Consider the following 57,671-nt stretch of genomic DNA (forward strand, 5'->3'; position numbering starts at 1 on the left):
ATCTACTTGCGCCCCCAATTCCCCAGGACAAATATCCCCAGCCACCGCAGGCGTTTGAGCTACTACCTGCGGAGTGTATCCGATAATTAGCACTAACAAACTAACTGCAATTCGTTTAATTTTCAAAGCGTAATTTCCATAATAGATAAGATTTTATGAATTTTTGATTAATACAAAAACCGCAGATTTCAGGCAGATTAACACAGATTAACGCAGATAAGTTCCTGATTGGAAAGCGAATGAAGGCAAGAGGTCTATTAGATGCGCTAGAGCTTGGAAGTCTCACCGAATAAAGTCAAGACTAATAATAATAACGCGCATGAATTCTCGGATTGAACAGCGCCTCTACAGGTTTTCCGCCTTTGAGGTGCTCTTCCACAATTAACGGTACATCACTCGGTTTAACTCGACAATACCAAATTTCGTCCGGGGTAACTCGTACAGTCGGGCCAGTGGTGCACTGTCCCTGACAACTACAGGCCTCCACTTTCACCCCTGTAACTTGTTGAGCTTCAAAAGCAGCTAGCACTGCTGCTGAACCATTTTTCAGGCAAGATTGATACTGGCAAACCAATACACAGCGCGCTTCTGGTTGGGAGTCTGGTTCTCTGGCTGGAGATTCTGGCATTGGTAAGGATTTATCCGCTCTTTAAGATATCTTAACAATCTTGTCAGGTCGATCGCTCGCCGGAGTCCGGCAAACGGCAGAATTTTATAGTGCGATCGAAAAAAACAGCAAAATTCTGGCATTCAAACTTTTTCCTTCCTTCTACCTTCTAACGAATCCCTTCAGCAGAGCTGCCTTTGTTCAGTCTGTGTCACGCTTTCCCTATATGATCGATTTAGAGCAACAACTCAATCAACCGCTAATCATGCCAAAAACAGTAGCCGATGTAATGAGCCGCGAGCCGATTTTGGCGCGACCCGAAATGCCCTTGAACGAAGCGATTAAAATTTTAGCCGATAGACGCATTAGCGGTCTTCCCGTCGTAGATGAGAATGACTTGTTGGTAGGAGTCATCTCCGAAACCGACTTGATGTGGCGGGAAACCGGCGTCACTCCGCCCGCTTACATCATGGTGCTCGACAGCGTGATTTACCTCGAAAATCCCGGTCGTTACGAGCGAGAACTCCATAAGGCTTTAGGGCAAACAGTAGGAGAAGCGATGAGTAAAGAGCCAGTTACCATCGAACCAGACAAATCTCTCTCAGAAGCGGCAAAATTGATGCACGATCGCAGCATCCACCGATTGCCGGTGCTTGATACTGCCGGCAAAGTAATTGGCATCCTCACTAGGGGAGATATTATTCGCTCGATGGCTGCCGAATCTTAAATTAACTGTTGCAGTTCCAGGACTGTATCAGAAAATGAGTCGATCGCTCTTTCAATCTCGCTGACTTTTTGCAATTACCAATTATCTAGATTCACGACACGGAAGTCAGGAATAGACGCAGAGCAATTTTTGCTTTCTTGCTTCTTCTTCCTTCTTCCCTCTTTCTTCTTCCTTCTTTCCAATTACCAATTATCAAATTTAAAATCGAATGAGCATTACCCCTGAGTCTGTCGAACAATTGCTGAATTCCGAGGATTTTGGCGAAAGACTGCGAGCAGTCAACCAACTGCGGCAACTAGAACCCGCGATCGCCTATAAACTGATTCAAATTGCGATCGGCGACAAAAACGTCCGGGTTCGGTACGCAGCAGTCAGCCAAATGTCAACCCTCGGCACGCAGAATCTGCCGAACGCTTTAGAGGTACTGCGAAACAGCTTGAACAACGACCCCGAACCCGACGTGCAAGCAGCAGCGGCCGATGCTTTGGGCGCATTGAAATTAACCGAGGCTTTAGAAGATTTGCAGCAAGTTTATAGCAGTACCTCTGAATGGCTGGTGCAACTGAGCATCGTTGCGGCTTTGGGAGAAATGGGAGATCCGAAAGCCTTTCCGATGTTAGAAAATGCCCTGACTTCTGAAAACGAATTGATCCAAACCATTGCCATCAGCGCATTAGGTGAATTGGGAGATAAACGGGCGCTGCCGCTGCTGCTTCCCTACGCTTCCAATGCAGATTGGCAGATCCGTTACAGAGTAGCTCAAGCTCTCGGGCGGTTGGGCGGTAAAGAAGCAGAGGCGGCTTTGGAAATTCTCGCCAAAGATGAGGTTGAGCAAGTTGCTCAGGAGGCTAGAGCCGGACAAGAAAATATTTTAAAGTTGTGAGTTTTGAGGTGTGAATTTTGAATTAATTTAGAATTTTTTTTGAGGATTCTACTAAAAACTACGTTCGCGATTGCTAATATCAGAAACCCGGTTTCTTCCGAGATTTCTCGTTACCAAACGTAAAAATCGTAGAAACCGGGTTTCTCGCCCCCGCGAGTTGGCGCGCGATCGCACACATAATTCAGAAACCCGGTTTCTTCCTATATTTCTGGTTCCTCTCTGCAAAAGTTGTAGAAACCGGGTTTCTAGCCAGCCAGCCAGCGGGCTGGTTGCGTAGCGCAAACCTTACTGATCAGGAAAAATCTAAAATCTAAAATCTAAAATCTAAAATTGTATTGATGCCACGGGCGATCGCAAATTCCATTGAAACTCTTCTAAAATTCGATCGCACTCTTCCCTTACCCAATCAGAGCCGATCCCTTGACATCCGCACTTTGACAAAAGCTATAATCAAAATAGATACAGCAGTAGCAGGGATTCACACAATTATTGAATTGTCCCCAACTAGCTAGCGATCGGGGAAACTATCGTTAAGACGGTAAGCCATCTACCAGCAAAACCAAGTCTTAAAACTATCTATCATCCCCATGTTTGAACAACTACAAAATTCAGGTTCTCAGTCCTTGGACATTTTAATAGGAGAGCGCTCGGCATTTCAAGTGGCACCAACTTCAACCAATCAAAACTTTATTTATAAAGTTTTAGAACTCACCAACATAGAACGCAACAAATTAGGTTTGTCCCCCCTAACCTTAAATACTCAGTTACTAAATGCGGCGGAAACTCACAGCCAAAACATGGCACTGCAAGACTTCTTCGATCATACCGGCAAAGATGGTTCGTCATTCACCAGTCGCATTACTACAACGGGCTATAAATTTGCGGATGGAGCTGCAGCGGAAAATATTGGTGTAGGATATTCTACACCTGAACAAGTCATAGAAGGGTGGATGAACAGTCCCGGCCACCGCACTAATATTCTTAACCCCAATCTCAAAGAAATTGGGATCGGTTACTATTTCTTAGCCAACGATACTGGCACTGAAAATTGGAATCACTATTGGACGCAGGTTTTTGCGACTTCTCTTGACGGTACTACCAATCCCGCACCCACACCAACTCCCACACCAACTCCCACACCAACTCCCAACACATTGGTAGCAATTACTTCCCCAATACCCAATGCTACAGGGGACGGCAGCCCGACGCCAGCACCCAAGAATACAGCCAGCGGCGGCAATTATTTCCTATCAGATAGTGGGGATTCTCAAATACCTGCAACTGCTGCGGGATTGCCAATTTTTGCTCTTTCTGGTAAAGATAATCTCACCGGTGGAGATGGTGTTGACATTATTAATGGGATGCAAGGTGCTGATACAATTAATGGCGCAGGTGGGAATGACAGCTTATTGGGTGGCAAAGAATCGGATTCAATTGATGGCGGTGTTGGCAATGATTTTATCAGCGGCAATAACGATAACGATCGACTAATCGGATCTGACGGTAACGATACTCTCCGCGGCGGCAAAGAAAACGATATCTTGATTGGCGGTAACGGCGATGATTTGTTGGGGGGCGATCGCGGGCAAGACATTCTGACCGGCGGTGCTGGCAATGATACGTTTATCCTAGCAGGAGGTGTGTCTGCTTCGGCTACTTTAATTGGTGCGGATGCGATCGCCGATTTTGCGATCGGAGATAAGATTGGTTTGACTGACGGTATCGGATTTGCAAACTTGACTTTTGAAGATGTGAGTTTGCAGTTGGATGGAGGCGCAAGCATCGCTTCTACGGCGATTAAGTCTGGTAGTAATTATTTAGGAATCGTGCAGGGTGTCAGTCAAAGTCAGCTTACATCTTCTGTTTTTGTTAACGCCTAAAAAACAGCATATCGAGATTCCCGACTTTTTGGAGAAGTCGGGAATCTAAAAACAAGAGCGCTTTAGTGGTTCAGCGTGAAATACCATCTTTTTGTGAGAAATTCACAGACTTTGTTTGGCTTATATCGCAGCGCTGAATTGAGTACAATTACAGCGTGGGACTTACGCCAATTAAGTTAAAAGTGTGTGGCAATAGCGATAGATTCTGCATCAGACTCAAGCGAGTCCTTTAGCAGTTTGGTGATTGTATCAGCGTTAGCAGGGCGACTGAAGTAAAACCCTTGACCTTCATCGCAGCCTCGCGCTTGCAGGTAGTCACGTTGCTCCTTGGTTTCAATGCCTTCTGCGGTGATCGTTAACCGCAGACTTTTTGCCAGAGCAATGATCGCATCAGTAATGGTGGCGCTGTCCGGGTTAGACAGTACATCTTTGACAAAGGATCGATCTATCTTGAGCATATTAACCGGAAACCGTTGCAGGTAGTTGAGGGAACAATAACCTGTGCCAAAGTCGTCTAGGGCGAGGGACACGCCAAGTTCTCGCAGTTGCGTTAAGGTTGTGACCGATCGCTCAATGTCAGTCATCAAGGCACTTTCAGTCACTTCCAGTTCTAAATAGGCAGCTTCGAGTTCGGTCTCTGCCAAAATTTGGCGAACCATCTCAACCAGATTCGTTTGCTCAAATTGTCGAGCCGACAGATTCACCGAAATCCGCAGGGCTGGCAGCCCAGCCAGTTGCCAGCGACGGTTTTGAGCGCAAGCCGTTCGCAAGATCCATTCACCAATGGGCACGATCTCGCCATTGGCTTCGGCGATCGGAATAAATTTTACCGGAGAGACCAAACCCTCTGTAGAATGCTGCCAGCGAACCAGCGCCTCCGTTGCTGTCACCCGTCCGCCCTGCAGGTCGATCAGCGGTTGATAGTAAACCAGTAGTTCGTTGCGCTCCAGGGCTCCGCGCAGGCTATTTTCTAGGGCCAGTCGCTCCTGTAAATTAACGTTCATTTCGGGTGAATAAAACTGATAGTGACTCCGCCCTTGCTGCTTTGCCTGATGAAGTGCGAAGTCGGCTTGCTGAAGAAGTTTCCCTACAGAATTCGTATTTTCTAGATGGTTCAATGTAATGCCAAGACTGGCGGTGATGTGGATCGGGTTGCCCTTGATAGAGAAAGGTTTGATCAGCGTACTCAGCAGCAGTTGGGATAGCTTGACCACACTCTCCAGCGAGGGGAGTTCGCTGCGAGCGATCGCAAACTCACCGTCGCCCAAACGCGCCAACACATCTGACGGATCCATGCACTGTACCACCCGTTGGGAAACGGCTCTAATTAGTAAGTCGCATATCCGAGGCTCCAACGCATGGCGCATCCCTGTGAAATCATCGATACCCAATACCAGCACTGCCACCAAGGGTGAGTGATTTTGAGATCGGGTTTCATTCAGGCGATCGCAGAATAAGTCACGATTTGGCAATCCAGTCAGTTCATCGTAGTGGGTAATGTAATGAATCAATTCATCTAGTTTGTAAAGCGTTTGTGAGGAATTTGCCATCAGCGTACCGACTTCATCAGTAAACTCTGTGGGTAAGTTCGGCAATGTTCTGGTATCGAGGTAGTTTTGTAGAGCCTCCGAGGTTAAGATTACCGGAACCAGGAGGTGGCGTAGCGTATAAAGCGTTGCTGCCGTACCCGCTAATGTCGCCAGCAGAGCAATCACCAGAACCCGGACTGATGTCTCTATAGAGTAAGCGTTGGAGGTGAGAAACCAGACCATTAAGGTGAGCAAAGGAACGTGCGTGCCTAAAAATGCAACCACCATAATTTTGGCAGTGTAGCTTTTTTTCAGCCAGGGGATATGCCCCAAGAATGAGTATAGGTTAACGTTAGGTTTTGGTTGCATAGGACTCGGTTTTAATTTTCAAGGTGGGTAGAGTATCCAGCAGTCTCGTACTAGGTGCGTTGGCTTCAGAAACTGCTTTTTTAACTAAGGAGCGATCGCCTTAGATTTGACAGATATTTTACAAAGCGATCGATAGACAATACCGGGCCGCGCTCGCTGGTCTGATAAAATATCCAAGCGATCGCCAAACAATAAATATATATACTGACGCTAATCGCATTTCTCAAAAACGTCAATGATCCACGTCAAAAATCACCGAAATTGACTTTTTTAAAGCTACAAATTCGATCAACCTTCAGCTTTTAGTCCGCTACTGATAACTAATGACTAATGACTAATAACTAATAACTAAATTACCAAACGGATGATTGCAGGTAGCTTTAAACCGCCAGAAGGCTGGCAGGAAAAGAGCGCAATTTTGAAGAGTTCCATTAATAGTTACCGTGTTCTTTGGTTGTGTCACAAGTATTAGACTCCCAAATATCGCGAGTATGTCGATCGCGCTCAAAATACCAAAAGTGTTTATCACATCAGATCCACTGAAGAGATTTCACAATTTTTTGAATCGATGTTGACAGTGGACAGTTGACAGTGGACAGTGGACAGTTGACAGTGGACAGTTGACAGTGGACAGTTGACAGTTGACAGTTGACAGTGGACAGTTGACAGTGGACAGTTGACAGTGGACAGTTGACAGTGGACAGTTGACTACTGACTACTGACTAATTGATGCCACAGCCGATCGCAAATTCCCTTGAAACTCGCCCAAAATTCGATCGCACTCTTCCCTCTCCAAATTAGTCCAGTGCATCATCAAAGCCAGCTTGACAGACTTGCCGCTTTTTTCCAGCAAAAAACCCGCTTCATCCCGACTCAAATCAGTTAAGTCTTGTAACATCCGTATAGCCCGATCGCGCAATTTCTGATTAGTCACCGCCACATCAACCATCCGATTGCCGTAAACCTTCCCCAGCTTCACCATTACGCCAGTCGAAAGAATATTCAAAGCCATTTTAGTCACCGTGCCCGCTTTCAAGCGCGTCGAACCTGCGACTATTTCCGGGCCAACCAACAACCGAATATCCACATCAGCCTCAAAACTCACCTGTTCGACTGGTACGCAGGCGATAAACACTGTTTTCGCCCCCCGCTGGCGCGCTGCGTGCAAAGCGCCCGCGACAAACGGCGTTGTGCCCCCAGCCGTAATCCCGACAACCACATCTAAGTTGGTAATGTGACGGTGGGCGATCGACTCCGCCCCATCCTGGGCCCGATCCTCCAAATCCTCCGAACTCCGCACCAAAGCCCCCGCACCCCCGGCAATTATGCCCTGTACGAGTTCTGGCGGCGTGCAGAAGGTGGGGGGACACTCGGCGGCATCCAGCACCCCCAAACGCCCGGAAGTACCCGCACCGACGTAAAACAGACGACCGCCTTGACGTAGAGATTCGGCGCCGATGTCGATCGCCTGGGCTAACTGTTCGCGGGCCAGGGCGATCGCGCTTAAGGTTTGGGCGTCTTCCCGGTTGAACAAGTCCACTAATTCGATCGAGCTAAGTTGGTCTAAATTCTCGCTGTTGGGATTCACCTGTTCCGTCAGCAGATGCCCCCGTTCTTCCAAATTCTTCATATTTTGCAATTCAAGTCTATCTACTAATGAGTACCGATTACTGACTACTGACTGCTGACTGCTGACTACTGACTACTGCCAACTGCCAACTGCCAACTGTCAACTGTCAACTGCCAACTGCCAACTGCCAACTGCCAACTGTCAACTGTCAACTGTCAACTGACTACTGCCAACTGCCAACTGTCAACTGTCAACTGTCAACTGTCAACTGACTCTCACAAAAGTCCTTCGAGTCGGCGGCGCATAGAATCCAGTTCGTCTTGGGAAACATCAGAATCCGACTCCGGCTGTGACTCCGGTTGCGACTGCCCCTCTGCTTGCCACTCAGTCTGTGTTACATTGTCTTCTGGCGGGATCGCCAGCGCGCCCGCCGGTACCAGTTCCCAATCATAATCAACACTGTCGCAGAACTCCTTAATTTCCTCATCGTCGATCGCCTCGACAGCGGGTTCGGGGAAATCCTGGGCTTCCAACATCACGCCAAAGCGTGTCGCGTCGTCTTCTGACTCAAACATCAGAACTTTGTTGCGATCGCCGAGTTGAATGGTATGAATTCCCTCATTCTCGGTGCGGGCATTGAAGAGTAAGACGAACACTCGCATAAGTTTTAAAGACCTTCTTAACCACCGTTTTTTTATCTTAGGAGCGATCGGGCAACCGATTTTAAATTTTATATTTTAGATTTTAGATTGACCACCGATCCTGCACTGGCGCGATCGAAAGGAGTTGGGGTATTTGGACGACTTGGTTTGATATTTTAGATTTTAGATTGACCACCGATCCTGCACAGCGGGGGAAACCCAGAGGATTTGGGGGAGTTGGAGGACTTGGTTTTAGGTGATGTTGCGTGTTTTGATTAAGTTCGGTAAAGGTTTCTGGAGTCTACCCTGGAGTGGGGCGTGCCTTCGGCCTTCGTTGGGCGCGATCGGCACTTCCGACCTCACTTCTGAGTCTACCAAAGGCAGAAGGCACACTGGCGAATCACAGAAATTATACCTGTCTAAAATTGGCTGATTCCCTTAATTCCTGAATTCTCTGATTTCTGAGAAACACCCATGACTAACTCCGACGATAACAAAAATCAACTCGCACCCCGTCCCCACCGCCGCTGGTGGCGTCTGCTGCTGCTTAGCGGTACGGGATTGGGTATTCTCGCTTTGGTGGGGGCGGCGGTAGGATACAAGTGGGTGAGGGAAAAGTTAGCTCCTTTGGTGGAAACTGAAGTCAGTCAGTTGCTGAAGCGGCCTGTGCAAATCGGACGTTTGGAGAGATTTTCTCCGACAAGTTTGCGGTTTGGCCGATCGACTTTACCTGCAACTCCTACAGATCCAGATTACGCATCTACAGAAGCAGTAGAAGTAAAATTTTCAATTTTGCCACTGCTGTTCAACCGCACTCTAAAATTAGATCTTACCTTAATTAAACCCAGCGTTTATATCGAACAGGACAAGCAGGGTAGCTGGATTAATATTCCCACCTCAGAACCCAAAAAACCAGGTTTATTTAAAACAGAAATTGATGCCCTGCGCGTTGAAAATGTCAGCGCAGTTTTGGTGCCAAATCCCCCCATCGGACAGCCAAGATCGGTTCCAATTTCTGTAAGTCTGAACAACGGCAGTGCTTTATTTCGCGAGCAAAATCAGCGCATCCTCTACGAAGTAAACGGTCAGTTTACTAATAATGATAATTTTGCAGTAAAGGCAGATTCTCTGTTGCCTGCGGCTCAAACTAACCTGCAGTTGCAAGGTCAAAACTTACCTTTGTCCGACCTCGCCCGCTTGCTGAAACTGCCGGGAATTTCTTTACAAAAAGGTCTAGCAAATGGCAATTTAACCGTGCAATTGCGAGATAATAAATTATCAGCACTTACTGGAACTGCTAGTTTTGCCGGATTGCAGGCAAATATCAAGCCGCTGAAACAAACAATCCAAAATAGCAGCGGTCAATTGCGGTTTCAGGGAACTAATTTGATTGTGGATAGTTTGACTGCTAATTACGGTATAATTCCAGTTAAAATAGCTGGAACAGTGGCAACAGGAGAAAATTTTAATCTAGAGCGAGCTAGCTTCAATCTAATAACTAACGTGCAGCCGGTAGCCGTGGCAAATGTTGTCAGTGCGGTGGAAACAGAGTTAGGGAAGAAAGTTGTATTGCCGATCGCAGTTGCGGGGGAAGTTAAGGCCGATGTTAAACTGACTGGAACCGTTGCAAATCCACTGCTGATAGGTACGATCGCCTCCACGAAACCCGCTGTGGTCGATCGCCTGCAATTAAACAATATTAGCACTAATTTTAAGCTGGAACCGAGGAGAATGGCTCAAACCACAACTCCCAAAACTCAATCTTCTATTCCCCCATTTTCCTCTCTAGGTTTGGCTTTGAGCGATATGTTGATAGTGCCGGCTGCCGGTGGTAAAATTAGCGGTAAAGGTGAAGTCGATATAGCTTTATCGAGCGGGAATTCGCGATCGGGTTTGGTGTTTGATTTGCAAGCTGAAAATGTACCGGGAGATGCGATCGCCCAAATTTACGCTGTCCAGATTCCTGCTACTGTTAAAATTGGCAATATCTCCGCCAAAGCTCAACTTTTCGGCCCTTTTGACAACATCCAAGCTAGAGTTAAATGGCAAGCACAGCAAGGAACTTTTCCCGCAAGCGGTGAAATTATCGCCGCAGGCAATGCGGTGGATTTACAAAATACAGTTGTCAAAATTGGCGACACTAATGTAAATGTGGATGCAGCGGTAAAAGATCGTCAGTGGGAAGCGTTGATCGGGGGCGATCGCATAGCTATTAATAGTTTGCAGCAAGTCTTGCCAGAACTTAATTTACCTCCGCAATTAACAGGTTTCTTCAGTGGAACCGCCGAGGCTGCGGGAACTCTGGACGATTTGAGTTTAAATGCGATCGCTGCTAACGCCAAAGGAACACTAGATATTGCTGACAGTATTGTTAATGTTCGTGGCACACTGGAATCCGGCCGCTGGCAAGCTTATGGCAATACAGAACGAGTTGCTGTCAATCAATTAATTGATATTGGTTTACCGTTTTTCAAGCTGCAATCCTCAGCAAATCTCGACAATCTAAAATCCAAAATCCAAAATCTAAAATCCCTTGGCGGACAGCTAGCAGGTGAAGTTGTAGCTGCGGGAAATGTTGACAATTTGACCGCTAGCGCTATCAATGTCAAGGCCAACGGCAAACTCAATTTTGCTGATAGCAATGTGAATTTGCAAGGAGAATTGGCAGAAGGAAATTGGCAAGCAACCGCAGAAACCGATCGCACTTCCATCACCCGCCTGGTAGATTTAGGATTGCCGCTGTTAGATGTCGCTTCCGCCTTCAATCCCGAAAATCAACAATCTGCCAATCTCAACAATCTAAAATCCAAAATCCAAAATCTAAAATCGATTGACGGACTGCTATCGAGTCAATTTACAGCATCGGGAAGTCTTGACAATTTGACCGCTAGCAGCATCAAGGCCAGCGGCAGAGGGCAACTCAATCTTGCCGGCAGTAATGTCAATTTTAAAGGAGAATTGACAGAGGGAAATTGGCAAGGAATCGCAGAAACCGATCGCACTTCCATCACCCGCCTGGTAGATTTAGGATTGCCGCTGTTAGATGTCGCTTCCGCCTTCGTTGCTGAAAACCCCCAAACAGTCGCCAATCTCAACAATATAAAATCTAAAATCCAAAATCTAAAATCGCTAGACGGACAAATATCCAATCAAATTCAAGCGTCGGGAAATCTGAATAATTCAACCGCCGCCGATATTTCAGCCAACAGCAGCGGCCAACTCAATATTGCCGACGGTACGGTTGATTTTAAAGGTAAATTAGATGGTGGACGGTTGCAAGTTTTCGCTGATGCCGATCGAGTTATTCTCAGCCGCTTAGAACAAACAATCCGCGATACCCAACTGTTTACCCTGACGGCAACTTTGCCCAAAGGATTTGACGGCAGAGTTAACGGCCAACTGGAAGCAGCGGGCAGTTTGGATAACTTGACAGCCAAGGGAATTAGTGCTAAGGCAGAAGGAGTGATTTTGGTCGATCGACTAGGGGCGATCGATACTGCAGCCACATTGGAAAACGGCAACTTAGAAGCATTGCTAGAAACCAACGGAGTTACAGTCAGCAACTTAGAACAAACCCTCAAACAAACAGGTTTGCTGACAGCCAATTTACCGCCAGAAATAGCCGGCACCCTCGACGGTAAAGTCCGAATTTTGGGCAGTGTAGATAATTTTTTAACTGCCAACGGCATCACCGCCAAGGGCGACGGACAAATTCGACTCGCCAACGGTGGCGGAGTTGTCAACGCCACAGGTAGCGCCGCCTCCGGGAATTGGCGCGCCTCAATCGAAGGCGACCAAATTGCCTTAAGTCGCTTCCAGAAAGCCTTTGAAGCCCAGCGCCAAAGCTTGCAAGCCAGCGGTTTAGTCTCCCAAGCCCAAAATCTCCCGCTATTGCGAGGCATATTTAACGGCAATGTCAATTTATCCGGCCCGATAGCCGCTGCTTCGGGGGCACCGCCCCTACAAAATGTTCGCGCCGGCGGCATTTTCCGCATCTCCGAATTGCCGTTTTTGAAACAACCTTTTGACGCAGTATTTAACTGGGACGGAAAGCGGGTAGAAATAGAAAAAGCTGCAACTCCGGGTTTGACAGCCAGCGGTTTTGTGAATGTCGAACTCGAAGGTAAAGGATTGCCATCAATTGAAAATTTGGATTTGGATATAAAACTCTCCAATTTTAACCTCGCAGCCTTACCAACTGAACAGTTGGCATTTTTGAAAGCAGGGAATGTCAACAACGCTTCAGAAACAAATCAGCCTGTTCGCGGCAATGTCGATTTCACGGGCCGCCTCACCGGAAATCTCTCCGCCCTCAGTTTAGTTGGCGATGTGGAAGTGCGGAATTTGGCAGTAAATCAAGTTGAATTCGATCCTGTACTGGCGGGGATTGTGAGTGCGAATTCCGATAAAAGTGTAAACTTGCGTTTGGCCGGCGCAAGCGACAAAATTGAATTAGCTTTAAATTCATCTTTTCTGCCGACTTCTTTCTTAGTTAAACGCGGGGAATCTGTAGCCCGTGGCGAAACTGAGGGAGAAACTTTGCGAGTGAATTTAAGCGATTTTCCCCTCGCTGCTTTGAATCTGTCGCCGGGTAAAGATGCCGGTTTGGGGCCGATAACTGGTACGGTTTCGGGACAGGTGAATGTACCGGGCTGGAAGATGCCGTTAAATCCGCAGACTTTGCAAGCAAACGGACAAATTGCGATCGCGCAACCGGCGATCGGCTACATTAAAGGTGACAGTTTTCAAGCCGAATTTAGCTATGCTAACGGCAGCGCCACTCTGACAAACGGCATCTTCCGCCAAGGTACGGGTGAATACTTAATTTCCGGCAATGTGAAAACAGGCGCAAACCCTGAATTTGCCGGGAAAGTTAACATCAAGCAGGGCAACTTGCAGCAAATTTTAACGGCTTTACAATATTTCAATTTAGGCGATTTAGCCAGAGGCTTAAAACCTCCCGTTTACGCTAACGCCGCCGACGTGCAAACTGTCGCAGTCGGAGAACCAGAAGCCCCGTTAATCATACAGTTGCGCCGTTTAGAAGAAATTGAAGTGCTTTTGCAGCAGCGGCAGGAGGTGATGGCCCAATCGCAAAAATTGCCGCCGCTATCTCAATTGCAGGGGACTTTTGGCGGGGAAATTGCTGTCGCGGGTTCTTTGCGAACCGGTGTGCAAGCTAAATTTAATGTTGAGGGCGATAATTGGCAGTGGGGCCAATATGTTGCTGAAAAGTTCAGCATTGAGGGCGGTTTTCAGGACGGGGTTTTAACTATTTTACCTCTGGAAATTCGATCGGGCAAAAGTGCGATCGGCTTTTCGGGACAACTAAGTCAAAAAGCTCAATCCGGGCAGTTGCGAATCGAAAATGTGCCGGTGCAAAAGTTAGCCGAACTGGTAGAATTGCCCTTTGTAGATGTCACCGGAAATTTGAATTTGCGGGCGAACTTGGCCGGCAGTTTGGAAAATCCGCAGGCCACCGGAGAATTGAGTTTGGTTGACGGTACGCTAAACGGAGAACCGATTAAACAAGCTGACGGCAGTTTTAGTTACAGCAACGCCCGCCTCAATTTTGGCGGCAGCGCTTTGGTGACTCAAGTCGAACCGATTGAAGTTCAGGGAAGTTTGCCTTTTGAGTTGCCGTTTGCTGCTGTGAAACCTGACAGCAATCAAATTGATTTGAGGGCGAATTTGGAAAATGAAGGATTAGGAATTATTAATGTCTTGACTCCGCAAGTTGCTTGGGTCAGCGGCAAGGGACAGGTGCAAATTCGTGTCGGAGGGACGCTGCAAGAGCCTGTAGCGGAAGGAATTGCAAATTTTGAAAATGCTACCGTCCGGGCGAGGGCTTTCCCAGAACCGCTAACAGGGCTGACTGGGACGGTGCGCTTTGAGGGCGATCGAATTCGGGTAGAAGGAATTCGCGGACAGTTGAGTCAGGGAGAAGTTGTGGCGCAGGGCGTGATTCCCCTGTCAGTGCCCTTTGCAGCAGGCGATGTCGATGCAGCAAATCCTTTGGCTGTCAATCTCGACAAGCTGGCCTTGAATCTCAGAGGATTGTATCGCGGTGGCGCAGTCGGTCAAGTCCAAGCCAGGGGCACGGCTTTTCGGCCGCGCTTGAGCGGTAACATTGAACTCTACGACGGCGAAGTATTTCTGCCAAGTGCGGGTGGCGGTGCAACTCAGTTAGTTTCTTCGCCTTCCGATTCCCCATCTTCTCCTGCGACAGAAGCTTCCCCTTCCGATTCCCCGTCTTCTCCTGCGGCCCCTCCTTCCCCTTCCGATTCTCCTTCCACGGCTTCGGCTTCTCCTTCCCCTTCCTTTGATGTGGTGTTCAGGGATTTGCAACTGAAGTTGGGCCGGGGAGTGCGGGTAACGAGTCCGCCGATATTGAGTTTCCAGGCGACTGGGGGTTTGACGGTGAATGGAACTTTAGACGATATTCGCCCGGAAGGTACGATTCGGTTGACTTCGGGGGCGGTGAATTTGTTTACAACGCAGTTTAAGCTTGATAAGGGGTACCCGCAAACTGCTACCTTTATAGCGGGACAAGGACTCGATCCGACGCTGGATGTGAGGTTAGCAACTTCGGTACAGGAAGTAACGCGCTTCCGCACTCCGGGAACATCTGTCGCCTCTGAAATAGCCGATGAACCGACAAGTTTCGGCAGCGTGCGGAGTGTCAGAATTCAAGCGTTAGTGCAGGGAAGGGCTTCTCAGTTGGCGGAAAGTCTGGAGTTGAGGAGCTCTCCAAGCCGATCGGAAACAGAGATTGTAGCGCTGTTAGGTGGCAGTTTCGTGCAGACTTTGGGACAGGGAGACAGTACACTGGCGATCGCAAATTTAGCCGGTGCGGGTTTATTGAACAACCTTCAATCTGCGATTACTAACGCCACAGGATTGAGCGAATTCCGCTTATTTCCCACTCGGATTAGAGGCAACGAAGCACAAACTGCTAGTTCCAGTTCTGGTGCGGGTTCTCTCGGTTTAGGTTTAGAAGTTGGGTTTGATATCACGCGCAATATTTCCGCCTCAATCATTCGAGTTTTGTCAGCAAATCAACCGACAGAATTTACTGTGCGCTATCGATTGAGCGATAAAATTTTACTCAGGAGTTCCAGTAATTTTCAAGGAGACAATCGCGTCACTGCTGAATATGAATTGAGGTTTTAGTCAGTTGGCAGTTGACAGTTGGCAGTTGTCTGTTGTTTTTCTAATTCCCAATTCCCAATTCCCAATTCCCAAAAATTTGCTATAATAGTAACAGCAGCAAATTAGTCCTGCAAACCCCGCGCACCAGATTATAGGAGTTAAGTCAAATGGCAAACAAACTCCAAGTTAAAACACAGTCGATCGGCTACAGCGACTTTTACTGGAACCGCTTTAGTCCGAGAGTTGCGACTATCAGCAGCGTCCGCAACGCCAATCACTGGGACGGCGGATTTATCACTTATATTGCATTTCCCACAAAAGTAGAAGCTACAGCAGCAATGAAATATTTGCTCTTGCATCAAAAAGCTGCTGATGTCGATATGCGGAAAGCCAAGCGAATGAAAGCAAAAGGCATTCGGTGGGAACTCAAAATTCGGGGTTTAGCTTTTAATGAAGTGCTGAAGCTAGCAACAATGGATATAACTGGAAAGCTAGTTATGTCGCCTGCCACTACTCAAGCCACAGGCTGATAAAAGCATTGAGATAATAGGTTGGGTTGAGACAACAAAACCCAACCCTTCCCATATTTGTCAATATCCATCTTCCTCTCTTTTCTCCTCCTCTGTGTCCTCAGCGCCCTCTGCGGTTCATAAAAAAACTCCTATAAAATATATGCGCTTCATTAGCCCCAAAACAGATTTTGCATTCAAAAAAATATTCGCTTCTTCCGAACATCCAGAAATTTTAATCAGCTTCCTAAATGCAATGGTGTATAACGGAGAACCCACAATCCAAGAAATAGAAATCATTGACCCTTATTCAGCCGGAAGCGTCACAGGATTGAAAGACACCTACCTGGATGTCAAAGCCAAGATTACCGGAAACAAAACCGTGATTGTGGAAATGCAGGTACTCAATGTAGCCGCTTTTGAAAAACGAGTAGTTTACAATGCAGCTAAAACCTATTCAACTCAACTCAAAGCTGGAGACGGTTACTTAAGATTAAATCCAGTCATTGCTTTAACCATCACCGATTTTATCTTATTTGAAAACACCGAAAAACTAATTTCAAAGTTTGAATTCACAGAAACTGAAGAGAAATTCGTCTATCCCAACTGCGAGTTAAAGTTAGTGTTTGTCGAGTTACCAAAATTCAAAAAAGAATTGAATGAACTCGAAACTTTGCCGGAAAAATGGATTTACTTTATGAAAAACGCGCCCTCTTTGGAAGCAGTACCAGAGACATTGGAGTCTGTTGAAGAGATTAATACCGCGCTGGAAATTGCCAACCGAGCAAATTTGACCCTAGACGAATTGAATGATGTAGACAAGCGAGAAATGTTTATCCAAGACCAAATCGGGTCTGTGATGAAAGGGATAGAAATTGGTATACAACAGGGGATTGAACAAGGAATCGAACAAGGAATCGAACAAGGAATCGAACAAGGAATCGAAAAGGGGAAAATAGAGGGGGAAATAGGATTAATTATGCGTCTACTCGTGCGGCGGGTGGGTGAGGTTACACCGGAAGTTCAAACTCGCATCCAGGGATTATCTGCCGAACAGTTAGATGATTTGGGAGAGGCTTTGTTGGATTTTAGGAGTCAAGAGGATTTGATTGCGTGGTTGGAGTCGGCGGGATGAACTGATGAGTTAAAAAGAGACTCAACGGTTGAAACGGTCGAGTCTCATCGGGGATTTTTAACCCGGATTTGGTATAATTCTCAATCTCTGCATTCATTTAAACTTTAGTATCTGCGGGAACTTCCCTCTGTACCAGTATCCAACCTAACAGCGCTAAAATAAGGCCAAGAGCGAGAAACCCTAAATCCCAAGCTAACTCGTTGATACCAGGTTTGACGTGGTGGATTCCCAAAATTTGATGGTCAACGATGCCTTCAACAAAGTCAAACAATCCAGCACCAATTAATATTGAACCGAAAAAAGTTTGAGTTGACAAAGGAACATCTTTGCGCTTCACAGCACTCCACAAACAGAAGATTCCCGCCACTGTTACCAACCAATCCGCAGCGTGAAACAATCCATCTCCGAGGGTATTTAATTCTAAACCGGCAACAGTAGCATCGGTTTTAATGCTGCTAAACATATGGTGCCACTGGAGGAGTTGGTGCAGCACAATGCCGTCAAAAAATCCGGATTGACCGATACCGAGGAGAATTCCTGCGATAATTAGAGGTCGGCGGTTGTTTACAGCGGTGGCGGGTGAGTTTGTGCGATCGTCCAATGGAAAACCTCAGATTATTTAACTGCTGAGCCTGGGTCTGTGAAGGGATTTGCCAGTACATTTTTTAGTTTTGCTGGGGAGGAGGGGCGATCGCATCATCCGCGAGAGAGATTTCTGGATACTCTTGATGCTTAATGCCAACTACAAATCTAGTTTATAATTTGATTAACTATTCATCAACCCTCATATTCTCAAACAAAATAGGTTGAATTCGCCTCAAAACTTCCTCAATTATATCTGATCGACATTCACTAAGAAAACTTGCTTACCTTGCGCGATAATCTTGCATAACGGAGTTGATCCGTCATAATTACACCTGTTATCGCTTCACCTTCTGGAATGGGAACATAAAACGGATTTTTGCGTTGTGTGTTGCTGATGGGACAAACAAACACAAACCCCATTTTTCGGTTAAATTTAGTTTGACTCACAACCAGTGCAGGTCTAGTCCCCATTTGTTCGTGTCCTGATTGAGGGTCAAAATTGAGGCGAATAAAATGACCTCGTTCGGGGATATAGTTTACCAAACTTCCTCTCCTTCTGGTTTTCCCCAAGAGACTTCTTCGCTAGATTCTATTTCGCCTGCCAATAATTCATCTAGGGTATACTTTGATATTTTATTATTTACAGGCTCTATGACCAGTTTCCCATTTTCTATGCTGCAAATTACTGAATCTTCGGCTTTAAGGTTGAGAAACTTTACTATGTAGTCTGGTATTGGCAAAGCCAAGGAATTACCTAATTTGCTGATGTGTATTTTGGCTGTCATACATTTGCGATGTTAACACTCAGGTTTATTTATTGTAACACAATATTGGGCGGGGCGGGTTTATTGAGATTGCTGTTTATAAACATAGAGGTTGGTGAACCCGCCCTTACATAACCTTTGTCTATGCAAATACTGCTTCTACGGCTTTCGGCAATTCTATGGGCACGAAATATGCGACTGGATACAAATAATCTTTGCCGGATTCATCAATAACTCGGATAAATTGATGTTCCGCAGCGCGATTATTCGGTATTATTTGGTAGATTTTTCGCACTTCCAATGATGCTTGATAGTCTTGATTATTAATGCAAACTACAAATCTGGTTTCTAAGTTAAACTTCATATTCGGATAAAGTAGTGAGTTCATAAACGGTTGCGTCTGTCATCAAAATCGACCCTTCTGCCGTCAACTCCCATCTGTCGCGCCACGAATCTGTTTCGGTATATCGTTTAGCCAAGCCATCAGCAGCCAGTTTTTTTAAGACAACCATCATGCCAGGTTCTCGTGGTACATCTAGACAGGAAAGTTGCTTTTCCAGTTGATACCAATTGCACTTTCCTCGACCTCTAGCTACTAATGCAAGAAGCACTAATTCAAGCTGAGTTAATTGAGTTAAATTTTGCATTATCAAGTCCTCCACGCTGGATGAAATAAAACGCCAAATCCTTGTCCCTAGCTGACGCACCCTACTTCACGAGAATTTATTGATACTTCTGGTGTTTTGCTTTGACTTGCTGCAATCTCTGTTTTTAATCCTAAAGCCTTCAGCAAACCCATAAATCGGTAAATCTCTTCTCCGCCTGATGCTTTCAGCAATTCCTGAAGTTGATCCCAATTTTGTAAATCGTCTTCAGCTATAATAGAGACTTGACTTTGAGCTTTAACTACATCTCTGAGTACCGTCAGTAACAGTTCGGATTCCGGTGCTGTTTCTTCTAGAATTGCTTGAATATAAGCAGCAGTTTCTTCAATATCTTGAAGCGAGTTAATCAGATAATCATGGTAACTGTGCGTTTTAGGCATCGTCTCTACTCCTGAATTCTATCCAGTATTCTTTGGCTTTGCGAATATCTCGATCTTGGGTACTTTTATCTCCACCACAAAGGAGGAGTATAATAGTTGAGTCTCTTTCTGCGAAATAAACCCGGTAGCCGGGGCCCCAGTCAATTTTCAATTCGGAAACACCCTCTCCTACTGATTTACAGTCTCCTAAATTACCAAGAGCAACCCGCTGAAGTCTACCTTTTATTTTAGCTTTCCCTTCGCGATCGCGCAAAGCATCAAGCCAGTCTTTAAAAGGGATTTTTCCTTCTAAGGTTTCATAGGTTTGAATTTCACGCTTGTGGACTTCCATGACTCTATGTAGTAAAAGCCTAAGTGTCAAATGATATCATTTCTGGTAGCTGCGATTTTGTATGTCATGGCGTGCGATCGAAGCGGTAGGGTGCGTCAGTGTGGTAATTCTCAATTATCACTGAAACTCACAACTGACGCAGCATTTATTCCGTGGTGCGTCAGTTGTGAGACTGTCAGGAAAGTAGCGACAATCCGAGAGTGACAAAGGAGGGATAAGCATTTCGGGCGGGTTGTCATCCCCCCCAGGTTTTTGCCGATTTTTTATCAAAATTAAATAAAATTTAAGATTTTCTTAAAATAAATAAATCTTAATTGCACTATAATTAGCGCATCTAGGAAGATTCAGTAGGTCAGGGGTGCGATCGGGCGATAAAAGCTGGAAAAATTAATTTGACCGCATCTTAGGCAAAAACTATTTCTAACTCAAATTAACTCAATACTTCTTAACTTAATACTTCGGACAGTTTGTGAATGAGAGCCTGAAAGTGTCATTGTACCGTTTGTATCGGAGCTTGACGAAAGCCTGAAACCCTCATTATACCCTTAGCGGTTGAAAACTGTCCGAAGTGTTGGTTTAACAGACTTCATAAAAAAGTAAATCACCTTAAAGGATGAAGTATGAACAGGATATACAAACTTCCAACCGCATTAGATCGCAAAACCATATTGCAAATAGTTCTACTTGCTATTATTTACTTCGGTGTCTCTAAGATATCACTCTCACTGGCTTACCTGCCTGGAGCTGCAACACCAATTTGGATAGGTTCTGGTCTTGGTTTTGCCGCTATCTGGTCATTAGGATATCCGCTCTTGCCCGGTATCTTTTTAGGTCAGTTCATCAGTAATATTTCTACTCAAGAGTTAACACCTACGAGTATCCTGCTCAGTTTTATCTTTGGAATTGCCGACGCATTAAGCCAACTCTTAGCAGTATATCTAATAAACCGATCTATCAGAGACCGTCATTTGCTCGATCGCGCTCAAGATGTTTTCTCCTTTGTACTATTCGCGGCTTTGCTGGCTCCTGCTTTGCACGCTACGATTTGTGTAACAACTATGTGTCTGCTTGGCAAAGCACCTTGGACAATCTATGGAGTAATTTGGTGGACATGGTGGACAGGGGAGGCGATCGGAACACTTGTTTTTGGACCAGTCTTATTAGCATGGAGTCGGGAACTTCAGCCAATTAAATTACTATTTAAACAAAGATTTGTAGAAGCAGCACTGTTACTATTCCTAGTAATTATCATCAGTCAGATTAGTTTTGGCGGTGGATATCCTGTCGTGTATATGTTGATTCCCCTCTTAGTTTGGTCAGCCTTTCGATTCGGACAACAGGGTTCAACATTACTAATCGTCATCGTGTCAGTCATTTCTATGGTGGGAACTGCTAAGGGTTTAGGGCCATTTGTTCGTCCGTCACTCAATGAGTCATTGTTACTATTGCAATCCTTTATGAGTGTTGTTGCTATTACAACTTTGATTTTATCGGCGGTAATTACAGAAAACACAGAAGCAGAAGCCCGACTAAAAAGAGCAAATGAAGAGTTAGAAAGTAGAGTCGAGGAACGCACAGCAGAACTCGCCCATGCTAAAGAAAAAGCCGAAGTTGCCAACAGTGCCAAAAGCGAATTTTTAGCCAACATGAGCCACGAATTACGCTCTCCTCTCAACGCAATTATGGGATTTTCTCAAATTATGACTCGCTCTCAAACCCTCCCTCGCGAACATCAAGAAAGCGTCGGCATTATCTCTCGCAGCGGCGAACACCTACTAACCCTCATTAACAACGTTCTCGACCTCTCTAAAATCGAAGCAGGTAAAACCAGCCTTAATCCTAAAAACTTCGATCTCCATCGCTTACTTGACGACATACACGATATGTTTCAAATGAAAGCTGAAGAGAAAGGTTTACAGTTACTCTTGGAATACGATCGCAATCTGCCTCATTACGTCCGTACCGATGATGTTAAATTGCGTCAAGTTCTCATTAACTTGATTAATAATGCTCTTAAATTTACTCAAGAGGGAGGAGTTTCAGTAAGAGTTAGCGTTTTAGAAACTCCTGTCCATTCCCAACAAACAGCGGCAGCGGCTGATACCAATTCATACACCATACATTTTGAAATTGAAGATTCAGGATCTGGAATTGCCCCTGAAGAAATTGGGAATTTGTTTGAAGCCTTCACCCAAACAGAAACCGGAAAACAAGCTCAGGAAGGTACGGGTTTAGGCTTGCCAATTAGCCGCCAACTTGTGCATCTTATGGGAGGCGATATTACAGTCAAAAGCCAAGTGGGACAATGCACAATCTTCTTATTTAATATTCAAGTTAATGAAGTAGAAGCTAGCGACATTGCTACACACCAACCCTCTCGCAGAGTCATCGCTCTAGAACCCAATCAACCCAAATATCGCATTTTAATAGTTGACGATAAACCTCTCAATCGCCAATTGTTAATTAAACTGCTATCTCCCTTGGGATTTGAGCTTCAGGAAGCCAGTAACGGTCAAGAAGCAGTTGACATTTGGGAGAGGTGGGAGCCAAACTTAATTTGGATGGATATGAGGATGCCGGTGATGGATGGTTACACTGCTACTCAAACTATTAAATCTCAGACAAAAGGTCAAGCAACGGCGATTATTGCTTTGACAGCTAGCGTACTAGAAGAAGAAAAAGCGGTGGTTCTGTCGGCGGGATGTGATGATTTCTTGAGGAAACCTTTCCGAGAGGAAGAAATATTTAATGGGATGAATAAGCATATTGGAGTGAAATATGTTTATGAAGAATTAACACCCAAAAATACGGATAAAATACAAACAAGAGAGGTTCTAACCACAGAAGCACTGGCAGAAATTCCGAGGAATCTATTAGCTCAACTCCAAGAGGCCGTAATGTATTCCGATTCTGAATTAATTGCTGCGGTGGTGAAAAAAATAGCTACTTACAATGAGCCTTTAGCTGAGGCGATCGCAACTTCTCTACACAAGTTTGAATATGAAAAGGTTTTGAACTTAATTGCGGCTACTATAGCATAAAAGGAGTAAAACATGAACGACAGTCAAGGTCAAATTTTTATTATTGATGATACGCCCGCAAACTTACATCTGCTTGTCAGTCTTCTTAAGGAAAATGGCTACCTGCCGCGAGCATTTCCGAGCGGCAAGTTAGCTCTAGGAGTTATTGAACAATCATCTCCTAGTTTGATTTTGTTAGATATTCAAATGCCACAGATGGATGGCTACGAAGTTTGTAAACATCTCAAAGCTAACGAATTGACTTGGGATATTCCAGTAATTTTTATCAGTGCTTTGGATGAAATGATGGATAAGCTAAAAGCTTTTACTGTAGGTGGCGTAGACTACATTACAAAACCATTTCAAGCAGAGGAAGTTTTAGCTCGGATTTCTACTCATTTAGAACTCAGTCGCTTACAAAAACTCCTGAAACAGGAAAATTCTCTTCAGGCTCAAAAATTAGCGGAACAAAATTGCCAACTCCAGCAGATGAATGAAGCATTAGAGAAAGCTAATCAAGAGTTGAAAGAACAATACAGTCAACTCCAGCAAGCGCAATTGCAAGTAATTCAAAGTGAAAAGATGTCGGCATTAGGTAATTTAGTTGCTGGAGTTGCCCATGAAATTAATAATCCTGTGGGGTTTATTTATGGCAACCTCGACCAAGCTGGGCAAGCATTACAAGATTTGATCGAACATCTGAAATTATATGGCGATCGCGCGACTGAAACAGATATTAACAATCATGCCGCAGAAATCGAGCTAGACTATCTCCTAGAAGATGTGCCGAAGATGATAGACTCAATGAAAGTGGGGTGCGATCGCATCAAAAGTATCAGCACGAGTTTACGAACATTTTCCAGAGCCGATCGCGATTTTCCAGTGAAGGCGAATCTGAATGAAGGTATTGATAGCACAATTTTAATTCTCAAACATCGCCTCAAAGCTTCGGAATTTAGACCGGAAATTGAAGTTATTACTAATTATGAGGAGATCCCAGAAATAAAATGCTTCTTGGGCCAATTAAATCAAGTATTTATGAATATTTTGGCTAATGGGATCGAGGCAATAGAAGAATCAAATCACGGACGTACTTTTGCCGATATTAAAGCCAACCCAAACCGGATTACGATCGAAACTGAACTATCGAGCGATCGCGAGTCAGTTTTAATTCGTTTTAGCGATAATGGCATCGGCATGACAGAAGAGGTAAAACAAAAAATTTTTGATTATTTATTTACTACAAAATCCGTAGGGAAAGGCACGGGTTTAGGAATGGCGATCGCGCGTCAAATCATAGTAGAAAAACATCAAGGGACAATTACAGTTAACTCTACTCCAGGAGAAGGAACGGAGTTTATACTGGAATTGCCGATTCTCAAAAATTAACCAAAATTATAGCAACCGCCAGGGCGGTTTAGGGGCGCTTAGGCTAGGGGAAGAAGGGAATAGAATCAGCGAATTTCAAAAACTCAGAACGTCTTAATTTTGTAAGTTCGGTTTAGTTCCACGGGCCCAACTTCAGTTCGCCTTCCCGGTGATGGCTAGCTTTTAGTTCGATCGCCCTTTTCCGACATAATTCGATCGACAAATTCGCAGCAATTTCATTAAGAATCATAAATCCCAAAACCTCATTGCCCAAACAGACCCTTTCTGTGCAAACCTAAAAAACAGCAGACACAATTTTATAAACTCTAATTACAGAACCCTCGCAACCAGTTATGCAAACTCTGCCGAACCCCACTAAAACCCTCACCACCGAACCAACCTTCGACACCACCATCAAACGCCGCAAAACCCGACCCGTCAAAGTCGGTAGCGTCACGATCGGCGGCGGCAACCCCGTCGTCGTACAATCAATGATTAACGAAGACACCCTCGACATCGACGGATCGGTCGCAGGAATACGGCGCTTGCACGAGATAGGCTGCGAAATCGTCCGCGTCACCGTGCCCAGCATGGCCCACGCCAAAGCCTTAGCCGAAATCAAGCAAAAACTGCACGCCACCTACCAACCCGTGCCCCTCGTCGCCGATGTCCACCACAACGGCATGAAAATTGCCCTGGAAGTCGCCAAACACGTAGACAAAGTGAGAATCAATCCCGGACTTTACGTGTTCGAGAAGCCGAAAGCCGACAGAAGCGAATACACCGACAGCGAATTCGCCGAAATTGGCGAAAAAATCCGCGAAACCCTGGAACCTCTGGTAATTTCCCTGCGCGACCAAGGCAAAGCTTTGCGAATCGGCGTCAATCACGGTTCCCTCGCCGAACGGATGCTGTTTACCTACGGCGACACGCCCGAAGGCATGGTAGAGTCTGCCCTGGAATTCATCAAAATTTGCGAATCCCTCGACTTCCGAAATATCGTACTTTCCCTGAAAGCCTCCCGCGCACCGGTGATGGTTGCTGCTTACCGCTTGATGGTGCACCGGATGGACGAACTCGGCATGGATTACCCGCTACATTTGGGCGTCACGGAAGCAGGAGACGGCGAATACGGCCGCATCAAATCCACCGCAGGCCTGGCACCGCTGCTGACTGACGGCATCGGCGACACCATCCGCGTCTCGCTGACAGAGGCGCCAGAAAAGGAGATTCCCGTTTGCTACAGCATTCTGCAAGCCTTGGGACTGCGGAAAACGATGGTTGAGTATGTCGCTTGTCCTTCCTGCGGTCGCACTTTGTTTAATTTAGAGGAAGTGTTACACCAAGTGAGAGAGGCGACGAAGCATCTCACCGGTTTGGATATTGCAGTAATGGGCTGTATTGTCAATGGCCCAGGAGAAATGGCTGATGCTGATTACGGGTACGTCGGGAAGCAACCGGGTTATATCTCGCTTTACCGGGGCCGGGAAGAAATTAAGAAGGTGCCGGAAGACCGAGGCGTGGCAGAATTGATTGATTTGATTAAATCGGACGATCGCTGGGTTGATCCTTAGCCGCCGAATAACAGGCTTTCGGGCCTGTTCCACAAAACATCAAGCTTCTTGTGGGGACGAGGGGTTGGCGTTCTAGCCCGCCCGAAGAACAGGCTTTCGGGCCTGTTCCACAAAAAAAAGATCAAGCTTATTGTGGGCCGTTGCTTCTAGCCCGCCCTGAATAGAACTAGGCAAAGTGGGATAATATATGTACGCCAAACGCGAGCGGGCCTTGCCTGTGTTAGATTGAGCGTAATTATTCTGAACTCTTTTCCTCCCGCGCGTCAGACAAATGGTTATAACAAAACGAGGGCTTGTTCTAAGTGCAGCAGCAGTGGTACTCACTGCTGCAACTCTTGCGAACACTGGTTGCAGTTCTAAATCTCTGGCTTCTTTTCGGGGAAGCCCTAAAGAGTTAGTTGATGAAGTTTGGCAGATTATTGACAAAAGTTATGTGGATGGCACTTTTAACCAGGTTGACTGGAAAGCGGTGCGGAATGATTATTTGAACCGGACTTATACCAGCGACGACGAAGCTTACAAAGCAATTCGGGAAATGCTGAAGAAGCTGGACGATCCTTATACGCGGTTTATGGACCCTCAAGAGTTCAAGAATATGCAGGTTGAAACTTCTGGGGAACTGACAGGAGTTGGGATTCAGTTGACTCAAGATGAGGAAACCAAAAAGTTGGTGGTGATTTCGCCGATCGAAGATACCCCTGCTTTTACTGCTGGTATTTTGGCAAAAGATATCATTACTAAGATTGACGGCAAGAGCACAGAAGGCATGGATACGAATCAGGCGGTAAGTTTGATTCGCGGCCAGGCGAATACTGAGGTGACGCTGACTATTTTGCGGGGAAGCAAGGAATTAGATTTTAAGCTGAAACGCGCTAAAATTGAAATTCATCCTGTGCGGAAGTCGGTGCAGAAAACTCCCATCGGAGAAGTCGGCTATATTCGCTTAAATCAGTTCAGTGCGAATGCTGCATCGGAAATGCGATCGGCAATTAAGGATTTGGAACAGAAAAAGGTGACGGGCTATATTTTAGACTTGCGTTCCAATCCCGGCGGGTTGCTGTACGGAAGTATTGAAATTGCTCGGATGTGGCTCAAAGAAGGTACGATCGTCTCGACAGTCGATCGAGTCGGTGAGGCCGATAAACAAACTGCAAATAAGGCAGAGCTCACAGACAAACCGTTAGTTGTACTGGTAGACGGCGGTTCAGCAAGTGCTAGCGAGATTCTATCCGGTGCTTTGCAAGACAACAAACGCGCGGTTTTGGTCGGAACAAAGACGTTTGGTAAAGGTTTAGTTCAGTCAGTACGCGGCGTGGGAAATGGTGCCGGTTTGGCGGTGACAATTGCCAAGTATTTTACTCCCAAGGGCACTGATATCAACAAGACCGGGATTGAACCGGATTTTAAGGTAGAACTCACCGACGCTCAAAAACAGGAATTGAGGCGCGATCGCGATAAAATTGCTACGACTGCCGATCCGCAGTACGCGAAAGCTATGGAAGTTTTGACAAAGCAAGTTACTGGTAAAACCGGGAACAATAAGGCTGAGGCGAAACCGAATGCTGCGCCACCTAAACCGAATGCGGCGCAAGCAAAACCGAGTGCAGCGCCTTCTAAATCTAAGTAGAAAACCTGTGTAGGGTTTCAGTTTAAAAAAGCATTCGGGGGAAGATTTACGGCTAAAAGCCAAGATTTTCAACTCGAATGCTTCGCTATTTTTTGCCATGCGTCATTGCGACTCACGTTAGCTTTCGCGATTCAGAGGAAAGCAATCGCAATCCGTCATTGCGGCTGGCATTTGCCGGCGCGAATTAATCCGATGCGGCGGGCAATGGCATCTTCGGCAGAATCGTAAGGGCCCCACTTTTCAATAATACTAGGGTTTTGTTGTTCGAGTTGGGCGATCCTCTGCGAGGGCTCCGCCAACGGCAAAATTTCGCAATTACCAGCAGGACGTTTGACAATATAAAATTGTGGTGTTTCTGTCATAGCTAAATTCGTAAAATAAAAGCTGGATACTAACTAAGCAATTCGCTCATTATATCAAATAAGGAAACAGCACTACCGTGTCCCAAGTGCGTCTTAGGATTAAACTCGCAGTCCTACAGTAGTTAAAACCCCTCACGGGCTGCGGATTTAACCGCCTGCAACTAATAAGAATTAAAAAAAACTAACACTTTTGGAAGATGGCACAATATTTATCTATTATCAAAATATAGACATTTGTCTAAACAGTGCATTAAACCATTTCAGAAGTGGCGAAATATTCTAATCAATACCAAAAAAACCATGCAATTTTTGCCCAAAACAATCCCCGAAATTCAACCAGAAATCCTACCAGTTAACGAATCACCGCCAGAACTTGTTACTTTCGATGTCGGCGGTATGAAATGTGCCGGCTGCGCGAAAGCTGTGGAACGCCAACTCATGCAGTATTCAGGCGTAATTTCAGCTTGCGTTAACTTGGCCGTAGAAGTCGCGACGGTTGAGTGTCAACCGGGGACTGTCGATGCAGAAGCTTTAGCGAAAAAGTTGACTGATAATGGATTTCCCTCTCAGTCTCGTTCAGGTGAAAATCAGCAGGAAGCAGAAGCGGCAACAATTGAACGGCGGCTGCAAGAAATTCGACAGCAAATCAAGCAATTGACGATCGCCCTGATCCTAATTATTCTATCCGGTTTAGGTCACGTACTCGGCACAAAAGCCCCAATTCTCAGCAATATTTGGTTTCACTGGGGACTCGCCACCCTAGCTTTGCTGGTACCGGGCCGCCCGATTATCGTTGACGGGTGCCGCAGTTTGTGGCGAAATGCACCCAACATGAATACTTTGGTAGCTTTAGGCGCTGTTACAGCTTACACCGCTAGCAATGCGGCGCTGCTGTTCCCACGGATGGGATGGGAGTGCTTTTTTGATGAACCGGTGATGCTGCTGGGCTTTATTTTGTTGGGCAAAACTCTGGAACAGCAAGCCAGACGGCGCGCTGCATCAGCTTTGCAAGCTTTAATCGCATTGCAACCGGCGAAAGCCCGCTTAGTTGATTTTAAACTCCCGAGTTTAGATTTGCGATCGCAAGAATTGCCTTTAAACTCGACATCAGAGGTCTACGATCCACAATATATTGAAATTCCCGCCGATCGCGTCCGAGTCGGAGAATGGCTGCAAGTTTTGCCCGGGGAAAAAATACCAGTAGACGGTGAAGTCTGCGAAGGCAAAACAACGATAGATGAGTCGATGCTGACTGGCGAATCAATGCCGGTTTTGAAGCAACCAGGAGATACAGTGGCGGCGGGAACTATCAATAAATCCGGGGCAGTTGTGATGCGCGCAACTCGCACCGGTAAGGAAACAACTGTAGCTCAAATGGTGGCTTTGGTGCAGGCAGCCCAAACTCGCAAAGCGCCGATTCAAAATTTAGCTGATACTGTCGCGGGATATTTTGTGTATGGGGTAATGGCGATATCGGTTTTAACTTTCCTATTTTGGTATTTTGCCGGCACTCATATTTGGCCTTCTGTGCTTTTAGGACACGGGGCAATGAATATGGGACACGAGGCAATGAATATGGGAAATGAATTGCCAATTATTCATTATCAATCGCCTTTGCTGTTAAGTTTGAAATTGGCGATCGCAGTTTTAGTCATTGCTTGTCCTTGCGCTTTGGGACTGGCTACCCCAACAGCAATTTTAGTGGGTTCTGGCATCGGGGCGGAGCGCGGCCTTTTAATTCGCGGTGGTGATGTTTTAGAACGGGTGCATCAATTAGATACGGTGGTTTTTGACAAGACTGGCACTCTGACAACCGGAAATCTCACACTCACAGATTATTTGCCGATTTTCCAGAATTCTGAGTTGGGTTTGAACTCGGATATTAATCTGGGAAACAGGCAAGATGTTGCTTCCACAATTGATGATGTTTCTGGCAACAGGCAAGATGCCTGTTCCACAATTGATGGAGTTTCTGGCAACAGGCAAGATGCCTGTTCCACAATTGATGGAGTTTCTGGAGACAAACAAGATGTTTGTTCCACAATTGATGGAGTTTCTGGCAGGGTTGACTCAAAACTGCTGCAAATTGCGGCGGCGGTGGAAAGGGGGGCTTGTCATCCCATCGCCGCAGCGATTTTGCTGGAAGCTCAACAGCAAGGTTTGCCACTGCTGGCTGCTGAGGATTTCTACACGGAACCGGGATTCGGGGTTTCTGCTTTGGTGGAAGGCCGCCGGGTGTTCGCGGGGAATGCTGAGTGGATGAGCCAGCAGGGGGTCGCTGTGGCTGCGGAATTGTCGGGGTCTTGCAAAGGCAAAACGGCGGTTTACGTGGCTTCTGGGGGCGTTTTGCTGGGGGTAATCGGGCTAAAAGATACTCTGAGGCCGGATGCTAAGGCGACGGTGGAACGTTTGCGGGGCATGGGATTGCGGGTGATGATGCTGACGGGGGATACGGCGTCTGCGGCGGCGGCGACGGCGCAGCAGCTAGGTTTGGCGACGGCTGACGTTTTTGCCGAAGTGCGCCCGGATGGGAAGGCGAGGACGATCGCCAGTTTGCAAGCCCAAGGCTGTAAAGTGGCTGTGGTGGGAGATGGTATCAATGATGCGCCGGCTTTGGCTCAAGCTGATGTCGGTATCGGTTTGCACTGTGGCACTGATGTCGCGGTTGAGACGGCTCAAATTGTGTTGATGCGAAATGCTTTGATGGATGTTGTTGAGTCGATCAAGCTGGGGCGCGCTACTTTTAATAAGATTCGCCAAAATTTATTCTGGGCTTTTGCTTACAATACTCTGGGAATTCCGGTTGCAGCGGGTATCTTGCTGCCTGCAACCGGAATTCTACTCAGTCCTGCGGCGGCCGGAGCATTTATGGCGTTTAGTTCTGTTAGCGTGGTTACAAATTCTTTGTTTTTGCGCCGGGGATTTCGAGCTTAAATTTAGGGATTGCAGATAAAAGTCGGAGGTCATCTATCATTAGCGAGAAACTAATGATAGATGACCTCATCCCAATACGGATACCAGCCCCTCACTCACACCAGGAGTCGATAGCCCATAAGTTTCGACGTTAGTTAGAAGATCCTGATTCAATGCGAGAGTCAATCTAAAATCTACAATCTAAAATCGACTGATCGATCGCTAGAGTGCCATACTTTCCAAGAGTCGCCAGTTATTGTTGTTCATAATTGAACGACTCACTAGCTCGAACATTTGACGGCAGTGGTTATTGGTTTGCAGCGGTAGTTCCTCGTTTTTAATCACGAAGTTCATGCGAACCTCTGAGTCGCTGGCCGTGTTTTTCTCAATTAGGACTTCTGCAGTGACAAGTTTAGCAATCGAAACTTGACCTGGAAGCTCGCGAGCCATGACGGAATCTCCTGTATTGTAGATAATATCAAGATTGCATGACTCTAAAATTTCAATCAGGGATTGACGGAGACGGTCGATCGGAACGGCAACGATAAAAAAACCAGTATAGCGAGCCATAAAAAACTCCAGCCGTGAGGCATTTAGACTTTATTATCATACCGAACCTAGAACAGATGAACAGAACAATATGGATTTATTTTATTTAGATGGAAAGTTAGGGCAATGAAGGGCAAACTTATCGTATTTGAGGGGGTAGAAGGTGCGGGTAAAACTACGCAAATGCAGCGCTTGATACAGTTCCTGCAAGCAAGTTACTTTTTGACAGTCCGCTTGGTGGCTACTCGCGAACCGGGGGGTACTGAGTTGGGAAGGGGACTGCGACATTTGTTGCTGAAACAAGATGGGGGCGAATCTGTATCCGATCGAGCAGAATTACTCATGTATGCTGCCGATCGCGCTCAACACGTCGAAACTTTTCTCAAACCCGAGTTATCGAAGGGAACGATTGTTTTATGCGATCGCTTTACTGATTCTACGATCGCTTATCAGGGCTACGGCCGCGGTCTTAACTTAAATTTAATTAAGCAGTTGAATGACATTGCCACCGGCGGCTTGGAAAGCGATCTGACTTTGTGGCTGGATATTAATGTGGAGGCGGGTTTGGCGAGGGTAAAGGCTAGGGGAGAGCGCGATCGGATCGAGCAAGCTGATTTGAAGTTTCACCACCTTGTGCAGCAAGGTTTTGCGGAGTTAGCCGAGTCAAATAAATCTCGAATTGTCCGCATAAATGGCGATCGGCCTGAATATGAAGTCGCTCAGGAAATTCAAACTATTGTAACTCGTAGGTTAGAAGCTTGGGGATATTTAAATAATACCAATTCTGAAAATAAGCTTACATAGATAGCCAGAAACCGGGTTTTTTACGAAATATTTGCTAAAAATCCTCAACTTCGAGGAAAAACCCGGTTTCTTCGTTGTAACTAACTCACCATAGGGTAGTGATCAGGGCAAAATTCTTGAATAGGTAGTCATTACATTCAGCGCCCCTGACGCACCCTACAATAACTTCCTTCTGTCAACTGAATACTGTCAACTATCAACCCTTCGACTGCGCTCTTCGGGCAAGCTGTCAACTGTCAACTGTCAACTGTCAACTGTCAACTGTCAACTGTCAACTATCAACTGTCAACTGTCAACTATCAACTGTCAACTGTCAACTATCAACTGTCAACTATCAACTGTCAACTGTCACATGGATTATTTCACATCATTAATCGGACAAGAGCGACCAGTAGAATTGCTAACACAAGCAGTCGAGCAAAACCGAATTGCTCCTGGTTATTTATTCGTCGGCTCTAACGGCATCGGCAAAAGTTTAGCTGCTCAGTGTTTCATCGAGCTTTTATTCTCAGCCAATCTTCCCGAAACCAGACTCATAGCCTCTGTACAAAATCGCGTGCAGCAGCGCAATCATCCAGACTTACTTTGGGTAGAACCAACTTATATGAACCAAGGCAAACGGCTTACACCAAAGGAAGCAGAGGAAGCCGGTTTAAAGCGGAAAGCACCACCACAAATTCGTTTAGAACAAGTTCGAGAAATTGGTAATTTTCTCAGCCGACCGCCACTAGAAGCGGCGCGTTCTATCGTAGTTTTGGAACAAGCAGAAACAATGGGTGAGGGAGCCGCTAACGGCTTATTGAAGACATTGGAAGAACCGGGAAAAGCAGCGCTAATTTTAATTGCTCCGACAGTGGAAAATTTGCTACCAACTTTGATTTCCCGTTGTCAAAAAATCCAATTTTCTCGGCTGAATCCCGAAGCAATGGCACAAGTTTTACAGCAAGCGGGATTCGCGGATATTTTGGATCATTCCGAGGTACTGGGGATGGCTCAGGGCAGTCCTGGGGAGGCAATTGCTATTTGGCAGCAACTGCAATCAATACCCGATGATTTGCTGCAAAAGGTGAAGCAGTTGCCTCAAAATCTGCTGTCTGCTTTGGAATTGGCCAAGGAAATTGATAAAACTTTAGATACTGAATCTCAGTTGTGGTTGATCGATTATTTACAACACTGTTACTGGCAGCAATTTTTGGCAGGGGGAATTAGTCGATCGCCCTTAGAACCCTTGGAAAAAGCACGACAATATTTGCTAAACTACGTACAACCGCGATTAGTTTGGGAATGCACACTAATGGGAATATGTCAAGCATAATTTAGTGCCAAGTTTTATCCCAATACGATGAATAACACAATGGAAAAAGCCACATTTGCCGCCGGTTGTTTTTGGGGAGTGGAACACAAGTTTCGCGCCGTTGCGGGTGTCGTCTCGACTGCTGCGGGCTACACAGGAGGTCACTGGCCGAATCCCTGCTACCTGGATGTTTGCGCCAGAGTCACTGGTCACGCTGAATCTGTGCTCTTGGAGTACGATCGATCGCAGGTGAGTTACGAAGCACTGCTAGATGTATTCTGGAACTGTCACGATCCAACCCAAATCAATCGCCAAGGCCCCGACAGAGGCGAACAGTACAGGTCTGTGATTTTTTATCACAATTGGGAACAAGAAAAAGCCGCTCGCGCATCCAAACAAAAATTGCAAATTTCCGGTAAATACGACAAAGATATTGCCACCGAAATCAAACCTGCTGCTGAATTTTATATGGCAGAGGATTACCACCAGCAATATATTGAGAAGAAGCGAGATTCGTCAAAAGTTATTAGTTAACAAGTAGGCAGACGCGACCAAAAATAAAAGATATTAGGGGCGGCTAAGGCAATAATATATACTAGCCACAGTTTATTATTAATGCAAAACCCGGTCTCCCCCAAGCCATGTTTATTTCCACCTACTCAGTAATAAATCATTAGTGATGAGATAGTGTTTGGTAGGAGCAATCCCCCCCCGTGGTAAGCCTATGCGATGGGGATGCGAGACAAATTTCAGCTTTGACGCTAAAAGAATATAGATGCGGGGCGGTTCAGTTGACAGTTGACAGTTGACAGTTGACCGCAAGATAGCGACCTCTACCTGGAAGGAAGAGGATTGGAGTAATGAATAGTCTTCTTTTAATTTCTCCCGCTTATGGGTTCCGGCTTTAAACCAATTTTTTTTGGTAATCGCAGTCTGAGGAGGATTGATAGCGTTTTAAACAGATTGTTACGCAAGTCATAATATTATAAAAATGCTGTAGTAGTTGGGGACGTAAAACCCAAACAATTTTGCAATAAATCCTAAATGAAGATCGGGAATTTATGTTTAAATTCTATTGACGTAATCCCAGTTTTTGCATCTATAATTGTAGTCATTAGTCAGCAATTATTAGTCATTAGTCAGATGACAGGAGGAAAAGGGAAGAATATCTACTTTTGCAGTCTTGCCTGTTTATTTGCTAAGCTAGAGGTGGCGCTCTGTCATCAATAAACCTTAGATTTATGCACAGGTTATTAACTGGGAAACTGCGAATAGAGTATTTAACAATACCGATCGCTAATCTTCCAGCAAATTTATCCGCTACTAAAATTGTACAGCTTACTGACTTTCACTATGACGGGGTTCGGCTGTCGGAATGGTTGCTAGAAGAGGCGATTGCGGCGGCAAATGAAGCCGAACCAGACATGATTTTTTTAACTGGTGACTTTATTACCTACGATCCCGCACCTATTTACGGCTTAGTGCAGCGATTGAAAAACTTGCAAAGTCGAGTAGGAATTTACGCGGTTTTGGGCAATCACGACCACTATTGGCCGGGGGCAAAAAAAGAGGTTGCTAATGCTTTAAATAGCGTTGGGATTCGGGTTTTGTACAACGAAGCAATCTATCCCTTGGGGTCAGAATTGGCTTTAGTTGGGTTGGCAGATTTTTGGTCGGGCGATTTTGCGCCTCAACCTGTAATGGCATCAATAAATCCCGCGATTCCTCGGATTGTATTGTCTCACAATCCTGATACTGCTGAAAAGCTGCAAAATTGGCGGATTGATTTGCAGTTGTCTGGGCATACTCACGGCGGCCAAATTGTTATTCCCGGTATCGGGCCTTTGTACGCTTGGGTCAGAAAAATTGGCTATTTGATTCCTCAACCAATCCGAAAGTTGATTCCTTTTCTGTCGGCTGGCGATCGAGTAGTTACTCACTGGGAATGGGCTAGCGGTTTGCATCAGGTGGGGAGTAATTTGCTGTACGTGAATCGGGGTTTGGGAACTTATTCGCCGGGAAGGCTATTTTGTCCCCCGGAGGTGACAGTAATTACTTTGGTTTGTCAAGATACGTAAAGGCTGGTTTAGGGTGCATACTTTCCCGATAATAAATAATATAGCAGAGGGCAGAAGCAAGAAGGAGCTTCGGCTTCGCGAGTGGGTAAAAAAAGGAATTGGGTACAATTTCTATTATTATTAGCTGGCTTCTCCAAAGCGATAGCCTCTGCCGTAGACTGTGTGAATTAGCACAGATTCGCCCGGTGCTTCTATTTTGCGGCGCAGCAGGCGAATTTGAGCTGCTAATACATTGCTGCTGGGTTTTTCTGCTTCACTCCACAAATACTGGTGGATTTGTTCGTGTGTTAGCAATTGACCGGGATGGCGCATTAAGTATTCTAATAACTGACATTCTTTTTCTGATAAATCAATTGTGCGATCGCCCCGATAAGCTAATTGATTGTCGTAGTCTAGCTGTAAATCTGCAACTTGCAGCCGCCCGACAGCAACCTCGGCATCAAAAGTAGGAGGCCGCCGCAGTAATGCGCGGACTCTGGCTAGCAGTTCTCGCAGTTCAAAAGGTTTGACTAAATAGTCGTCTGCACCGGCGTCGAGTCCTTGTACGCGATCGTCTACGGTATCTTTGGCGGTGAGAAATAGCACTGGCGTACTCCGTCCTTGCGATCGCAACTTCTGGCAAATTGCTAGTCCGGTTTGTGTCGGCAGCATCCAATCCAAAATTAGCAAATCGTAATTGCCCTGCATGGCTAAATTGCTGCCACTTTCTCCATCGAATGCCACATCAACGATATAACCTTCGCGGGTTAAAACTCGACTCAAAGGGTCAGTCAATTCAACTTCATCATCAACTAAAAGAATCCGCATCCTGATTTCATATTTGAGACTTGAAATTTGAGATCTCAAGTTAAGTAAACTGATTTGTGCTAAATTTTCAAGTGGGCAATACTTTCCGATTCGCTGCAAGCTGCTGCTACCCATTCCTGGATTGCAGGCAAGGCAAAAATCGCATCCGCATAAGCTTTTGCTACTGAATCTAATTTGACTCCGTAGGTGACCAAACGCATCACAACTGGGGCAAACATAGCATCAACAACTGTGAATTTTCCGAACAACATATTGCCGCCTGTTCCGAATTTTTGACGGCATTCGCGCCAAATGCTAAAGATGCGATCGATCTCTGCTTCTACACCGGGAGTCATCCCTTCTCCCGGATAGCGGTTGCGGCAGTCCATCGGCATATTTTGGCGCAAATTTTGGAACCCCGCGTGTATTTCGGCGCAGATGGAACGGGCGATCGCCCGTTCCGCTACATCTGTCGGCCACAAATGGTGCGCGTAGCGATCGGCAACGTATTCGCAAATTGCTAAAGATTCCCACACTTTCAAGTCGCCGTCGATTAAAACTGGCACTTTTCCCGAGGGAGAATAGCGCCGAATTTCTTCATGCGTTGTAGGCCAGTCTAAGGCGATTCTCACCTCGGCAAATTCCAGTCCAGCTTGTTTCATCGCCAGCCAAGCGCGCAGCGACCAAGAGGAATAATTTTTGTTGCCGATTACCAGAGTCAATTTGGTCATAATGTAGCTGTTAGCTATTTGCAATCGCCCGTGCAATTTTAAGTTTTAGATTTGAATACACAAAGACGTGAGACTGAATGACGATCCTCGAAGAGGATCGCCCAGTTCTCTGCACCAGCCTCTGCAAGCATTTTACATTAACAGCCTCCCAGCGTTCCGCGTTTTTCTGCAAACGGCGATCGGGGGGCTTGATCGAACACACCTGATTTGGCATTGAATGATCTGTGTCGGTCGAGTTTGACATCGTTAGCGGTAGGTACGGCTACTGTATAATCCATTTCCTCGGCCTCTACACCACGGCCTGAGAGGATTTCATCTACTGTAATTTTCAGGGAATCCGGGTCTACACTGTGAAATTCTCCGTCAAATTCTTGACTCTCAAACTCTTGATTGTTTTCCATACTGACCGCCCTTGAAAAAACTGACTAAATATAATATATACCCAAACAAAGGATCGAGCACTACCCGAAATTTATTTTTCGTTATGAACTCTATGTGTTATTCTGAGTTTGGTAAAAGCTGTTTCTGCTTGTACCGCGATTGCCACCTTCCCCAATTAAGAAATTTACCCTCTAAGAATTGACATGATTACTGTTGCACTTCCCAAAGGCGGATTGTTAGGAGATAGTATTCGGCTGTTTAAATCGGTTGGATTAGACTTCAGTGCTTTTCTCGATTCCTCTAACCGACAACTTCAAATTTATGACCCGACAGGCACTGCCAAAGCTTTGCTAGTAAGGACGCATGATGTACCTGTTTATGTGGAATACGGTCAAGCAGATTTGGGGATTGCTGGCTATGATGTTTTGCGGGAAAAAAAGCCGAAAGTGGCCAATTTAATTGATTTAAAATTTGGGAAATGTCGGCTGTCGGTGGCGGTGAAGGAATCTAGTTCTTATCGACGAACTGTGGATTTGCCTCCTCACGGTAGAGTTGCTTCTAAGTTCGTACACTGTGCAAGGGAATATTTTCACAATTTGAATTTGCCGGTGGAAATTGTGCCACTTTACGGTTCTGTGGAGTTAGGGCCGATTACGGGTATGTCGGAGGCCATTGTGGATTTGGTTTCGACTGGCAAAACTTTGCGAGAAAATGGTTTGGTGGAAATTGATGTTTTGTTTGAAAGTTCAGCTTATTTAATCGGTCATCCTCTGAGTTACCGTTTGAATACGGGGGGGGTTAATGAGTTGATCGGGAAGTTGAGAGAGCAAGTTTTGACGACTGTTTGATGCTAACTCCAATTAGAGTAGACTTATTGGATAAATCTTTCATTCATAGGGAAAGCACAGACGCAACGCAGATACAATGCACGATAGTTAGCGACTTTTTTAAGAGATCTAAACTATTGTGGGGTGGGCTTCTAGCCCGCCCTAAAAGTTAAATCTTTCTGAGCTGGTATTTGCAGGTAGAAAACCTAGTTTTTCCTGGCAACGGTTTATATAAAAACTGACGACTGTATCGGCAGGGTTTTGTTCGATTAGTTGCTGAAAATATCCCAAGGCGGCGACAAATCTTTCGGATTGCCATCCTTGAATTCCTTTGTCAAATAAAACCTGGGTAAGCTGCTTTGCTTCAGAGTCGGGACTGGAGGCAGCCCAGATTTCGTAGATTTCAATAGCTTGCTGCTTGCCGCGGGGGATTACTCGATCGATCCAGCGATAGTAATAATTGTTGCTGGGCAAAGGGGAGTCAGCAGCAGTCGCCCCAGAAGTAGAAATAATACTCTCCTGTGTGTCCACTTCCAAGTCGCACTTTAATAATAGACTTTCTTTTGAGTGGGAGTTGGAACTTATGCCATTTAGAAATTCTCTCGCATGAACAATGGCATTTTCGCTAACAATAATTTGGCAGCCGTATATTTTAGTTAAATTTTCTAACCGAGAAGCTGTATTTACCACATCGCCGATGACTGTAGAGTCCATGCGGCGATCGGAACCCAAAGTGCCGATCATGCCGATACCTGTGTTAATTCCCGTACCAATATTGACTGGAGATTCTAAATTGTATTGGTGGCGACTGGCATTAAATTCTTGCAAAGTTTCTTGCATTGCTACTGCGGCTTCGATCGCATCCATAGCGTGAGAATTCGGCCTGTCAAATACTGCCATGATTGCATCGCCTAGGTATTTATCAATAAACCCGGCGTGAGACGTTATGCACTCGTTCATTTTAGTAAAAAAAGCGTTTAACCATTCAAAGGTTTCGCGTGCGGCTTGAGATTCTGCGATCGTAGTAAACCCGCGAATGTCGCAAAACAAAATAGTCAACTCTTCTTGTGTGACATTGCCCAACTGAATAGATTCTATTCCCTGTGGCGCAATTCGTCCGAGAAGTTGCTCTGGCACAAATAGCTGAAATTTTTCTGAAAGATATTCGTTGGCTTCCCAAGCTGCGGCGATTTGGCGTTTGCTTTGCTCTTTTACCTGCTGGTGGAATTGGGAAGTTACAGCTTGCGATCGCATTTGACTCAACTGCAAAATATTTTCCACTTTTGCCAGCAACAAACGACTGTTAAAAGGCTTTGTTAAATAATCATCGGCCATCATTTCTAACCCTTTGATGCGAGACATATCGTCAGCGAGGGCAGTTAAAAAAATCACTGGTACAGTTTGCAATGCCGTATCCTTCCGCAGGATATCGCACACATCAAAACCGTCCATATCCGGCATCATAATATCTAATAAAATTAAATCGGGTCGAGAGGCGCGGGCGAGGGAGAGCGCTTCATCGCCAGATGGCGCCGATACTGTGGCGTATCCATTCAGGTGCAATAACTCTTCCAGTAAAATCAGATTAGCTGGCTCGTCATCAACCAACATGATGCAGGGCGACTTGTTTGACATGGAATATGATATATATTGAATTTAGCTGTGGACTGGCGCGTGTAGATGCTCGAAACCTGGTTGATTCGTGTATTTCTGGTTATTAAATTCGATATTTTTCTTAGGAACCGGGTTTCGGAGGCAAGTGTACGCAAGTCCTATAGATATTTATCTACTATTGAGTTTAACCTTTCTGGTTATAACCTGTAATCAATGGCCGTGCTGGAACTGCAAATAATTATTGTTAGCTGAGAAAAGAACGGATAGTAGCGATCGCCAAATTCAGATCCAGCGGCTTGCTCAAATAAGCCGAAGCGCCAGCTTCCAAACATCGATCGCGATCGCCGGCCATCGCCATCGCCGTCACCGCAATCATCGGTATCGAATCCCATACAGGATCTGCCTTAACTCGCCGCATCAACTCAAAGCCGTCAACATCCGGCAATTGAATGTCCATCAAAATCAAATCCGGCAGCAACTCCGGCGCAGTAGAGGCAGCAAGGATACGATCGACCATCGCCTTCCCATCCGCGAGAATCTCTACCCCGAACCCCTCCAATTCCATCACCTCCGAAATTAACATTTGGTTAAAAGGCTGGTCTTCGACAACCAAAATTTGCTTGCTGCCAAGTGGTAATGCGATCGCAGAAGCAGGAACTAACTTGGTATCCAAAGCACAAGAAGCAAAGTTTCCCAACTGTTGACGCATCTCCGTCAACGGCAGCAAAACGCGGAAAAGACTTCCCCGATCGCAAACCGATTGAAAAGAAACAGTTCCCCCGTGCAATTCTGCCAGACGCTTAGTTAAAGCCAAACCCAAACCTGTACCTTCATGCCGCCGAGTCAGGGAAGAATCCACCTGTTGAAAAGGTCGAAATAGCAAGTGCCAGCGGTCTTGAGGAATGCCGATGCCGGAGTCTTGTACCTCAAAACAAAAATAAGGAGTGCTGGCATTTATAGGAGAACAATCCGGCCGGTAGTCGCCGTTTATTTCACTGCCGTAGACTAGACGCCCGCTGAGTTTAACTTGTCCCTGTTCGGGGGTAAATTTGATGGCATTGGAAAGTAAATTAATCACAATTTGTCGCACTCGCCGTTCGTCGAGCCAAACTTTAGTAATGCGATAGTCGAGTTCTAAAGATAAAGCTATCCGCTTTTTTTCTGCCCGTGGCTGCATCATCTTCAGACAGTCTGTCGCGAGTTCTTGAACGCGAACAGGCTGTAAGTTTAGTTCTATTTTCCCCGCTTCAATTTTAGAAAGATCGAGAATATCGTTGATTAGCTGCAACAAGTGCTGGCCGCTTTTTTCGATCAATTCTACATAGTTGATTTGTCGATCGCTCAACTGTCCGGCTGTTTGCCGCAGCAGCAAGTCAGAAAAGCCGAGAATGCTGTTGAGAGGCGTCCGCAATTCGTGGGACATGGAGGCCAAAAACTCCGATTTTAACTGAGAAGAATACTCTAATTGTTCGTTAACTTGGCGCAGGTTTTCTTGTGTCTGAGCCCGCTCGATCGCCGCCCCCAGTGTCCGACAAGCAGCCGAGAGCACTTCTTGGTGGACGGAGGCTTGCAGTTTTTTGACGTTGCGGGACTCCAGCGTCAGGACTCCGATAATCGTGCCGTCGGTAGATGCGATCGGAAAAATGCCCAGTTGTCCGATTCCCGGATGGCGAAATTCCGGCACGGCATTGGGATGTTGGGCATAATCCTCGACAAACAAAGGTTTACCAGTTTTCACCACTTCCCACAGCAAACCTGTGCCGTAGGGAATACCTTTGTCGAGCAATTCTTGCATTCCTGCGGCGACTGGTTCCCCGTAACTAGCCAGAAATTGAGTAGAAACTTGGTTGTAAATCGCCGTCGCTTGCCGGTCATTTCCCTTGCCACTAATCACTTTCACGTCTCCGAAAGCTGCATTCATTGCCTCTACAAGATAGGTGAGGGCAAACTGACCTATTTCTTGCAAACTGTCAGAGTTTTGCAGCCGTTCCGTTAAACCTAACAGAAATGTCAGCCGCCGGACTTCTGCGTTCAAGCTAGCTTGGGAGTTTTGGTATACCGTAACGTCTCGAAAGGTAAACAGCCGTCCGCCGCTGTTGGTAATTGTGGCGCACACCTCCAAACAAACCCCATTGGATTGCTCGAAATAAAATGATAAACTTTCATCCTGAGATTTTTCCAGTGCTTGCTGAAACTGTTGCCACTGCTGAACGGACAAGTAACCCCGATCGACAATTTCCGCAAACAGCAAGTGGCACTTCGGCTTTGTTTCCAGCCATTCTGGGGACAGTTCCCAGATTCCGGCCAATTTTTTGTTAAACAAAACTAAGCAGTCAGACGAGTCGAACAGAGCGATCGCATTGTCTACTTGATTGAGAATCAGTTCTTGGTCTGCCCTCAACTGCTGCCAGTCTCTCTCCATTTTTTCTGTGTCTGTAGCTCTTAGTTTTGTTGTCATAACTTTCTAGGGATATGGCAAGAGTTGTTTGATAACTCTTTACTTAATGTTACATAATTTTAAGTTTTTGGGCAGTGAGAGCGATCTATCTGCCTTGTGATCTGAGACACTTGCTGGTTTCGGAGGGCGATCGGAGCAACCTTTGAACTGCATCGGCTACACTGCTTAATCATGAGGCAATAAGGATGGAAAGCATTATGACAGAAGCACAATTTTTCAATAACAATGCTGTCGAAGTTGATGGCATCTGACTTGAAACTATTGTGCCCAACCCTGTGTTCAATTGACCTATAATAAAAACTAATCTTTGTGATAATAAAAGAGCATATTTCAAAATGCAATAACCAAAGCACAGGGGATTTAAGCCCCCACCTTTAGGTGGATTGTTTTTAGGCAGGGGCTTAAATCCCCTGCCTAAAAACTTCGCACTCCGAAGTCAACCCTTCGACAAGCTCAGGGCAAGCTGTCAACTGTCAACTGTCAACTGTTAAGACCTTACCCTTAAACTGTATTAGCAATAACTTGGTTATTTCGATTAACTGGTCAAGCAAATATTGCATTCAATAAAACAGGGGTAAGGTGCGCCCTAAGCACGCGAAGGAAGTGCTCTCGTTTTGGGTGGCATCGGTATTGTTCAAATGTTCAAACAGTCAGTTTTCCCGCAACCATAATTTTAGTCAACAGTCAACAGTCATCTCGCTCGTGCAACAGGAATTGATATGATATCAGTTTCAAAAAAGCAACTGTAGACCCGTGTTTCCAACCCATACACAATCAGTTATTCCCACTTCTTTGATCTAAAATAGTTCGACTGAGGGCTCACGCCGAAGTCGAAAATCTACAATGGTATGAGTTATTACGATCGCACTTATGAGTAAGGTGTGCAGTGCACACCCTACAAATGTGAGTTAGAGCGTAAGTATTGTTAATGTTTCTTAGGATTTTTCGGAAAAGGAATGCCCAAACTTTCGTGAAAAACAAGCTGAGTTTTATAAGTCAAGCGCCGGTTGACTTGTTTGATGATTTTTTCCAAAAGCGCATCGCCGGTTTTTTCTATTAAAGGTTGAGACATTGATCGAATAAACTTGGGAAAGCAAACTCCCACAGCCAAATCCAGCTTCCACGTAGCACTGGTAATCGCAGGCGGCAGCTTAGCACGTTCCGCACTCGGCCAATCGGCGGCAAACTCCTGAGACGGTATCTCCACTAGCTTCATTGCCGATCGAAAATCCACTTCATACCCAGGCGAGGTATAATCCGGAACCGGAATAGTTTTAATCAAATAGCAGCCTTCAGTGTCAGGCGGCAGCAACTCTAAACCAATTCTCGCTTCAACACGGTAGCCGAAAGCCCCAAAACGCCCGATTAATAAATCGTAGCCGTTTTCGCCGAGCGGCTGGGCCTTCATCGGCGAAGCGCACTGGCAAAACCAAGTCTTGTGGTTGTTCAAATGCTTCGCCACCGTCTCCGCATCGGCGTACATCTCCATGCTGTCTTCAAAATGCGTGTGAAACCAAATCGGCTCAACTTCCTCTCCTGCATCCGCGCTTCCACTTTCGGGCTGTCGGAAACTCGCATCTGGGTAGTAATTTTCGTCAGAAGCTTCAAAAGTTTGATATTCAGCGGAATCTTGCTTCATCCTATACTCTCCTGTAATACGCACCGATCGATCCGGTTGGGGATGTGTTAAGGGAGTTTCCTCCCTACAATTGAGAAATTGATAGTAACAAAACTTACCCTAGTTCAGCATAACTCGACTTATGAAAGCATTTGTAGCAGGAGCCACAGGTCAGACTGGCCGCCGCATCGTCGCAGAATTGGTCAAGCGAGGTATTCCCGTGCGCGCCTTAGTCCGAAATCTAGAGACAGCTAGACAAATTTTACCACCGGAGGCTGAGTTAGTGACTGGGGATGTATTAAATGCGACTTCCCTGGGCGATGCCATCGGCGACAGTACGGTATTGCTGTGCGCGACAGGGGCGGCCCCTGGTTTTGACCCGACAGCGCCTTACAAGGTGGATTTTGAAGGTACTAAAAATTTGGTGGAGGCAGCTAAGGCTAAGGGAATTGAGCATTTTGTGCTTGTGACTTCTCTGTGCGTCTCTCAGTTTTTTCACCCGCTGAATTTGTTCTGGCTGATTCTGGTTTGGAAAAAGCAAGCCGAGGAGTATTTGCAAAAAAGTGGCTTGATTTATACCATTGTCCGTCCGGGCGGTCTCAAAAATGAGGATAATTCAGATGCGATCGTCATGACTGGTGCGGACAAAATGTTTGAGAGCAGCATTCCCCGCACCAAGGTAGCCCAAGTGTGCGTGGAGGCGCTGTTTCAGCCGACTTCTCGCAACAAGGTTGTGGAAATTGTGGCGAAGTCGGAGGCTCCGCAAAAAAGTTTTGAGGAGTTGTTTGCCAGTGTGATTTGATTGAATTAGCGTCGCTTGGGTTCGGTGCGTCAGACTAAAAACACTTTGATTTGGATCTGATATCAAATCCGTTAGCATCGGAATAGTAAATTCGAGTTCACTGTTGACTGTTGACGGTTGACTGTTCACTCTCAACAGTCAACCGTCAACATCATGTATGAGTGTAACCGGAAATGATATGAGATGTTGCACCATTGTCAAGAACAGGCAAGATGCCTGTTCCACAACAAAAAGTGCATTTTCTTGTGGGGTGGGCATCCTGGCCGCCCAAAAAAGGCTTATCGAGAATGGTGCAATATGTGATTTGGGTCAAAGATTTGGGCTGACGCACCCTACAACAATTTTCCGATCGCCAAATCTGGCAAAATCTTAATAGTTTTACGATTCGCCGTTGAAATTTCTCTCTTCTAGCATGAAAACTCTCAAGTGGCCAGCTTGGTTCCCCTATCCGATTTCGTGGTTAAGGGCATTTGCTCTCGCTCTGAGTTTTAGTTTTGTCCTTCGCAGGGGCATTCCTTTTGTCAGCGACGATATCGGCTTTCTGACTCTACTGCTGGCGGCTTGGCTGATTCAGTTGCCTGTGTTTTTTGTTTTTCATTTGTTCGCCGTCAAAATCTTAAATCCCTTACTAATTATGCTGCCGGGGCGCTTTCGCGTTGCGCGCAAGTTCAAGCGCAGGCACACTGGTATTCGATCGCACTTGCGAGAAGGCTTGAATGCTGTTGTAGTGATTTTTTTTGCCTTTAATCTGTCGCTGTTGGTGCAACTTGCGATTTTTTATTGGCCAGCGCGCTCGATCGATCCGGCTCAGTTACTAACAGGAATATCTACTCTGACAAATGTTGCCATAGCCGGTGAATTCGATTTCTGGTTGAGCAAATTGGCGGGAGTTTTATCGAGTTTAACGCTGTTAGCCGCGCCGCTATATCAATATGATTTTCGGGTGCGCCGGATGCGGGTGGCTCGAAAATGGGTTGAAATTTCGGAAATGGAAATGACTTGGCTAGAAGCTGAGAAATTGGGCCGTCGAAAAAGAGGTTTGCTGAGGCGATCAGAGATTCAAATCCTCGGATTTATACTTTTAATCGGCGCTGTGATTGGCAGCGGTGTTTTTTTGGTTGACAGTTTGCGGGGAAATCAGCAGTTGTCGCAGTCGGTAAGCGGGGTGGGAAAATTGCCGCCGCTGGCTATGAAAACCGGCGATCCTTACATTCGGGCACTGATGCGTACTATTTCTGCTAGCGAGTCGAATGTTTCTCGCCCTTATCACGTTGTTTACGGTGGCAAATATATATTAGATTTGAGCCGCCATCCTGACTGGTGCGTGAAGATTGTTAATGGCCCGAATCGAGGCAAGTGTACTACGGCAGCGGGCAGGTATCAATTTCTGACTACGACTTGGAAGGAGAAGGCTAAGCGCTATCAGGCGCGTCGTGCTAATTTTTTATTCTGGGAAGATTACAGTTTTAAACCAGAAGATCAGGATGCTGTGGTTTATGCTTGGTTGAGCGATCGCAAGTTTTGGAAAGCTGATATTTCTGAGATGTTGCGGCAGGAAAGATTAACTGAGGTATTGCAGATGCTTTCGGGAACTTGGACGAGTTTGGGATATGGAATTGAGAACAATTCTATGAGTTCTCGTTTGCCGAAAGTCTACCGGGAAATGCTGCGGGAAGAATTGGCAAATGCTGGTTCTTAGGGAGTTAACTGTTGGCTGTTGACGGTTGACTGTTGACGGTTGACTGTTGACGGTTGGCTGTTGGCTGATGACTACTTCAATTTTGGTAAAAATGCTGTCAAACATTTGTACAATTCTAATCCCGGCCCAGCTTGCAGCGGATCAAGCTTGTCGAAATTAATCGGGTTTCCCGGTGCTAATTTCCACTGGGTTTGCTGTGCTGTTTTTGGGGAAATTTCGATCGCTACCGTGATGTTAATAATGTTGTTGTGCTGGGGGATTCCCCGGAAGCAGTAACTTTTGCCAGTGCGTTTGTCTGAATAGCTGCCGGTGATGTATCTGTCTTGTTTGCGAAATTGGATTTCTCTGAAAGGTCGATCGATCGCAAAGGAGTCTCGGTAGCGGTAGTCTCCGTCGGGCAAGCTTTCGACAGTCGGTCTGATTTGACTTATAACTGTTGCTGGACTAAGAGTTAGCATCATTGATCCGCGTTCCTCTTGTGAAATCGGTGATTTTGCTGCCTGGTGGCTGAGTCGCTGTGGGCGATCGGCTGAAACAAACGCGCGCCGTGTAACAAATTAATAAAAGCTGTTAAGCAGTTTAAGTTGATCCCTAGCTATCGTGAATAATTATTTCATGGTTTCATCTCTGTTACCTATCTGAGTAATAATAGAAACATACAGCAAGCCGTGAGAAATTTTACGGGCGCATATTTAGGGATTAATTGACGATACTGCGAGGATACTGCTATGTTTTCCGTGACCCGAGAAACAAAAAATTTAGGGCGGGTTGAAACCGGAGATTCCCAACGGCGAGGCTCTTTCACCTCTGCGTCTAAAAGTACCCGTATTCTCCGATCGCGAGTTTACAAAGATGAGGCTTTGGTGTCGGCCGCGCTAGCGGGACTGCCAGCTCTTTTGGCATCCCTCGAAAGCTTTCGCGAGGAGTAGAACCTGGCATTTTCTCTTGCTATATTTGGCACTTGGAGGTTGGTGATAGCGGCTGTCAACCAAGCAGGGGCTGTTTTGATTGCACCTAAAACCCTCCTCGATTTGAGTATAGTTTTGCTGTGCTGAAGTATTCCGGGACGCAGAAACCTGGTTGTTTATACAAAAACATTTTTACAGCCCTTTGTTATGGTATGAAAAATGGTATAAAAACCCGGTTTCTTGGTTTGTGTCCGTAAGTCTTGTGTTAACAAAATTTATTTGTGAGTGTCATCGGGTGCGATCGATGCCTCTTGGGAGGAACGGCTTAACATAGAGTCGTGCAGGTGTTCGTTGTGCTGCCTTTCTTGAGCCATTAATTCTCTGGCTTTTTCTTCAGCAATTCCCTCCCCATGTGTTTCTAGCTCGTGGGAGGAACGGTTGAGCATAGATTCGTGCAAGTGTTCGCTATGCTGCCTTTCTCGTGCAATTAGTTGTCTAGCTTTTTCTTCGGCGTTCATGAGTAATTTCTCCAATTGCTTGTTAGAACCGATTCTTATATTAAGATGCCACAATTTGAGGGTAAATGTAGCAAGATTAACAGAATATTTAACAAAAATTTGTATTGTATGATCAAAATTTGAGTCTGCTGGCGGTGGTATAGAGATCGGTGGTTGCCGAGCTAATTATTGCCAGACGCCGGAAAAGATATTCTTGACTGCGATCGCAATTCGATTTAAGTCTTCCTTCAGCAGCGGTGGCCAAGAAACTCCTCTGCGGAGTCCAGCTTCAAATTGCTGCAAACCTTCTACTGACAGTAAATGTAGTGCCGAGATTAATTGTCGATCGAGCATTGGAGATTCTTGCAGCCCTTCAAACAATATTTTTAAAGCTAATAAAATCGATGTCACCTGTCCGGGTACGGGCGGTTGACCTTGTTTGAGACGCATCAGGAAGGCGTCGGGATTTTTCTTGGTTTCCAGGGCGGTTCCTTGGTCGATCAGAAAACTGCGGGCTGTTTTGTAATCCATTTGACGTGCGATCGATCTCCTGCAATTAATTAGCTGGCATTATATCACTTTTTGTCGCCCTCAATTTGGTAATATATTTCCATACAGCCTACACTACAGCTACTCGTGAGGTGCGCCCATAAGCACGCTACAGCTACTGATAGAGGCGTAGCATTCATCCCACAGTCGCCTTGAGCGAAGTGAAACGGACAGGGAAAAATAAAACAATGGCAAAACACCAAGGAAATAGCAGAAAATCCAAGATTTATCGCTACTTGTGGCTGCTTTTTTTGTGTCTGAGCTTTCTGTTAGTTCCGCTCATCAAAAAAATAGCTGCCGATACGCCATTCCCCCCACCCGCTCCTATTGCAAATAATGCTAGTTTTGGAGCGAGGATTCAAAGGACGATGGGGCTACTTGCAGCTAGCACTCCAACAGACCGCCGCCAAGTGCGTATCCTATTCTACGGTCAATCCATCACTCAGCAAGATTGGTGGAAAGATGTAGTGAATGATTTGAGACAGCGATTTCCCAATGCAGATTTGATTGTGGAAAATCGGGCGCTCGGAGGATTTGCCGCCCCGATTTTAATCCGTCCCAGCGAACACGATTTGTATCCTTTTTATCCAGACTTACTAATTTTTCACGTCTACGGAGGCGATGAAGATTACGAAGCCATAATTGCCAATGTCCGCAGCCGCACTGCTAGCGAAATACTCTTGCATTCAGACCACATCGACTGGATGCCGACAGGCAACAGCGACGATCCCAATTCAGTCAGCAGATACGAATGGCACAACACTCATTCTACTAAATGGCTGCCTGAGTTGGCAGATAAATACGGCTGCGAAATAGCCGAAATTCGTGAACCTTGGCTGCGGTATTTGAAAGATAATCGCTTGCAGCCCAAACAGCTATTGAGTGACAACATTCACCTCAACGATTGGGGAAATTTTCTCCTAGCTGCTCTCATAAAACCGCACCTGCGATACAGGCAAAATTCTCCTCAACCGCCGCAGGATTTAGTGAAAACCTATACAGTTGGCAGGGATGTTAAGTGGCAAGATGGCAAGTTGGTTTTAGAATTTGAAGGAAATAGAATAGATGCGATCGCCGATAAAACCTTCAACGGCGGCGCGATTTCTGCTAAAATTGCGATCGACGGCAAAAAACCCTCAGAATTTCCTGAACTTTACAGCATCACCAGACCTAGCGCTAGTCCTGGCGTTCCTTGGCCGGCCATCATCCAAGTATCCAGCCAAAAACCGCTAATCGTCGAAGATTGGAAAGCCGTAATTACTGAGATTAACAGCGACGCCAGCAAGTTTAAATTTGACGTTGTAGGTTCTAAAACAGGTTACGACGGCAGCGGTACAAACGACGAAATGTTTGTCTCAAACTCGGGCCGCGTCGTGATTGAACCGATAAACTGGTGGCTAAAAAATTCTTATGAATACTCTAAAAAACCGATACCTAAAGGCTTTGAGATTTCCTGGCAGGTGCGACCAATGTTTGTTGATTCATACGTTCCGCCACAAATTGCAGATTCAAGCCGCGAGTATTCTACAACATTGGCTCAGAATTTGAGCAACTCCAAACACACCCTCGAAATCGTCCCCGAAACAGATGGGAAATTTCCTATTGAGGCAATTCGAGTGTATCGCCCTCCTTTCTCCAATCTACCATCTAAAGTTGAGAGTTTTAAACCGCAGATATCAGCGGATGAACACGGATGAACGCCAATACGGTTTACTTAGGGCTTTTTGACGAATTTCTTAAGTCAACCATATTGCGGTAGGGGCGGCTTGGGCGAGCGAATTTATGAAATAATCGACTGTATCAAGGCAAAACCCGCCCTCTTAAGTAAACCGTATTGGGATGAACGCTGATGCTATTTGATCAGCGTTTAGTTGCGTTCATCTGCGGTTTAAAAAATCTTCATGTTGATTTATTTTATAGCAATCGCCTTAGCGGCGCAGGGCGTTGATGATTGTTCAAACCCTTAATATTTAAGCATCTTAACTCCTGACTCCTGCTACAATCGCCAAGATTATCAACTTTTCAGCATCCTCAACTCATGAAATATCAACAATGATAAAAAGAAATCCGCCACAAAAATCAACACCCACGAAGTCACAACCGCCGCCGTTGCAGCTTGACCAACTCCTTTCCCTCCGCCCACCGTCGTCAATCCCCAACCGCAACCGACAAGGGCAATTATCAACCCAAAAATAAAACTTTTAATCACCACAGTTACTAAATCCCCAGGCCCCAAAAAAGTCCGCACCGATTCCAAAAATACCGACGGTTCCAAATTATAAAAATAAACCGCTACAAATAGCCCGCCCAAAATCCCCACCGCTACCGAAAAAATTGTTAAAATCGGCAGCATGATGCAGCAAGCTATCACCCTCGGCACTACTAAATAATCAACCGGATTTGTTCTTAACATATACAGGGCGTCTATTTGTTCCGTCACCTGCATTTCTCCTATCTCCGCCGCAAAGGCCGAACCTACTTGTCCCGCCACCACGCCCGCCGTTAAAAGTGGTGCTAATTCGCCACAAAATGCCACAGCAAACGCACCTCCCATCGCCCCAACCGCCCCAAAGCGAACCAATTCTCTGGCCGATTGAAAGGTAAAAATCATGCCACCAAAAAAGGCTATTAGTAGCACGGATCGGAAAGAATCCAGACCTACTGTTACTAAATGTTCCATGATTTTGCGGCGGTCAATTCTGCCTTGGATTATGCGTAGCAGCACTTGCCCACCCAGGAACAATGTCACGAAAAACCGCTGAAACCACCTGTTATTGAAGGTTTCATCTAAATGTCGATCGTGCTTTTCTTGGTATTTTTTAACCAATGACTGAGGGCTCGCGATTAATTGCAAACAGGGCGTAGCACTGCCACATAGAGATTTTCGGCAATCCTACAGCAATTATTGCACGATTTGTCAACATATATTTTCAGTCTGCCTGCCCTGCGGTTGGTGTGCTATACCATTTTAGACTTTAGATTGACAGTGATGGATTCTGTGGTAATCATCACTCATTTCCCAACCTAAAATCTCAAATCTCAAACCCTAGGACTACTCCGCAAGTAACAAGTCGATAAACTTATCCAACTGTTCATTATTCTTGTCGGCTTGATCCTTGCCAATTCTCAGCAGGTCTGATATTTTCTCTTCCGAGGCATCATCAATCTGCAGCGGTTGTTCGTGGCTCAAATCAGGAGTAATTCTCAAATATTGATTCGGTCTTTCAATCGCATCATAAATTTGAATTAGTTGATAATTTACAGTTTCAGCAACTCCCGTCATCATGATATTGATCAAAGGCTCAACCCACTCAACTTGACCCCAATTTTTTACTTTTTCGTAGGGAAATTTTTTCTGAGCTTCTCCGGTTCCCAGTGATAAAATTACCATATCTTTTGCTGTCGGGCCTCGGTCTGGGCCATTGTCAGGAATTCGGAATTTATTTCTAACTTCTGCATAGGCACAAAGTGCCGGATTGTTTGCGAATACTCCCCCGTCAATTAAAGCATAGCATTCGTTGCTAAAAGAGTAGAGTTTAGAAACCTCAAAATAAGAGGGAGCTGCCGATGTTGCTCTGGCGATATCTCTAATAAAATAGTCTTCTGCTGGACATTTTTTACCATCTATTTGATCGAAGAAGTGAGCTTTTCTCCTTTCGATGTCGTAACTGGAAATTAAACAAGGTTTTAGCAGTTCGCTGAGTTTGCAATCTCTAAAATGTTCCCAAAATAATTTTTCTAAGGGATCGCTGGGATATTTCTCATCTCTCAAACCATCTAGAGATCTGACTTTTTGCCAAAATGAAGTCTGAAAAACGTCGCGGCCGCTCTTAATCGAAAAATTAACAGCGTCTTGGGCCGCCCACCGAGGCCTGCTGGGATTTTCGGCATCTGGATACAAATAGATGCAAGTTAAAATTCCTCCCGCACTCGTGCCAGCGATTAAATCAAAATAGTCAGCTATTCTCGCATCTGGGTTGCCACTTTTTTGTTGCAGCTTTGACTCAACGTTAACTAAAATTTGCCCGGGGATAATCCCTCTAATTCCGCCTCCATCTATGGATAAAATTCTGGTATATTTAGCCATAACTGTTGCTTCTTCTGAATATTTACTCGTTTCCTACAGTCCGGGATACAAAAATTGGTTTGAGAGGCTAATCCTAGGGGTAATAGCGGTAAGGTGCTTAAGGTTCACGCTACATAATTCCGAATTCATGCACCACTCAATCTCAAATCCCAAATCTTCAATCTAAATTTAATTGGCGGGCTGCGATCGTATAGCGAAAAATGTATTCTACAATTTCTACGTAATTGTAGGCGGCGGCTGGCGAGTCTGCCCAGACTGTGATGCCGTGATCGCGAATTAACAAAGCGGGCACAGAGGGCGCACAAATGGCAAAGAATTCGCAAATTTCCTTGGCTATCTTAGGGACTTCTAAATAATTTGTAAAGAGGGGTATCGACACTTGCGGGTTTTCCTCCCACACCCCCAAACCTTTCACCATTTCGATCGCGGGCAAAGGCACTGCATCTCCTGCTGTTAGCCGAGAAACTAGATTTGCCTCTATCGAGTGGACGTGATAGCAAGCTTTAGCGTCTGGAAAACAATTGTAAACGGCTAAATGAATGCTGGTTTCGGCTGAAGGGCGGCTGTCGGCAACAGGTTGCTCGACAATTGCGCCGTCTGAGTTCATTCTGATAAAATCTTCTTTAGTTAACTGCCCTTTGGCGCGGCCACTAGCAGTAATCCAAAAACTGCCATCTGGTAAGCGGGCTGAAAGATTGCCAGCAGTCCCAACCATCCAACCGCGATCGTAAAAATGTTTGGCTGCTGCAATTAAATCCGATCTCAAATCGCCACTCATTTTTTATAAATCCTCAGTTTTTTATCTACTTTTTAGGTTAATAGTGACATTTTGCACCATTCTCAAGAACAGGCAAGATGCCTGTTCCACAAAGAGTAAATTTTCTTGCGTGGTGGGCATCCTGTCCACTCGTGAAAGGCTTATTGACAATGGTTCAAGATGTGAGTTAATAGGAATTGCCCAGGCTTATCTAAACGTAGGGTGGGCAGTGCACACTTTACCAATACACACATAGCTTTTCTTGAGAAAGGCTATAGTTTCAATTCCATTTCTGGGACAAACTTTCCAACACATCAAAAAAATTATCCCATTTAGTATAAGGCTTTTGCTGTTCGTCTAGATACTCGGCAAGCCGATCGCGCGCAAACACAGACGAAGCCTGCAAAGCCATATTAAAATCCGTCAGCGAATCTCCAATTGCCACCTGTTCCTCGGCAGGGTGCTGGCCCATCACCCGCACCTTAGACACCAATTCCTCATCTCCTTCCAACTCAGAATTGACTTGCAACCGAGGGCCACTAGCGTCCACATCCACAGCGTAAATAGCGATCGCCCGGTGTACAAAATCGCCCATTACCGTCTCTACCATAATCCGAAGACCGCCGGACACGATCGCAAAATCTACCTTTTTCTCGTCCAAAAAATCCAGCAATTCCACCAATCCCGGCCGCATCAGCTTTCCCCTAGAAAAATCTACAATTTCCCCGTAACATTCCGAGGGAATAGACTCTAGTAACTGCCGCACTCCCGATCGCAAACTCAGCCTTCTAGCGTATATTTCAGGCATCAGTTGAGACGACAGTTCCGGCGCGAAATGCTTGAGCATTGCCACAAAAGTTTCTTCAACAGTTATCGTGCCGTCAAAGTCGCAGAATACCACCCGTTGCTGATTGTTCGGGATTGAAGATTTTTGCTTGTCATCGGTCATTGTCAGTCGCACCTTTCGAGAACGGGAAAAGTTTACACAATTCATCGTACACTGTCGAGCGATCGAGCGCGACTGCCCAAAACTAATAGTGACCTGCTGTTTGTTAGCAATTTCCCGCAGGATTTTATGCAGATTCTTCCAGGGAATCTTCATCATCCAGGGAATCTTCCAGGGAATCTTCGAGAGAATCTTCATCTTCCAAGGAATCTTCCAAGGAATCTTCTACCTCCTGCTTGTGGTTTTTTGTCTTTTGGGGGTTAGACTTAGCGGGCAAACAGATTAAATTATCATCCTCAGTATTAATCAAACCTTTCGATCGCAACTTACCCATCAGTCGCGTCACCGTCACCCGCGTTGAGCCGATCGCGCTGCCAATTTGAGCGTGAGTCAAAGCCCAAGGCAGCCGGTAGCCTCGAACCACATCCGGTTCGCCGTCACCTACGTAAGGTTCCCCGAACTCCTCGATCAACAAAGTGAGAAATCCCAGCAATCGGTCGATCGTCCGGCGCTGTCCCAAAGTGCTCAGCCAGAGAAGTTTCCGCTGGTGCTGGTAGCGAAACGCATCCAAAATTTCCCTGCGAAAGTGAGGCCAATTATCCAAGTCGTGCCAGTACATCCACACTACGTGAGTTTGATCGGCATGAGCGTAAGCTTGGAGAGTAAACGGAGACTGAGCAACCAGTTCAAAAGGCTGACCGGCGCCGACGAAGCCCAAAAAAGCTTCTTCTGTAGTTTTGTCAGCTGATTTTGATTTCGCCGCTGCAGCGCTAACTTGAGCACTGCCTACGAGCCGCACAGAACCTTTCTGGACTAAATACAGCAGTCCGGGTCTTGCGGGAATCCGCTCATCTTTGCTAAAAGTGCGGCAGCGGTAGTGTTCCTGGGCCCAGTCGATAATTCGCTGCCAAGTGATAAAAGGTCGATCGATAGTCTCTAGATGTGTGGAAGTTGATTGCATAAGTGAGGCTCTGGGATACATTTAATAGTGAGAAAAACAGCTTCTGCCAGCAGTGCGATACAAAGTGAGACAACCAACCCCCGATCAAGCTTGCACGCTTCTTAACTATGCTGACTTTTCTGTGTTTTACCGAAAGATTTAATGTAGCAAAAAATACATCAAAATGGTAGAGTTCAGCAAAAAATTTGTCGTAAATTATTGTATAGTTAGCAAACAAATCGCTAGAAAGCACATTAATTCGATGTAGCCCCGCCCAGGGGAGCCGATCGACTATCTCTGACATCAGCAGTTTAACGTACAAGAATAGTGCAAGCGGTAACAGTCGATCGTTGCTCTTACCGTAGGATCAGCCGATATGGATACAGCAAATATCTCACAGTGCCCGGAAGTTACAGTGAAGTGTTTCTTGCTTTCAAGGTTCCAAAGCGCGATCGCCCAGCAGGGAACACTGGCCCAAATTCCGTTAAATCTCATAGGTGGCACCATTCTCAAGAACAGGCATCTTGCCTGTTCCACAACGAGTGAATTTGATTGTGGGGTGGGCATCCTGCCCGCCCATAACCAGCTTATTGAGAATGGTGCAATATTTCCGTTAAATCGGAGTAAAGATAGCGCACGGGTGCTGTACCTGTCTGCGATCGCCCTGAAATTGGCTAAAAGTTGGCAGCAGACACCGCAGGCGATCGCCACACAGTTGGCCGAAACTCTCCAACCGTTGTGTTACCCGGATTTCGCCGTTAAAGTCGCACGGGATGGAATGATTGAACTAGAGTTGACGGATGCCGGTTTAGCCGTCTGGTTGCAGCGTTTAGCTCAAATTCCCCTCCCAGTTCCAGAATATCGGATCTTATCTCCTGTTGTGTGTGCCGATCGACTGTTTCCGATTCAGTACAGCCACGCGCGCTGTTGTTCCCTGTTGCGAATGGCCGATCGCGATCGGATAATTGCGATCGCGCAGCCGGATGTCGCTACAGCACCGCAAATTTGGTCGCTGGCGGCGCCAAACCCTATCCCTTGGATTGACGAGGGCGATCGACTGCGGTTAGTGCATCCAGCAGAACGCCGTTTAATATCCCAACTGTTAACAGTGCTAGACAATTTATATCCTACTTTTGACTCGAAAAACCGCGAACAACCTGTCAATTATTTCAAATTAGCCAATAGTTTGAGCGAAGCATTTCAGATTTTTTACAGCCAGTGCCGAATTTGGGGAGAAGTTAAAATAGAACAGCCAAAACTCGCCCAAGCTCGATTAGGTTTAATATTAGCAACTCAATCTTTGCTGCGATTTATCCTAGAAAATTTGTTTAACGCTATTGCTCCTTTAGAACTTTGAATTAGTCAGTCTAAAAAAGTAATAACGAACATAAAATAAAGTATTTTACTGTATTTTTGCGCTGGTTTCGGACAAGTTTAGTTTTTGAAATTGCCGTGATAAATGAGTTATTTTTGCTAGCTTAAACGAATTCCCAACAAATCGCGAGAACCCGTTACTCTTGGGCAGAGAAATAGCAGCAGCGCGATGCACTTTAAAATAGTGTGAATTTTCCGCCAGCGGTGCGATCGAGTATGATGAATTTCCGCTGCAATTGCCCACAAAAAAACCATCAAAAACCTTCCATCGATGCCGTAATAAAAATGAGAAACCAGCGATTTATCATCCCTGCCAAAAATCCTGTCTTTAAATCCCAATATAATTCCTGCATCTAGTTTAAAGCGTTGCAGACGAGAGTTGCTCTTGTTCAATTTTTGCGATCGGCAGCGTTACTGTAAATGTACTGCCGACGCCTTCTTCACTGGTCAAAGTAATTTCGCCACGGTGCAAATCCACGCATTTTTTAACGATGCTTAGCCCCAGTCCAGTACCGGGAATTCGACCGACATTTTTAGCCCGGTAAAATGACTCAAACAGCCGTTCTTGGTCTGCCAAAGGTATGCCAATTCCGGAATCAGTTACCGAAAAAACCACCTCATTTTCCGTAACTTTTAATTCAAAAACTACTTGAGTATTGGGGGGAGAATACTTGATAGCATTTGACAGCAAATTGCTGAGAATGCCCCGCAGCAAGCTCACCTCCAAACACGCGATCGCCGATTGACAGTGATTCACAAAAATCAACTTCACCGCATCAGTTTGACGCTTCAAATTCAGGCTGCTTTGAAATTCTGCTACCAACTCATTACAAAACTTTGCCAAGTCTAGCGGTAGCAAACGAAGCGCAATTTTTCCCGACTCCGAGCGGCCCAGCAGCAGAACGTCATCTAATAACAGATCGATGCTTTTTGCTGCAACTTGAGTTTTGTCAAGCAGTTCTTGTGTTCTATCATCAGATAATTTCGATTTGTATCTGGCAAGAACTTGCGTAGTGCCGATGATGAAGTTTAAAGGATTGCGAACGTCGTGGGCAATCATGTACAGCAAAGAAGTTTTTATCTCGTTGAGTTCTTTAGCTGTTTGCAGGGTGCGATCGAGTTGGTCGTGAGACAATTTGAGGGTTAAAGACAACTGGCGCGATCGCAGCAAAATCTCCACCCGCGCTTGCAATTCTATCTTCTCGATCGGAGCAATAATTAAATCGTCAATAGTTTGCCAAATAAATCGCGTTGCCATCCCCACATCCGAGCGGGATGTAATCAACAGAAAAGGCAAGCATACCGGGCCTTCTGCCTGTTTTTTGGCGGCGATCCATTGCCCGTGCCGTTTCAGGGCAAGACCGTCAATTATCCCCAGATC

The 57,671-nt window shown here is 45.7% G+C and carries 51 protein-coding genes (2 of these 51 only partly in view); 21 read left to right on the top strand and 30 right to left on the bottom strand.

The window, feature by feature from the left end:
- On the bottom strand, positions 1-120 hold the start of the coding sequence (gene dacB, locus QUA58_RS05100) for a D-alanyl-D-alanine carboxypeptidase/D-alanyl-D-alanine endopeptidase (RefSeq protein WP_333393263.1). The gene continues 1,353 nt to the left of window position 1, outside the view; the window shows 120 of its 1,473 coding nt (coding positions 1-120); the start codon lies at positions 118-120; its stop codon lies beyond the left edge, outside the window.
- Positions 121-301: 181 nt separating this feature from the next.
- Positions 302-628, bottom strand: a complete 327-nt coding sequence (locus QUA58_RS05105) for a (2Fe-2S) ferredoxin domain-containing protein (protein ID WP_333248788.1) — start codon at positions 626-628, stop codon at positions 302-304.
- 205 nt (positions 629-833) lie between these two features.
- Here QUA58_RS05105 and QUA58_RS05110 point away from each other — a divergent pair, with 205 nt between their 5' ends.
- The 3 genes from QUA58_RS05110 to QUA58_RS05120 all read left to right on the top strand — a co-directional run bounded on the left by QUA58_RS05110 (position 834) and on the right by QUA58_RS05120 (position 4,097).
- Complete coding sequence (locus QUA58_RS05110) at positions 834-1,334, top strand: CBS domain-containing protein (protein ID WP_333393232.1); 501 nt, start codon at positions 834-836, stop codon at positions 1,332-1,334.
- Positions 1,335-1,542: 208 nt separating this feature from the next.
- Complete coding sequence (gene nblB, locus QUA58_RS05115; protein WP_333248786.1) at positions 1,543-2,217, top strand: phycobilisome degradation protein NblB; 675 nt, start codon at positions 1,543-1,545, stop codon at positions 2,215-2,217.
- Between the two features lie 659 nt (positions 2,218-2,876).
- On the top strand, positions 2,877-4,097 hold the full coding sequence (locus tag QUA58_RS05120) for a CAP domain-containing protein (RefSeq protein ID WP_333393233.1): 1,221 nt from the start codon (positions 2,877-2,879) through the stop codon (positions 4,095-4,097).
- Positions 4,098-4,273: 176 nt separating this feature from the next.
- On the opposite strand, the gene QUA58_RS05125 is transcribed toward QUA58_RS05120, so the two are convergent.
- From QUA58_RS05125 to QUA58_RS05135, 3 genes are all read right to left on the bottom strand, one after another.
- Complete coding sequence (locus QUA58_RS05125) at positions 4,274-5,995, bottom strand: EAL domain-containing protein (RefSeq protein ID WP_333248779.1); 1,722 nt, start codon at positions 5,993-5,995, stop codon at positions 4,274-4,276.
- Between the two features lie 715 nt (positions 5,996-6,710).
- On the bottom strand, positions 6,711-7,625 hold the full coding sequence (gene murQ, locus QUA58_RS05130; RefSeq protein WP_333393234.1) for an N-acetylmuramic acid 6-phosphate etherase: 915 nt from the start codon (positions 7,623-7,625) through the stop codon (positions 6,711-6,713).
- 215 nt (positions 7,626-7,840) lie between these two features.
- Complete coding sequence (locus tag QUA58_RS05135; protein WP_333248775.1) at positions 7,841-8,227, bottom strand: DUF3110 domain-containing protein; 387 nt, start codon at positions 8,225-8,227, stop codon at positions 7,841-7,843.
- A 453-nt stretch (positions 8,228-8,680) separates the two neighbouring features.
- Between QUA58_RS05135 and QUA58_RS05140 the strand changes: the two genes are divergently transcribed.
- The 3 genes from QUA58_RS05140 (at position 8,681) to QUA58_RS05150 (ending at position 17,002) form a co-directional block, all read left to right on the top strand.
- Positions 8,681-15,379, top strand: coding sequence for a translocation/assembly module TamB domain-containing protein (locus tag QUA58_RS05140; protein ID WP_333393235.1), 6,699 nt, complete (start codon positions 8,681-8,683; stop codon positions 15,377-15,379).
- A 146-nt stretch (positions 15,380-15,525) separates the two neighbouring features.
- Positions 15,526-15,888 carry a hypothetical protein gene (locus QUA58_RS05145; protein WP_333248772.1) on the top strand — a complete coding sequence of 121 codons (363 nt, stop codon included), beginning with the start codon at positions 15,526-15,528 and terminating at the stop codon, positions 15,886-15,888.
- 142 nt (positions 15,889-16,030) lie between these two features.
- A complete protein-coding gene (locus tag QUA58_RS05150) occupies positions 16,031-17,002 on the top strand; it encodes an Rpn family recombination-promoting nuclease/putative transposase (protein ID WP_333248769.1) in 972 nt (323 codons plus the stop codon).
- A gap of 97 nt (positions 17,003-17,099) precedes the next feature.
- Here the strand turns inward: QUA58_RS05150 and QUA58_RS05155 are convergent, their stop codons facing one another.
- The 7 genes from QUA58_RS05155 to QUA58_RS05185 all read right to left on the bottom strand — a co-directional run bounded on the left by QUA58_RS05155 (position 17,100) and on the right by QUA58_RS05185 (position 19,727).
- On the bottom strand, positions 17,100-17,603 hold the full coding sequence (locus QUA58_RS05155; protein WP_333248768.1) for a DUF2243 domain-containing protein: 504 nt from the start codon (positions 17,601-17,603) through the stop codon (positions 17,100-17,102).
- Positions 17,604-17,854: 251 nt separating this feature from the next.
- Entirely contained in the window at positions 17,855-18,130 is a 276-nt protein-coding gene (locus QUA58_RS05160; protein ID WP_333393236.1) for a type II toxin-antitoxin system PemK/MazF family toxin, read from the bottom strand.
- Positions 18,124-18,372 (bottom strand): AbrB/MazE/SpoVT family DNA-binding domain-containing protein, encoded by a 249-nt coding sequence (locus tag QUA58_RS05165; protein WP_015174616.1) that lies wholly within the window; start codon positions 18,370-18,372, stop codon positions 18,124-18,126. Before QUA58_RS05165 ends, QUA58_RS05160 begins: the two co-directional genes overlap by 7 nt.
- Positions 18,373-18,493: 121 nt before the next feature.
- Entirely contained in the window at positions 18,494-18,715 is a 222-nt protein-coding gene (locus QUA58_RS05170; protein ID WP_333248761.1) for a hypothetical protein, read from the bottom strand.
- The gene (locus tag QUA58_RS05175; protein ID WP_172192306.1) at positions 18,705-18,998 is read right to left on the bottom strand and encodes a hypothetical protein; all 294 of its coding nucleotides are present in this window, start codon (positions 18,996-18,998) and stop codon (positions 18,705-18,707) included. Before QUA58_RS05175 ends, QUA58_RS05170 begins: the two co-directional genes overlap by 11 nt.
- A 47-nt stretch (positions 18,999-19,045) precedes the next feature.
- The gene (locus QUA58_RS05180) at positions 19,046-19,396 is read right to left on the bottom strand and encodes a helix-turn-helix domain-containing transcriptional regulator (protein WP_216670776.1); all 351 of its coding nucleotides are present in this window, start codon (positions 19,394-19,396) and stop codon (positions 19,046-19,048) included.
- Positions 19,389-19,727, bottom strand: a complete 339-nt coding sequence (locus tag QUA58_RS05185; protein ID WP_172192304.1) for a type II toxin-antitoxin system RelE/ParE family toxin — start codon at positions 19,725-19,727, stop codon at positions 19,389-19,391. Before QUA58_RS05185 ends, QUA58_RS05180 begins: the two co-directional genes overlap by 8 nt.
- 620 nt (positions 19,728-20,347) lie before the next feature.
- On the opposite strand from QUA58_RS05185, the gene QUA58_RS05190 reads away from it, so the two are divergent.
- The 4 genes from QUA58_RS05190 to ctpC all read left to right on the top strand — a co-directional run bounded on the left by QUA58_RS05190 (position 20,348) and on the right by ctpC (position 27,316).
- On the top strand, positions 20,348-22,768 hold the full coding sequence (locus QUA58_RS05190) for an MASE1 domain-containing protein (RefSeq protein ID WP_333393237.1): 2,421 nt from the start codon (positions 20,348-20,350) through the stop codon (positions 22,766-22,768).
- A 12-nt stretch (positions 22,769-22,780) separates the two neighbouring features.
- Complete coding sequence (locus QUA58_RS05195) at positions 22,781-24,136, top strand: response regulator (protein ID WP_333393238.1); 1,356 nt, start codon at positions 22,781-22,783, stop codon at positions 24,134-24,136.
- Positions 24,137-24,468: 332 nt separating this feature from the next.
- Positions 24,469-25,689, top strand: coding sequence for a (E)-4-hydroxy-3-methylbut-2-enyl-diphosphate synthase (gene ispG, locus QUA58_RS05200; protein WP_333393239.1), 1,221 nt, complete (start codon positions 24,469-24,471; stop codon positions 25,687-25,689).
- Positions 25,690-25,960: 271 nt separating this feature from the next.
- The gene (gene ctpC / locus QUA58_RS05205) at positions 25,961-27,316 is read left to right on the top strand and encodes a carboxyl-terminal processing protease CtpC (RefSeq protein ID WP_333393240.1); all 1,356 of its coding nucleotides are present in this window, start codon (positions 25,961-25,963) and stop codon (positions 27,314-27,316) included.
- Positions 27,317-27,471: 155 nt separating this feature from the next.
- On the opposite strand, the gene QUA58_RS05210 is transcribed toward ctpC, so the two are convergent.
- Positions 27,472-27,678, bottom strand: coding sequence for a DDE transposase family protein (locus QUA58_RS05210; protein ID WP_333393241.1), 207 nt, complete (start codon positions 27,676-27,678; stop codon positions 27,472-27,474).
- Between the two features lie 300 nt (positions 27,679-27,978).
- Here QUA58_RS05210 and QUA58_RS05215 point away from each other — a divergent pair, with 300 nt between their 5' ends.
- Entirely contained in the window at positions 27,979-30,612 is a 2,634-nt protein-coding gene (locus QUA58_RS05215) for a heavy metal translocating P-type ATPase (RefSeq protein ID WP_333393242.1), read from the top strand.
- 201 nt (positions 30,613-30,813) lie between these two features.
- On the opposite strand, the gene QUA58_RS05220 is transcribed toward QUA58_RS05215, so the two are convergent.
- A complete protein-coding gene (locus QUA58_RS05220; protein WP_190659999.1) occupies positions 30,814-31,161 on the bottom strand; it encodes a hypothetical protein in 348 nt (115 codons plus the stop codon).
- 105 nt (positions 31,162-31,266) lie between these two features.
- Between QUA58_RS05220 and tmk the strand changes: the two genes are divergently transcribed.
- The 4 genes from tmk to QUA58_RS05240 all read left to right on the top strand — a co-directional run bounded on the left by tmk (position 31,267) and on the right by QUA58_RS05240 (position 35,316).
- The gene (tmk, locus tag QUA58_RS05225; RefSeq protein ID WP_333248743.1) at positions 31,267-31,944 is read left to right on the top strand and encodes a dTMP kinase; all 678 of its coding nucleotides are present in this window, start codon (positions 31,267-31,269) and stop codon (positions 31,942-31,944) included.
- Between the two features lie 352 nt (positions 31,945-32,296).
- Positions 32,297-33,259, top strand: a complete 963-nt coding sequence (locus QUA58_RS05230; protein ID WP_333248741.1) for a DNA polymerase III subunit delta' — start codon at positions 32,297-32,299, stop codon at positions 33,257-33,259.
- 39 nt (positions 33,260-33,298) lie between these two features.
- Complete coding sequence (msrA, locus tag QUA58_RS05235) at positions 33,299-33,772, top strand: peptide-methionine (S)-S-oxide reductase MsrA (RefSeq protein ID WP_333393243.1); 474 nt, start codon at positions 33,299-33,301, stop codon at positions 33,770-33,772.
- A 707-nt stretch (positions 33,773-34,479) separates the two neighbouring features.
- Complete coding sequence (locus QUA58_RS05240; protein WP_333248739.1) at positions 34,480-35,316, top strand: metallophosphoesterase; 837 nt, start codon at positions 34,480-34,482, stop codon at positions 35,314-35,316.
- A gap of 120 nt (positions 35,317-35,436) precedes the next feature.
- Here the strand turns inward: QUA58_RS05240 and rppA are convergent, their stop codons facing one another.
- The 3 genes from rppA to QUA58_RS05255 form a co-directional block, all read right to left on the bottom strand.
- Positions 35,437-36,123 carry a two-component system response regulator RppA gene (gene rppA, locus QUA58_RS05245; protein ID WP_333248737.1) on the bottom strand — a complete coding sequence of 229 codons (687 nt, stop codon included), beginning with the start codon at positions 36,121-36,123 and terminating at the stop codon, positions 35,437-35,439.
- Positions 36,124-36,182: 59 nt separating this feature from the next.
- The gene (locus QUA58_RS05250) at positions 36,183-36,833 is read right to left on the bottom strand and encodes a glutathione S-transferase family protein (RefSeq protein WP_333393244.1); all 651 of its coding nucleotides are present in this window, start codon (positions 36,831-36,833) and stop codon (positions 36,183-36,185) included.
- Between the two features lie 137 nt (positions 36,834-36,970).
- A complete protein-coding gene (locus QUA58_RS05255) occupies positions 36,971-37,234 on the bottom strand; it encodes a hypothetical protein (protein ID WP_333248732.1) in 264 nt (87 codons plus the stop codon).
- 183 nt (positions 37,235-37,417) lie between these two features.
- On the opposite strand from QUA58_RS05255, the gene hisG reads away from it, so the two are divergent.
- Entirely contained in the window at positions 37,418-38,062 is a 645-nt protein-coding gene (hisG, locus tag QUA58_RS05260; protein ID WP_006633153.1) for an ATP phosphoribosyltransferase, read from the top strand.
- Between the two features lie 141 nt (positions 38,063-38,203).
- Here the strand turns inward: hisG and QUA58_RS05265 are convergent, their stop codons facing one another.
- The 3 genes from QUA58_RS05265 to QUA58_RS05275 form a co-directional block, all read right to left on the bottom strand.
- Positions 38,204-39,676, bottom strand: coding sequence for a response regulator (locus QUA58_RS05265; RefSeq protein WP_333393245.1), 1,473 nt, complete (start codon positions 39,674-39,676; stop codon positions 38,204-38,206).
- A gap of 223 nt (positions 39,677-39,899) precedes the next feature.
- On the bottom strand, positions 39,900-42,113 hold the full coding sequence (locus tag QUA58_RS05270; RefSeq protein WP_333393246.1) for an ATP-binding protein: 2,214 nt from the start codon (positions 42,111-42,113) through the stop codon (positions 39,900-39,902).
- A gap of 925 nt (positions 42,114-43,038) precedes the next feature.
- On the bottom strand, positions 43,039-43,752 hold the full coding sequence (locus QUA58_RS05275) for a DUF1997 domain-containing protein (RefSeq protein WP_333393247.1): 714 nt from the start codon (positions 43,750-43,752) through the stop codon (positions 43,039-43,041).
- Between the two features lie 121 nt (positions 43,753-43,873).
- Here QUA58_RS05275 and QUA58_RS05280 point away from each other — a divergent pair, with 121 nt between their 5' ends.
- A complete protein-coding gene (locus tag QUA58_RS05280; protein ID WP_333393248.1) occupies positions 43,874-44,533 on the top strand; it encodes an NAD(P)H-binding protein in 660 nt (219 codons plus the stop codon).
- 412 nt (positions 44,534-44,945) lie between these two features.
- Positions 44,946-46,232, top strand: coding sequence for a glycoside hydrolase family protein (locus QUA58_RS05285; RefSeq protein WP_333393249.1), 1,287 nt, complete (start codon positions 44,946-44,948; stop codon positions 46,230-46,232).
- Between the two features lie 71 nt (positions 46,233-46,303).
- Here QUA58_RS05285 and QUA58_RS05290 read toward each other — a convergent pair whose 3' ends face one another.
- Positions 46,304-46,693, bottom strand: a complete 390-nt coding sequence (locus tag QUA58_RS05290) for a hypothetical protein (RefSeq protein ID WP_333393250.1) — start codon at positions 46,691-46,693, stop codon at positions 46,304-46,306.
- Between the two features lie 267 nt (positions 46,694-46,960).
- On the opposite strand from QUA58_RS05290, the gene QUA58_RS05295 reads away from it, so the two are divergent.
- Positions 46,961-47,161, top strand: a complete 201-nt coding sequence (locus tag QUA58_RS05295) for a hypothetical protein (protein ID WP_333248715.1) — start codon at positions 46,961-46,963, stop codon at positions 47,159-47,161.
- 254 nt (positions 47,162-47,415) lie between these two features.
- Here QUA58_RS05295 and QUA58_RS05300 read toward each other — a convergent pair whose 3' ends face one another.
- Positions 47,416-47,658 carry a hypothetical protein gene (locus tag QUA58_RS05300; RefSeq protein WP_333248713.1) on the bottom strand — a complete coding sequence of 81 codons (243 nt, stop codon included), beginning with the start codon at positions 47,656-47,658 and terminating at the stop codon, positions 47,416-47,418.
- Between the two features lie 165 nt (positions 47,659-47,823).
- Positions 47,824-48,168, bottom strand: a complete 345-nt coding sequence (locus QUA58_RS05305) for a hypothetical protein (protein WP_015174589.1) — start codon at positions 48,166-48,168, stop codon at positions 47,824-47,826.
- A gap of 206 nt (positions 48,169-48,374) precedes the next feature.
- Between QUA58_RS05305 and QUA58_RS05310 the strand changes: the two genes are divergently transcribed.
- Positions 48,375-49,883, top strand: coding sequence for an SGNH/GDSL hydrolase family protein (locus QUA58_RS05310; RefSeq protein WP_333393251.1), 1,509 nt, complete (start codon positions 48,375-48,377; stop codon positions 49,881-49,883).
- Positions 49,884-50,200: 317 nt separating this feature from the next.
- On the opposite strand, the gene QUA58_RS05315 is transcribed toward QUA58_RS05310, so the two are convergent.
- The 5 genes from QUA58_RS05315 to QUA58_RS05335 all read right to left on the bottom strand — a co-directional run bounded on the left by QUA58_RS05315 (position 50,201) and on the right by QUA58_RS05335 (position 54,937).
- Positions 50,201-51,013: an MlaE family lipid ABC transporter permease subunit gene (locus QUA58_RS05315; RefSeq protein WP_333248707.1), complete on the bottom strand. Its 813-nt coding sequence runs from the start codon at positions 51,011-51,013 to the stop codon at positions 50,201-50,203.
- A gap of 225 nt (positions 51,014-51,238) precedes the next feature.
- Positions 51,239-52,273 carry a patatin-like phospholipase family protein gene (locus QUA58_RS05320; protein WP_333393252.1) on the bottom strand — a complete coding sequence of 345 codons (1,035 nt, stop codon included), beginning with the start codon at positions 52,271-52,273 and terminating at the stop codon, positions 51,239-51,241.
- Between the two features lie 157 nt (positions 52,274-52,430).
- Positions 52,431-53,051, bottom strand: coding sequence for a methylthioribulose 1-phosphate dehydratase (gene mtnB / locus QUA58_RS05325; protein WP_333393253.1), 621 nt, complete (start codon positions 53,049-53,051; stop codon positions 52,431-52,433).
- A 259-nt stretch (positions 53,052-53,310) separates the two neighbouring features.
- Entirely contained in the window at positions 53,311-54,174 is an 864-nt protein-coding gene (locus tag QUA58_RS05330) for an HAD-IB family phosphatase (RefSeq protein ID WP_333276519.1), read from the bottom strand.
- Complete coding sequence (locus QUA58_RS05335; protein ID WP_445243633.1) at positions 54,104-54,937, bottom strand: Crp/Fnr family transcriptional regulator; 834 nt, start codon at positions 54,935-54,937, stop codon at positions 54,104-54,106. The genes QUA58_RS05330 and QUA58_RS05335 overlap by 71 nt, the downstream gene beginning before the upstream one ends.
- A 355-nt stretch (positions 54,938-55,292) precedes the next feature.
- Between QUA58_RS05335 and QUA58_RS05340 the strand changes: the two genes are divergently transcribed.
- Positions 55,293-56,273 (top strand): DALR anticodon-binding domain-containing protein, encoded by a 981-nt coding sequence (locus QUA58_RS05340; protein WP_333393254.1) that lies wholly within the window; start codon positions 55,293-55,295, stop codon positions 56,271-56,273.
- 116 nt (positions 56,274-56,389) lie between these two features.
- On the opposite strand, the gene QUA58_RS05345 is transcribed toward QUA58_RS05340, so the two are convergent.
- Together QUA58_RS05345 and QUA58_RS05350 are read right to left on the bottom strand one after the other, a co-directional pair.
- A complete protein-coding gene (locus QUA58_RS05345; RefSeq protein WP_333393255.1) occupies positions 56,390-56,683 on the bottom strand; it encodes a DUF4079 family protein in 294 nt (97 codons plus the stop codon).
- A protein-coding gene (locus QUA58_RS05350) for a HAMP domain-containing sensor histidine kinase (protein WP_333393256.1) crosses the window boundary here: on the bottom strand, positions 56,649-57,671 show its 3' portion. It continues 138 nt past the right edge of the window; the window shows 1,023 of its 1,161 coding nt (coding positions 139-1,161); its start codon lies off the right edge, out of view; it ends in the stop codon at positions 56,649-56,651. Before QUA58_RS05350 ends, QUA58_RS05345 begins: the two co-directional genes overlap by 35 nt.

This window comes from Microcoleus sp. N9_A1 (assembly GCF_036701795.1).
In the GTDB taxonomy this organism is placed as follows: domain Bacteria; phylum Cyanobacteriota; class Cyanobacteriia; order Cyanobacteriales; family Microcoleaceae; genus Microcoleus.

What these genes read in the sequence shown, in the direction of transcription:
- QUA58_RS05280 (WP_333393248.1), top strand. Translation starts at nt 43,874, where the DNA reads ATGAAAGCATTTGTAGCAGGAGCCACAGGTCAGACTGGCCGCCGCATC.
- QUA58_RS05105 (WP_333248788.1), bottom strand. Translation starts at nt 628, where the DNA reads ATGCCAGAATCTCCAGCCAGAGAACCAGACTCCCAACCAGAAGCGCGC.
- QUA58_RS05310 (WP_333393251.1), top strand. Translation starts at nt 48,375, where the DNA reads ATGGCAAAACACCAAGGAAATAGCAGAAAATCCAAGATTTATCGCTAC.
- QUA58_RS05195 (WP_333393238.1), top strand. Translation starts at nt 22,781, where the DNA reads ATGAACGACAGTCAAGGTCAAATTTTTATTATTGATGATACGCCCGCA.
- rppA (WP_333248737.1), bottom strand. Translation starts at nt 36,123, where the DNA reads ATGCGGATTCTTTTAGTTGATGATGAAGTTGAATTGACTGACCCTTTG.
- murQ (WP_333393234.1), bottom strand. Translation starts at nt 7,625, where the DNA reads ATGAAGAATTTGGAAGAACGGGGGCATCTGCTGACGGAACAGGTGAAT.
- QUA58_RS05140 (WP_333393235.1), top strand. Translation starts at nt 8,681, where the DNA reads ATGACTAACTCCGACGATAACAAAAATCAACTCGCACCCCGTCCCCAC.
- tmk (WP_333248743.1), top strand. Translation starts at nt 31,267, where the DNA reads ATGAAGGGCAAACTTATCGTATTTGAGGGGGTAGAAGGTGCGGGTAAA.
- QUA58_RS05330 (WP_333276519.1), bottom strand. Translation starts at nt 54,174, where the DNA reads ATGAAGATTCTCTCGAAGATTCCCTGGAAGATTCCCTGGATGATGAAG.
- QUA58_RS05250 (WP_333393244.1), bottom strand. Translation starts at nt 36,833, where the DNA reads ATGACCAAATTGACTCTGGTAATCGGCAACAAAAATTATTCCTCTTGG.
- ctpC (WP_333393240.1), top strand. Translation starts at nt 25,961, where the DNA reads ATGGTTATAACAAAACGAGGGCTTGTTCTAAGTGCAGCAGCAGTGGTA.
- QUA58_RS05275 (WP_333393247.1), bottom strand. Translation starts at nt 43,752, where the DNA reads ATGAAGCAAGATTCCGCTGAATATCAAACTTTTGAAGCTTCTGACGAA.
- QUA58_RS05265 (WP_333393245.1), bottom strand. Translation starts at nt 39,676, where the DNA reads ATGTCAAACAAGTCGCCCTGCATCATGTTGGTTGATGACGAGCCAGCT.
- QUA58_RS05340 (WP_333393254.1), top strand. Translation starts at nt 55,293, where the DNA reads ATGGATACAGCAAATATCTCACAGTGCCCGGAAGTTACAGTGAAGTGT.
- QUA58_RS05145 (WP_333248772.1), top strand. Translation starts at nt 15,526, where the DNA reads ATGGCAAACAAACTCCAAGTTAAAACACAGTCGATCGGCTACAGCGAC.
- hisG (WP_006633153.1), top strand. Translation starts at nt 37,418, where the DNA reads ATGATTACTGTTGCACTTCCCAAAGGCGGATTGTTAGGAGATAGTATT.
- QUA58_RS05230 (WP_333248741.1), top strand. Translation starts at nt 32,297, where the DNA reads ATGGATTATTTCACATCATTAATCGGACAAGAGCGACCAGTAGAATTG.
- QUA58_RS05285 (WP_333393249.1), top strand. Translation starts at nt 44,946, where the DNA reads ATGAAAACTCTCAAGTGGCCAGCTTGGTTCCCCTATCCGATTTCGTGG.
- QUA58_RS05210 (WP_333393241.1), bottom strand. Translation starts at nt 27,678, where the DNA reads ATGACAGAAACACCACAATTTTATATTGTCAAACGTCCTGCTGGTAAT.
- ispG (WP_333393239.1), top strand. Translation starts at nt 24,469, where the DNA reads ATGCAAACTCTGCCGAACCCCACTAAAACCCTCACCACCGAACCAACC.
- QUA58_RS05270 (WP_333393246.1), bottom strand. Translation starts at nt 42,113, where the DNA reads ATGACAACAAAACTAAGAGCTACAGACACAGAAAAAATGGAGAGAGAC.
- QUA58_RS05175 (WP_172192306.1), bottom strand. Translation starts at nt 18,998, where the DNA reads ATGCAAAATTTAACTCAATTAACTCAGCTTGAATTAGTGCTTCTTGCA.
- nblB (WP_333248786.1), top strand. Translation starts at nt 1,543, where the DNA reads ATGAGCATTACCCCTGAGTCTGTCGAACAATTGCTGAATTCCGAGGAT.
- QUA58_RS05305 (WP_015174589.1), bottom strand. Translation starts at nt 48,168, where the DNA reads ATGGATTACAAAACAGCCCGCAGTTTTCTGATCGACCAAGGAACCGCC.
- QUA58_RS05290 (WP_333393250.1), bottom strand. Translation starts at nt 46,693, where the DNA reads ATGATGCTAACTCTTAGTCCAGCAACAGTTATAAGTCAAATCAGACCG.
- QUA58_RS05215 (WP_333393242.1), top strand. Translation starts at nt 27,979, where the DNA reads ATGCAATTTTTGCCCAAAACAATCCCCGAAATTCAACCAGAAATCCTA.
- QUA58_RS05180 (WP_216670776.1), bottom strand. Translation starts at nt 19,396, where the DNA reads ATGCCTAAAACGCACAGTTACCATGATTATCTGATTAACTCGCTTCAA.
- QUA58_RS05185 (WP_172192304.1), bottom strand. Translation starts at nt 19,727, where the DNA reads ATGGAAGTCCACAAGCGTGAAATTCAAACCTATGAAACCTTAGAAGGA.
- QUA58_RS05165 (WP_015174616.1), bottom strand. Translation starts at nt 18,372, where the DNA reads ATGACAGCCAAAATACACATCAGCAAATTAGGTAATTCCTTGGCTTTG.
- QUA58_RS05135 (WP_333248775.1), bottom strand. Translation starts at nt 8,227, where the DNA reads ATGCGAGTGTTCGTCTTACTCTTCAATGCCCGCACCGAGAATGAGGGA.
- QUA58_RS05170 (WP_333248761.1), bottom strand. Translation starts at nt 18,715, where the DNA reads ATGAAGTTTAACTTAGAAACCAGATTTGTAGTTTGCATTAATAATCAA.
- QUA58_RS05220 (WP_190659999.1), bottom strand. Translation starts at nt 31,161, where the DNA reads ATGGCTCGCTATACTGGTTTTTTTATCGTTGCCGTTCCGATCGACCGT.
- QUA58_RS05110 (WP_333393232.1), top strand. Translation starts at nt 834, where the DNA reads ATGATCGATTTAGAGCAACAACTCAATCAACCGCTAATCATGCCAAAA.
- msrA (WP_333393243.1), top strand. Translation starts at nt 33,299, where the DNA reads ATGGAAAAAGCCACATTTGCCGCCGGTTGTTTTTGGGGAGTGGAACAC.
- QUA58_RS05190 (WP_333393237.1), top strand. Translation starts at nt 20,348, where the DNA reads ATGAACAGGATATACAAACTTCCAACCGCATTAGATCGCAAAACCATA.
- QUA58_RS05240 (WP_333248739.1), top strand. Translation starts at nt 34,480, where the DNA reads ATGCACAGGTTATTAACTGGGAAACTGCGAATAGAGTATTTAACAATA.
- QUA58_RS05335 (WP_445243633.1), bottom strand. Translation starts at nt 54,937, where the DNA reads ATGCAATCAACTTCCACACATCTAGAGACTATCGATCGACCTTTTATC.
- QUA58_RS05255 (WP_333248732.1), bottom strand. Translation starts at nt 37,234, where the DNA reads ATGGAAAACAATCAAGAGTTTGAGAGTCAAGAATTTGACGGAGAATTT.
- QUA58_RS05150 (WP_333248769.1), top strand. Translation starts at nt 16,031, where the DNA reads ATGCGCTTCATTAGCCCCAAAACAGATTTTGCATTCAAAAAAATATTC.
- QUA58_RS05125 (WP_333248779.1), bottom strand. Translation starts at nt 5,995, where the DNA reads ATGCAACCAAAACCTAACGTTAACCTATACTCATTCTTGGGGCATATC.
- QUA58_RS05320 (WP_333393252.1), bottom strand. Translation starts at nt 52,273, where the DNA reads ATGGCTAAATATACCAGAATTTTATCCATAGATGGAGGCGGAATTAGA.
- QUA58_RS05295 (WP_333248715.1), top strand. Translation starts at nt 46,961, where the DNA reads ATGTTTTCCGTGACCCGAGAAACAAAAAATTTAGGGCGGGTTGAAACC.
- QUA58_RS05300 (WP_333248713.1), bottom strand. Translation starts at nt 47,658, where the DNA reads ATGAACGCCGAAGAAAAAGCTAGACAACTAATTGCACGAGAAAGGCAG.
- mtnB (WP_333393253.1), bottom strand. Translation starts at nt 53,051, where the DNA reads ATGAGTGGCGATTTGAGATCGGATTTAATTGCAGCAGCCAAACATTTT.